The 57671-nt window shown below is 60.0% G+C and carries 49 protein-coding genes and 1 pseudogene (2 of these 50 cut by a window edge); 14 read left to right on the top strand and 36 right to left on the bottom strand.

The features are described from left to right. On the top strand, positions 1–183 hold the final stretch of the coding sequence (cls, locus tag M0746_RS25830; RefSeq protein ID WP_258451106.1) for a cardiolipin synthase. 1257 nt of this gene lie to the left of the window's left edge; only the last 183 of its 1440 coding nucleotides appear in the window; its start codon lies off the left edge, out of view; its stop codon occupies positions 181–183. 30 nt (positions 184–213) lie between these two features. Here the strand turns inward: cls and cfaB are convergent, their stop codons facing one another. From cfaB to hflK (M0746_RS25805), 5 genes are all read right to left on the bottom strand, one after another. Further along, positions 214–1401 carry a C17 cyclopropane fatty acid synthase CfaB gene (gene cfaB, locus M0746_RS25825; RefSeq protein WP_258451105.1) on the bottom strand — a complete coding sequence of 396 codons (1188 nt, stop codon included), beginning with the start codon at positions 1399–1401 and terminating at the stop codon, positions 214–216. 207 nt (positions 1402–1608) lie between these two features. Then, positions 1609–3516: a cation-translocating P-type ATPase gene (locus M0746_RS25820; RefSeq protein WP_258451104.1), complete on the bottom strand. Its 1908-nt coding sequence runs from the start codon at positions 3514–3516 to the stop codon at positions 1609–1611. Continuing rightward, positions 3513–4562 (bottom strand): protease modulator HflK, encoded by a 1050-nt coding sequence (hflK, locus tag M0746_RS25815; protein ID WP_258451103.1) that lies wholly within the window; start codon positions 4560–4562, stop codon positions 3513–3515. The genes M0746_RS25820 and hflK (M0746_RS25815) overlap by 4 nt, the downstream gene beginning before the upstream one ends. Further along, positions 4559–5605 carry a protease modulator HflC gene (hflC, locus tag M0746_RS25810; RefSeq protein ID WP_258451102.1) on the bottom strand — a complete coding sequence of 349 codons (1047 nt, stop codon included), beginning with the start codon at positions 5603–5605 and terminating at the stop codon, positions 4559–4561. Before hflC ends, hflK (M0746_RS25815) begins: the two co-directional genes overlap by 4 nt. Next, positions 5602–7563 (bottom strand): protease modulator HflK, encoded by a 1962-nt coding sequence (gene hflK, locus M0746_RS25805; protein ID WP_258451101.1) that lies wholly within the window; start codon positions 7561–7563, stop codon positions 5602–5604. Before hflK (M0746_RS25805) ends, hflC begins: the two co-directional genes overlap by 4 nt. Before the next feature lie 210 nt (positions 7564–7773). Here hflK (M0746_RS25805) and lpdA point away from each other — a divergent pair, with 210 nt between their 5' ends. After that, on the top strand, positions 7774–9174 hold the full coding sequence (gene lpdA / locus M0746_RS25800; protein WP_258451100.1) for a dihydrolipoyl dehydrogenase: 1401 nt from the start codon (positions 7774–7776) through the stop codon (positions 9172–9174). Positions 9175–9260: 86 nt separating this feature from the next. Here lpdA and M0746_RS25795 read toward each other — a convergent pair whose 3' ends face one another. After that, positions 9261–9734, bottom strand: a complete 474-nt coding sequence (locus M0746_RS25795) for an Lrp/AsnC family transcriptional regulator (protein ID WP_258451099.1) — start codon at positions 9732–9734, stop codon at positions 9261–9263. A gap of 144 nt (positions 9735–9878) precedes the next feature. Here M0746_RS25795 and M0746_RS25790 point away from each other — a divergent pair, with 144 nt between their 5' ends. Further along, positions 9879–10508, top strand: coding sequence for a LysE family translocator (locus M0746_RS25790; RefSeq protein WP_258451098.1), 630 nt, complete (start codon positions 9879–9881; stop codon positions 10506–10508). Here M0746_RS25790 and M0746_RS25785 read toward each other — a convergent pair. Genes M0746_RS25785 through M0746_RS25755 form a run of 7 tightly spaced genes read right to left on the bottom strand, consistent with a single transcriptional unit; the run spans position 10505 to position 19637 of the window. Continuing rightward, on the bottom strand, positions 10505–12643 hold the full coding sequence (locus tag M0746_RS25785; RefSeq protein ID WP_258451097.1) for a hypothetical protein: 2139 nt from the start codon (positions 12641–12643) through the stop codon (positions 10505–10507). The two genes, M0746_RS25790 and M0746_RS25785, sit on opposite strands and share 4 nt — an antisense overlap. Then, positions 12630–13814 (bottom strand): DUF3142 domain-containing protein, encoded by a 1185-nt coding sequence (locus M0746_RS25780; protein ID WP_258451096.1) that lies wholly within the window; start codon positions 13812–13814, stop codon positions 12630–12632. The genes M0746_RS25785 and M0746_RS25780 overlap by 14 nt, the downstream gene beginning before the upstream one ends. 52 nt (positions 13815–13866) lie before the next feature. Beyond that, a complete protein-coding gene (locus M0746_RS25775) occupies positions 13867–14694 on the bottom strand; it encodes a class I SAM-dependent methyltransferase (RefSeq protein WP_258451095.1) in 828 nt (275 codons plus the stop codon). After that, a complete protein-coding gene (locus M0746_RS25770; RefSeq protein ID WP_258451094.1) occupies positions 14688–15842 on the bottom strand; it encodes an acyltransferase family protein in 1155 nt (384 codons plus the stop codon). The genes M0746_RS25775 and M0746_RS25770 overlap by 7 nt, the downstream gene beginning before the upstream one ends. After that, positions 15839–16714, bottom strand: coding sequence for a class I SAM-dependent methyltransferase (locus M0746_RS25765; RefSeq protein ID WP_258451093.1), 876 nt, complete (start codon positions 16712–16714; stop codon positions 15839–15841). Before M0746_RS25765 ends, M0746_RS25770 begins: the two co-directional genes overlap by 4 nt. Next, positions 16711–18015, bottom strand: coding sequence for a glycosyltransferase (locus M0746_RS25760; protein WP_258451092.1), 1305 nt, complete (start codon positions 18013–18015; stop codon positions 16711–16713). The genes M0746_RS25765 and M0746_RS25760 overlap by 4 nt, the downstream gene beginning before the upstream one ends. After that, positions 18009–19637, bottom strand: a complete 1629-nt coding sequence (locus M0746_RS25755) for a glycosyltransferase (protein WP_258451091.1) — start codon at positions 19635–19637, stop codon at positions 18009–18011. Before M0746_RS25755 ends, M0746_RS25760 begins: the two co-directional genes overlap by 7 nt. Positions 19638–20062: 425 nt before the next feature. On the opposite strand from M0746_RS25755, the gene M0746_RS25750 reads away from it, so the two are divergent. Genes M0746_RS25750 through M0746_RS25715 form a run of 8 tightly spaced genes read left to right on the top strand, consistent with a single transcriptional unit; the run spans position 20063 to position 29072 of the window. Then, positions 20063–20977 carry a GDP-mannose 4,6-dehydratase gene (locus M0746_RS25750; protein WP_258451090.1) on the top strand — a complete coding sequence of 305 codons (915 nt, stop codon included), beginning with the start codon at positions 20063–20065 and terminating at the stop codon, positions 20975–20977. Next, entirely contained in the window at positions 20974–21945 is a 972-nt protein-coding gene (gene gmd / locus M0746_RS25745) for a GDP-mannose 4,6-dehydratase (protein WP_093096591.1), read from the top strand. Before M0746_RS25750 ends, gmd begins: the two co-directional genes overlap by 4 nt. A 3-nt stretch (positions 21946–21948) precedes the next feature. After that, positions 21949–23391, top strand: a complete 1443-nt coding sequence (locus tag M0746_RS25740) for a mannose-1-phosphate guanylyltransferase/mannose-6-phosphate isomerase (protein ID WP_258451089.1) — start codon at positions 21949–21951, stop codon at positions 23389–23391. Further along, complete coding sequence (locus tag M0746_RS25735) at positions 23392–24189, top strand: ABC transporter permease (RefSeq protein WP_258451088.1); 798 nt, start codon at positions 23392–23394, stop codon at positions 24187–24189. It abuts the gene before it with no gap. After that, complete coding sequence (locus M0746_RS25730) at positions 24189–25454, top strand: ABC transporter ATP-binding protein (protein ID WP_258451087.1); 1266 nt, start codon at positions 24189–24191, stop codon at positions 25452–25454. The genes M0746_RS25735 and M0746_RS25730 overlap by 1 nt, the downstream gene beginning before the upstream one ends. Continuing rightward, a complete protein-coding gene (locus M0746_RS25725; protein WP_258451086.1) occupies positions 25451–26827 on the top strand; it encodes a glycosyltransferase family 4 protein in 1377 nt (458 codons plus the stop codon). Before M0746_RS25730 ends, M0746_RS25725 begins: the two co-directional genes overlap by 4 nt. Beyond that, positions 26811–27941, top strand: a complete 1131-nt coding sequence (locus tag M0746_RS25720) for a glycosyltransferase family 4 protein (protein ID WP_258451085.1) — start codon at positions 26811–26813, stop codon at positions 27939–27941. The genes M0746_RS25725 and M0746_RS25720 overlap by 17 nt, the downstream gene beginning before the upstream one ends. Continuing rightward, positions 27942–29072, top strand: coding sequence for a glycosyltransferase family 4 protein (locus M0746_RS25715; RefSeq protein ID WP_258451084.1), 1131 nt, complete (start codon positions 27942–27944; stop codon positions 29070–29072). It begins immediately after the preceding gene. Between the two features lie 119 nt (positions 29073–29191). On the opposite strand, the gene M0746_RS25710 is transcribed toward M0746_RS25715, so the two are convergent. From M0746_RS25710 to mnmG, 21 genes are all read right to left on the bottom strand, one after another. Beyond that, entirely contained in the window at positions 29192–31222 is a 2031-nt protein-coding gene (locus M0746_RS25710) for a pyridoxamine 5'-phosphate oxidase family protein (protein WP_258451083.1), read from the bottom strand. A 43-nt stretch (positions 31223–31265) separates the two neighbouring features. Next, on the bottom strand, positions 31266–31892 hold the full coding sequence (locus M0746_RS25705; protein ID WP_258451082.1) for a glutathione S-transferase family protein: 627 nt from the start codon (positions 31890–31892) through the stop codon (positions 31266–31268). A gap of 103 nt (positions 31893–31995) precedes the next feature. After that, entirely contained in the window at positions 31996–32922 is a 927-nt protein-coding gene (locus M0746_RS25700) for a LysR family transcriptional regulator (protein ID WP_258451081.1), read from the bottom strand. Between the two features lie 111 nt (positions 32923–33033). Next, positions 33034–34395 (bottom strand): purine-cytosine permease family protein, encoded by a 1362-nt coding sequence (locus tag M0746_RS25695; protein WP_258451526.1) that lies wholly within the window; start codon positions 34393–34395, stop codon positions 33034–33036. Between the two features lie 17 nt (positions 34396–34412). Continuing rightward, positions 34413–35084, bottom strand: coding sequence for an isochorismatase family cysteine hydrolase (locus M0746_RS25690; RefSeq protein ID WP_258451080.1), 672 nt, complete (start codon positions 35082–35084; stop codon positions 34413–34415). A 499-nt stretch (positions 35085–35583) separates the two neighbouring features. Next, complete coding sequence (gene glmS, locus M0746_RS25685) at positions 35584–37416, bottom strand: glutamine--fructose-6-phosphate transaminase (isomerizing) (protein ID WP_258451079.1); 1833 nt, start codon at positions 37414–37416, stop codon at positions 35584–35586. Between the two features lie 2 nt (positions 37417–37418). Next, positions 37419–38195, bottom strand: coding sequence for a DeoR/GlpR family DNA-binding transcription regulator (locus M0746_RS25680; protein WP_208939146.1), 777 nt, complete (start codon positions 38193–38195; stop codon positions 37419–37421). A 207-nt stretch (positions 38196–38402) separates the two neighbouring features. Further along, positions 38403–39770 carry a bifunctional UDP-N-acetylglucosamine diphosphorylase/glucosamine-1-phosphate N-acetyltransferase GlmU gene (glmU, locus tag M0746_RS25675; RefSeq protein WP_258451078.1) on the bottom strand — a complete coding sequence of 456 codons (1368 nt, stop codon included), beginning with the start codon at positions 39768–39770 and terminating at the stop codon, positions 38403–38405. A 116-nt stretch (positions 39771–39886) separates the two neighbouring features. After that, positions 39887–40312 (bottom strand): F0F1 ATP synthase subunit epsilon, encoded by a 426-nt coding sequence (locus M0746_RS25670; protein WP_016772407.1) that lies wholly within the window; start codon positions 40310–40312, stop codon positions 39887–39889. Between the two features lie 45 nt (positions 40313–40357). Continuing rightward, positions 40358–41737 (bottom strand): F0F1 ATP synthase subunit beta, encoded by a 1380-nt coding sequence (atpD, locus tag M0746_RS25665; RefSeq protein ID WP_090287822.1) that lies wholly within the window; start codon positions 41735–41737, stop codon positions 40358–40360. Between the two features lie 27 nt (positions 41738–41764). Further along, entirely contained in the window at positions 41765–42625 is an 861-nt protein-coding gene (gene atpG, locus M0746_RS25660) for a F0F1 ATP synthase subunit gamma (protein ID WP_007911960.1), read from the bottom strand. Between the two features lie 50 nt (positions 42626–42675). Then, complete coding sequence (gene atpA, locus M0746_RS25655; protein WP_016772405.1) at positions 42676–44220, bottom strand: F0F1 ATP synthase subunit alpha; 1545 nt, start codon at positions 44218–44220, stop codon at positions 42676–42678. A gap of 21 nt (positions 44221–44241) precedes the next feature. Continuing rightward, positions 44242–44778, bottom strand: coding sequence for a F0F1 ATP synthase subunit delta (locus M0746_RS25650; protein WP_016772404.1), 537 nt, complete (start codon positions 44776–44778; stop codon positions 44242–44244). Between the two features lie 12 nt (positions 44779–44790). Next, positions 44791–45261, bottom strand: a complete 471-nt coding sequence (locus tag M0746_RS25645) for a F0F1 ATP synthase subunit B (RefSeq protein ID WP_016772403.1) — start codon at positions 45259–45261, stop codon at positions 44791–44793. 59 nt (positions 45262–45320) lie between these two features. Then, positions 45321–45578, bottom strand: a complete 258-nt coding sequence (gene atpE, locus M0746_RS25640) for a F0F1 ATP synthase subunit C (protein ID WP_003097235.1) — start codon at positions 45576–45578, stop codon at positions 45321–45323. 133 nt (positions 45579–45711) lie between these two features. Continuing rightward, the gene (gene atpB, locus M0746_RS25635; protein ID WP_016772402.1) at positions 45712–46581 is read right to left on the bottom strand and encodes a F0F1 ATP synthase subunit A; all 870 of its coding nucleotides are present in this window, start codon (positions 46579–46581) and stop codon (positions 45712–45714) included. Between the two features lie 16 nt (positions 46582–46597). Next, a complete protein-coding gene (locus M0746_RS25630; RefSeq protein WP_090287824.1) occupies positions 46598–47005 on the bottom strand; it encodes a F0F1 ATP synthase subunit I in 408 nt (135 codons plus the stop codon). A 148-nt stretch (positions 47006–47153) separates the two neighbouring features. Beyond that, positions 47154–48026: a ParB/RepB/Spo0J family partition protein gene (locus M0746_RS25625; protein WP_258451077.1), complete on the bottom strand. Its 873-nt coding sequence runs from the start codon at positions 48024–48026 to the stop codon at positions 47154–47156. A gap of 9 nt (positions 48027–48035) precedes the next feature. Next, the gene (locus M0746_RS25620) at positions 48036–48833 is read right to left on the bottom strand and encodes a ParA family protein (protein ID WP_203420125.1); all 798 of its coding nucleotides are present in this window, start codon (positions 48831–48833) and stop codon (positions 48036–48038) included. 18 nt (positions 48834–48851) lie between these two features. Further along, positions 48852–49496 carry a 16S rRNA (guanine(527)-N(7))-methyltransferase RsmG gene (gene rsmG, locus M0746_RS25615; RefSeq protein ID WP_258451076.1) on the bottom strand — a complete coding sequence of 215 codons (645 nt, stop codon included), beginning with the start codon at positions 49494–49496 and terminating at the stop codon, positions 48852–48854. Then, complete coding sequence (mnmG, locus tag M0746_RS25610) at positions 49493–51391, bottom strand: tRNA uridine-5-carboxymethylaminomethyl(34) synthesis enzyme MnmG (RefSeq protein ID WP_258451075.1); 1899 nt, start codon at positions 51389–51391, stop codon at positions 49493–49495. Before mnmG ends, rsmG begins: the two co-directional genes overlap by 4 nt. Positions 51392–51964: 573 nt before the next feature. Here mnmG and M0746_RS25605 point away from each other — a divergent pair. The 3 genes and pseudogenes from M0746_RS25605 (at position 51965) to M0746_RS25595 (ending at position 55971) form a co-directional block, all read left to right on the top strand. Further along, the gene (locus M0746_RS25605) at positions 51965–52471 is read left to right on the top strand and encodes a sigma-70 family RNA polymerase sigma factor (RefSeq protein WP_208939141.1); all 507 of its coding nucleotides are present in this window, start codon (positions 51965–51967) and stop codon (positions 52469–52471) included. Next, positions 52471–53418, top strand: coding sequence for a FecR domain-containing protein (locus M0746_RS25600; protein WP_258451074.1), 948 nt, complete (start codon positions 52471–52473; stop codon positions 53416–53418). Before M0746_RS25605 ends, M0746_RS25600 begins: the two co-directional genes overlap by 1 nt. Before the next feature lie 116 nt (positions 53419–53534). Then, positions 53535–55971 (top strand): annotated as a pseudogene (locus M0746_RS25595) (TonB-dependent siderophore receptor). Positions 55972–56006: 35 nt separating this feature from the next. Here the strand turns inward: M0746_RS25595 and mnmE are convergent. Both mnmE and yidC read right to left on the bottom strand, forming a co-directional pair. Next, positions 56007–57377: a tRNA uridine-5-carboxymethylaminomethyl(34) synthesis GTPase MnmE gene (gene mnmE, locus M0746_RS25590; protein WP_258451072.1), complete on the bottom strand. Its 1371-nt coding sequence runs from the start codon at positions 57375–57377 to the stop codon at positions 56007–56009. Positions 57378–57458: 81 nt separating this feature from the next. Next, positions 57459–57671, bottom strand: the 3' portion of a protein-coding gene (yidC, locus tag M0746_RS25585) for a membrane protein insertase YidC (RefSeq protein WP_258451071.1). It continues 1470 nt past the right edge of the window; only the last 213 of its 1683 coding nucleotides appear in the window; its start codon lies off the right edge, out of view; it ends in the stop codon at positions 57459–57461.

Genomic DNA, 57671 nt, shown 5'->3' with positions numbered 1-57671 from the left:
TTCCGGTTGAATTTCGAGGTCATGCTGCTGACCGTCGACAGCACATTCGCTGCCAGCGTGGAACAAATGCTCGAAGCAGACTTCGCCCAGGCTTATGAAATCGCCAAGGAAGAGAGCCGGGAAATCCACCGCCTGCAACAAGTCGGCATGCGGATCGCCCGGCTGATCTCACCGATTCTGTAAAGGCGCCCACGCGCGGGGACGCCTTTGACTTCACGGGTTATAGATGTCGTCGCGGGTCCACGGCAGTTCATGGCTGCCATCGGCGTGCGCTTTGACTGCGAGGATCTGGTGCAGATTGATCCAGCCACGGGCAAACGCATAAGCGCAGCCGGCCAGATACAAACGCCAGATGCGCAGCGCCTGATCCGGCACCAGTTTGCCAGCGGCTTCGAGATTGTCCTCCAGACGCTCGCTCCAATGGTCCAGCGTACGCGCGTAATGCAGGCGCAAGCTTTCCACGTCGACGATCTCCAGCCCGGCTTCGCTGATCTCGGCGGAGATCATTGCCAGGTGCGGCAACTCGCCATTGGGGAAAACATACTTCTCGATGAAATCGCCGGCGCCGCGTCCTACTGGCCGGCCGTCGGTGTGCTTGGCGGTGATGCCATGGTTCATCACCAGGCCACCCTCATTCACCGCGCCAAACAGGGTTTTGCAGTATTCGGCGAGATTGGCGTGGCCGACATGTTCGAACATGCCGACACTGACGACCTTGTCGAAACGCCCGTCCTGGGGCAGATCGCGGTAGTCGAGCAGTTGCAGTTCGATCTGGTCTTCCAGCCCCTCAGCCTTGACCCGTTCGCGCGCCAGCTTCAGTTGCTCCTGGCTCAGCGTGATACCGAAGACCTTGGCGCCGAATTCCCGCGCGGCGAAACGCGCCAGGCCACCCCAGCCGCAGCCGACATCCAGCAGATACTCGCCCGGCTGCAGGCGCAGCTTGCGGCACAGATGGCGGAATTTGGCCTGTTGCGCCTGCTCAAGGGTTTCGCTGCCGGTTTCGAAATACGCGCAGGAATACACCATGTCGCTGTCCAGCCACAGCTGGTAGAAGGCATTGGAAAGGTCGTAGTGGTAAGAGATGGCTTTGGCGTCGGTTTCCTTGTCGTGCAAGGGCCGCGCCGGCTGACTGCCCTCCTCTTCGTCGAGCAATGCGCTGCTCAGTTCATCGCAGACGCGGATGACCTCGCTGATCGAGCCCTCCAGTTCAAGTTTGCCTTCAACGAACGCCGCTCCCAGCGCATCGAGGCTTGGGTGAGTGAACTGGGTGACCATCTGTGGGTCCTTGACCACGATGGTAACGCTGGGCGTCGGCCCCAGATTGAATTCATGGCCGTCCCAGAGTCGCAGGCGAAGCGGAAGCTGCAGGTTCTGTAAGGCCGGTGGAAGTTGCGCGAGCATGGAAATCCCCCTTGTTTCAGACGTCAGATCTGAGGGTAGACCATCGCAGAAAAATAGCAGGCTATCGAACTGATTAGCCTTATCTATCGCTCCAGACGCTCCAACAGGCCATCCTGCACCCACGACTTCCAACCGATGCCAGCTTGAAATGGAGCGCCCTCTTTTCCAATGACTGCTAACTTGGCCAGCAGTTCGTTACAAATCGTTTCAAAGCTCATCATCCATTTTCGCCAACGGTTCCTGAAACCGCAGCAAGCGACCGGCATTCCCGAGCACCAGCAAGGTGCTCAGATTGTGCAGCAGTGCAGCGATCATCGCTCCGGCTGCACCGAGCCAGCCAAATGCGGCGAAGACGACGATTGCCAGCGTCCAGCCCAAGCCGATGATCACATTGACCTGCAATGTTCTGCGGCACTGACGGCTCAGCCGCACACAAGTACCGAGCCGGCGCAGATCGCTGCCGATCAGCACGATATCGGCCGAGGCCAGCGCGATGTCCGCACCGCCCGCGCCCATCGCCACGCCAACCACACCGGCCTTGAGTGCGAGCGAATCGTTGATGCCGTCACCGACAACCATTGGCCGGAAGCCACTGTCGATTTCCTTGAGCACGCGATTGAGTTTGTCTTCCGGCAAGGCCTGCGCCTCAACCTCGTGCAAGCCGACCTCCTGCGCCAACGAGTTCGCGACACTCTGACGATCACCGGTTAACAACAGCTGGCGACCAAGACCCAACTCACGCAATTCTCTGAGGGCAAAGCGTGCCTCTGGTTTGACGCTGTCGGCCAACAACAGCCAGGCGAGAAACTCACCACGCAAGGCCAGCCCGGCGATCGGCCCATCGTGCTCTGGGACGGCCGTGGTGCTGATGCCCAACTGCGCGAACAGTTCCGGACGCCCGAGTGCCGCTTCACCCTGCGCGGTCATGGCGATAACACCCAGACCCTGCCGCTCCTGAATCTCGCTCAAAGGCAAATAGACTTGTGGACTGACAAGTCCCGCCAAGGCGCGGCTGACCGGATGACTGCTGGCTGCACCGAGGCTGGCCGCCAAGGTCTTCGCCGCTGCGTGATCTGCTGCTGCGCAGTCGATCGACTGCAGACGCAAGGTGCCGTAGGTCAGCGTCCCGGTCTTGTCGACCACCAATGATGTCAGATCAGCCAGCTCCTCAAGGAACGCCGAGCTGCGGATCAATATCCCGTGACGCGCCGCCACCGCGACGCCGGCAATCGCCGTGGCGGGAGCCGACAACACCAGTGCGCATGGGCAAGCGGCAACCAGCACTGCGAGCATCGCTTGCGCATCGTTGGTGATGAACCAGGTCACAGCGGCCAGCAGCAATACCAGGATCATGTAGCTGCCGGCGTAACGTTCAAGCAGCCGGGTGATCGGCGGTTTCGAGCGTTCGGCGTTCTGCATCAGGGCGATGACTTTGCCCAACGTCGACTCGTCACCGGTGCGCGTCACTTCGATGCGCAACAATCCGTCGAGGTTGATCGCACCGCCAAATACGCTCATGCCGACACCGGCTTCGACCGGCACGGATTCGCCAGTGATAGACGCGGTGTCGAGACTCGCCTGACCGGAGAGAACCCGGCCATCCGCTGGCACGCGATCACCGGCGCGCACCTCAACGGTATCGCCAGGTTTGAGGGTGCCATTGTCGACCTCGATGACCGAGCCGTCCGCCTGGATTTTGCGCGCATGGCTACGCGTGAGTTGCCCTAACGCGTGAATCGCTTCCTGCGAACCGATGACACTGCGTTCCTCCAGCACATGGCCGAAGATCATGATGATCGGCAGCAACGCCGCCGTGAGCAAATCGCCTGTCGCCCAAGCGCCAAGCATGGCCAGCGCAATCAGTTGATCGGTTATGCCATGCAAACTCGGATAACGCAGGCTGTACCATGCCGAGCGCATTACCGACACCCCGACCATTAACGAGGCAAAGCCCAACAGCAATTGGCTGACCCCGGTTTGCTCCGGCAGCCACCAACGCCAGATCAGGCCCAGACCGAGCAAGCCCAGCGCAAGCATCGCCAGGGTCAGTTGCCGTGCGGCGCGGCGTTGTTCGGCCGAGGACAACAGGCTCGGCGTGGCGGTGGTCGCAGTCATTGGCTGGCTCCCTGAATGATCAGACGGGAATCGTCTTTCGGGTTGACCGTGGTCACCGAGCCGGCCTGGCCGAGAATCTTTGGCATGCGCTCGCGATACAGTCGCAAGAGCAACTGCGGGTCGGCATTCCTGGCGAGGCTCGCGACCGTGGCAGTATCTGCCGACGCTCTGGCCAACCGTTCGCCGGCCTGGGCGTGGGCAATCTGCAGTGTGCGGTCGGCTTGTTCATTGGCGGTCTGGGTGAGTTTTTCGGCCTCGGTGCGCGCGTTGGCGACGGCTTTGTCGGCTTGTTGGCTGGCGGTCAGGACTGCATTGAAAGCGCTGACTGCCGGCTCGGGCAGACTCGATTGCACATCGACCCGTGCCACTTCGACGCCAATGCCCTGCCCGCCCGCTTTAAGTTCAGCCAGGCGCTGATTGATCGCGCGGACCAGATCACCGCGCAACCGCTCACGGCGCTCGGCGGCCTGGCTGTCCGCACCGATGAGCTCCGGACGTGCAACCAGGATGGTGTCCAGATCCCGCGCGGCGGTGAGTGCCAGCGCACTGCGCGTCACCAGCCGATCCAGTGCCGGCAAGACATGATTGCCCTGCAGGACGAAATCGTACGGATCACTGACTTTGTAGAACACCCGCACATCCAGTTGCACGACACCGGCGTCACCGGTCAATAAATAACCCGAGCCCGCCAGCGCATCGCTCAACGGCGTGGCAAACGAAGCGACGCGATCTGCCTTCAATGCTTCGTCGCTGCGCAACAGGTTTTCCACACGCCGCTCGATCACCCGATCCGCTGCCGGCAGGAGGATCACCTGTTCGAAAGGCTGCGGCCAGGCCCATAGCAGCCCGGCATTCTGAATGCGATCCAGCGCACCGAAATGCAAGACTACGGCGCGATTCTGCGGATCGATTTGCCGCACATTGGAAAACGCCCAAGCCAGTGCGGCCAATACCGTCACCGCATACAAGGCAAGAAATGCCAAGCGCCCGGCCTGAATCCAGGGACCATTCAATGTTTGTGTTCCACGTGGAACGTCATCAGTCATGGCTGCAATCCGGCTTTATTGTCGAGCGCTGGCGACCCGTCAACCAACACACGAAACGGTGCCGCATCGGTTCGCAAAATCAGTTTGGTTTCCGGCGTGACGATGGTGCCGAGCGTATCGAGCGAGCGCAGCAGGTTGTAGAGCTGCGGCGAACTGGCGTAGGCGCGGCCATAAATCTGCGCCGCTTCGACGCGGGATTGCGCTTCGATGTCGGCAGCTTTAACGGTCGCATCAGCCTGCACGATGCGTGCATCACGTTCGGCGGCGGATCGGATTTGCGCCGCTTCACGTTTACCGATCGCTGTGCGTTCGGTGGCGATGGTTTCACGCTCTGCGCGCATCCGATCGACCGTGGCGGTGAGTGTGACGGATGGCAGGGTCAACCGCTCGATGCCGACTTGCACGACGCGAACGCCGTAAGTCGCAAGTAATTGCTGATCGATCTGTCGACGCAACTGCGTCTCGAAGTCGCCGATGCGTACTTGGTTGGCATCGGTATTGACCAGACTCGCCAGATCAAAGCTGCTCGCCGTGGTTTCCAACGCCGAGCCGACGAAGGTGCGAATCTGCCGCGCGGCTTCGTCCGGCTGGTTTTGCACGGCGCGCATGAAACGCTGCACATTGTCCGCGTCGCCCTGCACCTGCCACGCCACGTAGGCCTGCACGATAATGCGCAGGCCGTCACGAGTACCGACATCCTGCAAACCACTGGAAGTAGTGCGCAAGCGCAGGTCTACCGGAATTGCTGCCTCAAACGGTGCCGGCCAGCGCCAGCTCAGGCCCGGATCCAGCAAGACGCGCGAGGGATTGCCGAAGCGCGTGATCACCGTGGCTTCACCAGAGCGCACTTGCACCAGGCTCGCCGCTGCAACCGCGAATACGACCAGCAACGCTGCCCAACCCATGCGCCGCCACGGAAACGGCCCAGCCTCTTGCGGCGCGCCGTGGTGGTGATGGTGATGCCCGTGATGGTGGTGATGCGCGCCATGGCTGTGATCGTGGCCGCTGTGGTCATGCGAATCGTGAGTAGGCGACTGGCTCAATGGGCAACTCCTGGTTGAGCGTTGGTGCGCGCGGGCGTCGGGTCTGCCGGCAGCGTGAAATTGCGCAAATCGATGGTCGGCGCGTTGGTCGTGCCGCCCAATCGGTGGTCAAGGATCAGCAGTCGCGCTTTGCTCAGGCCTTGGCTGAGCTGACTGAAATATTGCTCGAGTACAAAGGCCTGACCGGCACTTGCGTAGGCTTTCTGTTCGGCGTTGAATTTCGAAGCCGCTGCCTGCGCGGTGGCACCGATTTCCCGCGCGCTAGCAGTGGCGAGATCACGCGCAAGGCTGGCCTGCAAAAGTGCCTGGTTGCTCGCCTGTGCAGCGGCACCCCGCTCACGGGCAATCAACGCCTGCGCACCGATCTGCGCAGCTTGCACACTGTGATAGGCATTGGCCGCACCGGCCGGCGGATGAATCGCCTCGACCACCGTGGCGAGAATCTCTACGCCGCTGTTGAGTGAATTCAGATCGCTTTGCACCGCGCGACCGACCTCTTCAGCGAGGTCGACGCGGTCCTCACCGAGCAAACCATCCAGCGTACGGGAAGCAAAATCGTGCACGAGAATCCGACTCGCGGTGCTGCGAATCAGCGTCGGCACATCGGCGCTGTTATAGGTGGCGGCCAGCGCGGCCTCATCACTCAAGCCGATGCGATAGACGAAACGCACGTCCATGTTGACGATCTGGAAGCTCTGCTGCTCACCGCGACGGCTGGCGATGACTTGTGATTTGTCATTGACGTGACTGGCGTCCCACAAGCGGTTGGCTGTGGCCGGCGCCGGGCCTTCGGCAGGGTCGGCTTGCAGCGGTGCCGGGTTCTCGCCGACGCTGGTCGCCAGCTCATGCACCACGCCGTTTTCAACGCTCAGCACACGCCCCAGCGGCCAAGGCAAACCCACCTGTAAACCGGGGCCGAACACTTGCACCGGTTTGCCGAAACGTTCGTAGATACCCCGGCCCTGCAAGGGAATTTCATGAATGCCGGTGAGTAGCCACCCCACCACCGCCACCAGCGCCAACACCGGCAACAATGCCCGGCGCATGAAACTGAACGCCCAGATCTGCCGCAGATCGATGCCAAAACGGTTGTGCATTTCGTGCTGTAAGGCCAGCAAGGGTTGCGGTGGCCAGCGCAGCATGTCGGCGACAAAGCTGCGCGCCAGCAGCGTCGGTTCCAGCTGCTCGCGGCGGGGGCTGAACAGCGAAAGCACCGCACGCAATAAGAATTCAACAGCAACGAGACCCGGCAAGAGCCCGATCAGCACGGCGACACGCACCGGCCACACAGCGTTTTCGCCCGCGAACAACAAACACAACGCGCTCAAAACCAGCGTAATGATTGCCACCCGCGTCAGTTGCGCCAATGACCCTGCTTCCGGCCATTGCGCCGGGTTGTCCTGGGCCAGTTGCCTTTCGAACACCAGCAAACCGAACGCCAACAGCAACCCCAGTGCTCCCGCCACGGTGGCGGACAGGCCCATCGCCGCGCTCGGCAATGTCAGGTTCCACGCTTGGTCAACGCTGAGCAGCGCCGCCAACGCCCAGCCGGCCAACCACAACGTCGCCGCGCCAATCTGGCCGAGCAGATGCAGACCTCGCTGGCTCAGGCGATCGAGCAAGCGCTCGTACCAGCCTTCAGGTGCCGCGAGTTCTTCGCCTGCAAGCGCGGTCGAGGGCGTTGGATTTATCGCGCGTGTACGCCATTGCGTCAGCCACCAGGCCGATTGCAAGCCTGCGACCAACACCAGCAACGCGGCACTTTGATTGAGCAACAACGGTTGCCACAATGACTGCGGCGCGAACAATCCGACAAACAGCGCCAGCACCACGCCCGCCCCTGCCAGCCCGCCAAGACCCAGCGCCCAACGCCGTAGCCGCCGGCCCTGAACGGCTGCCTGCTGGAACCGTGGCAGCCCGGCCACTTGCGTGCCCTCAACCTGCAGATCGACTTGCATATCACCCCAAACTGATTGGTCCGCGTTCGTGTCGTTACGATATAACGAAAAGCGTGAAATATTCGTCGATATTCGCGCTTATTCAAAGATGCCCGACCTGTCGCTTGCCTGAAGCCTTGACTGAAATGTTGGAATGCGCACATATTACGTTCGTAATTTTTTATCGAGGCTAACGTTAGCGATCCGCATCCATCGATCAGGAGCAAGCGTATGAGCAACTATGATGTGGTCATTCTGGGTGGTGGCCCCGGTGGCTATAACGCGGCGATTCGCGCCGGTCAGTTGGGCCTCAAGGCTGCTTGCGTGGAAGGGCGCGCAACGCTCGGCGGCACTTGTCTGAATGTCGGCTGTATGCCGTCAAAGGCCTTGCTGCATGCCTCGGAGCTGTACGACGCGGCGATGGGTGCGGAATTCGCCAATCTGGGCATTGAGGTCAAACCGACTTTGAACCTGGCGCAGATGATGAAACAGAAAGATGAAAGCGTCGCTGGCCTGACCAAGGGCATCGAGTTTCTCTTTCGCAAAAACAAAGTCGACTGGATCAAGGGCTGGGGCCACATCGACGGCCCTGGCAAAGTCAGCGTGACTGATCATCAGGGCAACAAGGTCGAACTGACCGCGAAAGACATCATCATCGCCACCGGTTCAGAGCCCACTCCCCTGCCCGGCGTCGAGATCGACAATCAGCGCATCCTCGATTCCACCGGCGCGCTGTCCCTGAGCGAAGTGCCCCGCCATCTGGTGGTCATCGGTGCCGGCGTGATCGGTCTGGAGCTTGGCTCAGTCTGGCGACGCCTCGGTGCGCAGGTGACGGTGATCGAATACCTCGACCGCATTTGCCCCGGTGTCGACGCTGAGGCCGGCAAAACCTTGCAGCGCGCGCTGAGCAAGCAGGGCATCAGCTTCAAACTGAGTTCGAAAGTCACCGGCGCCACCCCCTCCGCCAGCGGCGTGCAACTCACTGTCGAGCCCGCCGCCGGCGGCAGCGCCGAGTCGCTGGAGGCCGATTACGTGTTGGTGGCCATCGGTCGTCGCCCCTACACGCACGGTCTGGGCTTGGAAAATGTCGGCTTGAGCACCGACAAGCGCGGCATGCTCACCAACAAACAACACCGTACCGAGGCTCCCGGCGTTTGGGTGATCGGCGATGTGACGTCCGGGCCGATGCTCGCGCACAAGGCCGAAGACGAAGCCATGGCCTGTGTCGAGCAGATCCTCGGCAAGGCCGGCGAGGTCAATTACGAGCTGATCCCCAACGTGATCTACACCAAACCGGAACTGGCCAGCGTCGGCAAGACCGAGGAGCAACTGAAGGCTGAAGGTCGCACCTACAAGGTCGGCAAATTTCCCTTTACCGCGAACAGCCGAGCGAAGATCAACCACGAGACCGAAGGCTTTGCCAAAGTCCTCGCTGACGAGCGCACCGATGAAGTGCTAGGCGTGCATCTGGTCGGCCCGAGCGTCAGCGAGATGATTGGCGAGTTCTGCGTGGCGATGGAATTCAGCGCTTCGGCTGAAGACATTGCCCTGACCTGTCACCCACACCCGACCCGTTCCGAGGCGTTGCGTCAGGCGGCGATGAATGTTGAGGGGATGGCAACACAGATGTAAGCGCTGAACGGGCTATCGCCAGCAGGCTGGTTCCCACGGTGAATGTCGTGGGAGTTAGCCCCGCCAGCGATAAAGACAGCCCGTTCTCAAACCGGCAGATGCCCCAGCGGCAATGGCCCTGGCGTCTTCACCGTATGAATCGCGAAATTGCTGCGAATGTCGCTGACTCCCGGCAGTTTCAACAGATGACTGCTGACAAAACGGTCGTAGGCACGCAAGTCCGGTACCACCACTTGCAGCAGAAAATCCGACTCGCCCGACACCAGAAACGCGGAAATCACTTCCGGCAATGCGGTGACCGCGGCATAGAACGCGTTGGCCCGTTCTTCGTTGTGCCGCTCGACCTTGACCCCGACAAACACCGTCAGCCCCAGGCCGACTTCATCGCGATCAACGTTGGCCTGGTAACCACGAATCACCCCCGCCTCTTCCAGCATGCGCACCCGGCGCAGGCACGGCGAGGCTGACAGGCCGATTTCCTCCGCCAGCTCGACATTGCTAAGGCGGCCGTTGCGTTGCAGCGCGGCGAGAATCTTGCGATCGAAAGCGTCGAGTTTCATGGTTGGCATATCCCGATGGTTTTGGCGCAGAAAACCAGCAGGTTATGCCAAAACACAGCGCTATTGAAGCGGACTACGCAAGCACCTGCGCCGGCCTTCAGCCCTAGAATTGGCCGATCGAATCAACTGCGCAAGGGCTGCAACATGACAAATCTCTGGCTGTTTTTCCTGGCTTTGGCTGTGGTTCTTTTACTGCCCGGCCCGGACATGATTCTGTTGCTGCAGACCGGCGCCCGTCAGGGTCGCGGGCCGGCACTGGCCACCGCCATCGGTCTGGGCATCGCTCGCGCTTGTCATGTTGCGCTCGCGGCGTTGGGGCTGGCGGCGCTGTTCAAGGCGGCGCCGTGGACCTTCGAGGTGGTTCGCCTGGCCGGCGCAGCGTATCTGCTATGGATCGGCCTGCACTGCCTGCGCAGCACCTTGCTGCCGCCGCTCAACGCCGAAGCCATCGCCGACAGCCACAGGCAATGGCGCACGGCCATTCGCCGAGGTCTGCTGACCAACCTGCTCAACCCCAAGGCGTTGCTGTTCTGCTCGGTGCTGTTGCCGCAATTCATCGCCAATGACGGTACGCCGGTGCTCAGCCAGTTCGCCGTGCTTGGCGCATTGCTGGTCGGCATCGGCTTTATGTTCGACAGCGCGTATGCCCTGACCGGGGCCGCGCTGGGTCGTTGGTTACAACATCATCCAACGGCCCAACGCGTGCAGCAGTGGCTGTTCGGCAGCCTGTTGATTGCCTTTGCCGTGCGCCTGACCTTTGTCCAGCAGGCCTAGCCTTTGCCGGCCTTGCGCCGGCGGCGGCTGATCAGCAGCAACGCCGCAGCGACCACCAGCCCCAGCGCGCCGATCTGCACCGGCCACTTGTACGGCCGCAGCGATGAGCGCACGGCATCGGTGACTTGAGTCACGTAACGCTTGTCGGCGTTTTCGAAATCCGGGTACGGACATTGATTGCCAAAGTCCACCGCCCAAGGCACGTAAGGGCCTTGCTTGACGTAACGTTGATACAACGCGCTCTGGTCTTCCAGGCTGCTGTTCCAGCCGGCCGCATTACACAGAACAGCGGCAAAGGCCTGACTGGTATGCGGCAGGTTATCGGCGGCGCGACCTGCCAAAGCCGTGGCGACAAACCGATAGTGGTAACGCTGATCCGGCTGCGCAGCGCTGGCCTGCTGGCGTTGCACTTCCGCTTCGGACACCAGCGGGCCGACCTTCAGCTCGGCGCTTTCCAGGCTGTAATTGCCGCCGAACGTGGCGTAATCCGGGGCCATTTCGTAACCGAGAATATCCATGCCCCATTCGCGGGCTGTCCACGCGGCGTTGTACAAGGCACTGGCACGTTTAGTCGGCCACCACGCGGCGTCAGCCTTCAGACGTTGTTCGCCGTAGAGGCGCGCCTTTTTCTGCAGGTCCGGGTTGTCGAAATAAGCCACCGCCTCCTGATAATGGCCTTCGCGCAACAGACGTCGACCGAGCAGATTGCGCAGGCTGGCAGCCACCGGCAGCGGCACATAGTTGTCGCGCTCCTGCGGGGTCAGCGCCGGCGGCGCAGGGACGTTGTCGTCGACGTAGCGTTTCAGCTCATCAACCGTCAGCACGCGCTCGGCGACAGTCGCGGCGTCGAACCAATAGACGCTGTTGCTGCGATACAGCTGCACGAACGCTTGCAGGTACTCGCCGCGTTGCAACGCCAGGATCGCGCGCTCGCCCTCGACCCGGCACTTCGGCTGCACGGTTTCAAACGCCCAGTCCGGTGTGCGCCGATAACCCCAATCCTCAGTCTGCGGAAAGGCTTGAGCGGCTTTCGCATACGCTGCGGCGGCGGCCGTTTTATCGCCGTCACGTACGGCCAGTTTGGCCCGCAACCACCAGGCAAGTCCGCCGTCTCCAGCATTTACCAAAAAGGCTTTGGCGCTTGCGTAATCACCCTGTTGATAACTTATCGCCGCCAGACGATCGGCATTGTCCAGGCTGCCTCGGGTGCTGTTTTGCAGCAGCGTCACCAGTTTCTTTTCGTTCGGTGGCTGATCACCGAATGACCAACCCTGCCGGCTGACCAAGGAAGCCGTGACCAGTTGCTGCACCGCTTTATGCTCGAGCAGTTTCGCCAGCTCAGCCTCGGGAAGCTCCGCCAGTTCGTTCATCAGTTGTTTCAGCGAGGTGTAACCCACCGCCGATCCGTGCAGATTCTGCGCTTCATACAATTCGATGGCGCCGCTCCAGTCACCGGCACTGCGCAGCACCCGTGCTTCCTCGCCGAGGCTGGCCACGCCCAGTTCCAGCGGATCACTGAAGCCATCGATGCTCAGCTGCCGTGTCTGGCGGTACGCCGCGCGCGCCTGTTCCAGTGCGGAGATCGCATCGGCGGCCTCGGCGCTCGCCGCCAGCCATGTGCGGCCAAGTGAATAAGCCGCCCAGGTGCTGCGCAGCGGCCGCTGATCGGCCGGCAGCGCCAGCACTTTGTTGAAATATTCGATTGCCTGTTGCCGATCACCGGTGGCGAAGGCCACCGCACCAGCAACGTACCAACGAATTTCCTCGGGCAGACTGGCGCCCTGCATTTCGGCCTGACGTGCATCGGTCAGCGCACGCACTTTCTTGACCAGGGCTTGCTGCTCGGCGCTCAGGCCTGCCTGCTCGGCTTGTTCCCGAGCGACGGCGGCAGCGTTTTCTTCGCCGTACAGATCGTTGGGATTGTGCGTGATGGCAGTTGCGTTCTTCAGTCCGGCAATGGTTTTGCCGAGGCGGCTGAGTTCGAAATTGAAATTGCCTTCGGGCAGATCGGCCAGGGTCTGACCGCGATCGTCGAGCAGGCGCATCGGGAAATCCGGCCCGCAGGCCAGCGCCGAACCCAACGGCAGGCTGAGGCTCAGGCAAAGCAGATGACGCGGCCAGTTACGGGACAACATGCGAACCTCCTTGATCAATAGTGGCGCAACGCGCCCAACCGATGGCGCGTCGTCCGCCCGCTGGCAAGCGGCCGTCGCGCAGGCGGGTGAAGGTAAGCAGATCAGCACTTTGTTGCAACGAGTAACCGGCGAGCGCATCGGCGCCCTCGCAGTTTTTTGCCTTCAGGGTGATTTGCGCAGGCCAGGCGCTGTCGAGATTGCCCGTGTTGACGAGCTGGATGTCGTAGAGGCCGGCGTGTTCGCTGAGCGTCACGCCGAGCCGACTGGTCAGTTGATCGCCACGGGCAACCGCCGCCAGCGTAGTCAGGCTCCAGGCGCGCCGATCATTGGCCAGCGGCAGGCGAAACCAGATCAGCCCCGCAAGATGCTTCGGCGGATCATCACGTAATGTTTGGCCGAGCCGGCTCAATTGCAGCGGATCGGCAAGCAGTTCCCGACGCTGACCGCCCCGCTCCAATCGCACCTCGCTTTCCACCACCGGCGCCCCACCGTCATCCGGCAACAACGCCACGCCATAGGCGGGCAGTGCCAGATAGAACGGCTTGTCAGTGATCTGCGCCCAGCCCTTGGCCCATTTCAACGCTTGCTCGGGATCGAACAGACCGCGCCGAGGATCGCTGACCGCATGCACTTGCAGCACGCTGCTGTCGACGGTTTGCAGCAGCGCGGGCAGTTGCGGACTGTCGAGCCAGGCCGGCAGCGCGGTGATGCTCAGCGGCAACGTCGACGGCAATGCCGAGCGCAGCTGTTTGAGGAATTCAGCGTAGGCCGGTAACCGCTCGTTGCCGGCATCGTGGTCGATTTCGATGCCGCTCACTGGCAGGCCCTGCGCCTGCCAATCGGCGAGCATTTGCAGAATCTGCGCGGTGACCTGCTCCTGATCCAGCGCCTTGAGTTGGCCGTCGAGGCGGACTACCGCGATCAATCCCCGGCCATCGGCCTTCAGCAACGGCGCATCGACCCGTGCCCGGCTCCAGCCTGCGTTCGGAAAGGCTTGCAGCGCCAGCACCCGCAGCGTGGAAAAATCAGCGCGGCTGTCACGCAACGCCGCCTCGTGGGCAGGCGTCCACTGGCGTTGCCAGACATACAGTTGCTGGTCGAGAGGCGGCGCATCCTGCGGTTTGCAGGCACACAGCAGCATCAAAATACATAGACCGACGAGACGCCGCATACCTTGCAGATCCTTAAGAACGAGGCCGCAAGGTTACACAAAACCCAATAGGTCAGGGCTTGCGCGCGATGATGACCTGGCTTTTCGCTACGACCGCATCCAGCGCCTGCTTGATCTGTGCACCGCGCGGCGAATCCAGCAGCGCTTGCCAGGTTTCGGCCCAGTGGTTGAGCAACGGATGGTCCGGATTGCTGAAATCGACTTTGGCTTCCCAGAACAGCAGCATCCACATCGACCAGTAAAAACCGTACTGGCTGTGACTGATGATCTCCAGCCCGGCGTCGCTGACCAGCGTCTTGAATTGTTCTTCGCTGAGCACACGAATGTGGTTGGGCTTCTGGAAATACTCGGCCGCGGCGATGTCTTTCTGCAGCTCTTCAGAGCTGGGATGCGGCACGCTCAACAGGTACAACGCACCCGGTTTGCCGACGCGCACCAACTCGGCAAGAAACTGCGCCGGGTCGTCGACGTGTTCGATCACCTCGGTCGACACCACGCGCGTGGCCGTCGCGTCGGCAATCGGCAGCGGGTTGCAATCGGTGACGTGGCATTCGACGTCTCGCGCCGGGGTATCGCTCAGGCGCTGACGGGTCGCCTCGACCTTGGCTGCGTCGATGTCGGCGATGATGATCTTTGCCCCGCGCATACCGCAGAAATGCACGTTGCCGCCGTCGCCACAACCAACATCCAGCAACGTATCGTCGGCAGACACCACGAAGCCTTTGAACAGCTCGTTGGTCTCCTGGTTGAACCAGCCGCTGAGCTTGGCATCGTACAAGCCGAGCATGTACGGATCGACTTTGCTGGCAACCGGTGCAACGGGTTGCGTCGGCGCCGGGGCTGGCGTCGCCGCCGTGAGTTTTTTCAACAGGCTCAGCATGAGGTGGCTCCAGAGGCAGGGACGGCGGATCGCGCGGTACCGAGGCGTTGCACCAGTGCGGCACCGCGGTTGCGCATGGGCATTTCGACCAGACGGTAATTCAGTTCACTGAGCAGCACGATCAGGCCAAAGGCGATCAGCAGCGTCAGGATCGGGTGGCCGGCGGGGCTGGGCAGACCGGCGCTTTGCAAGCGAAAGATCAGCTCTCGCACCAGTTGATAGGCCGGAATGTGGATCAGATAGATGCCGTAGGAACGGCTGCCGATCCATCCCAGCAGGCGCTGCAGCGCACCGGCCGGCATCAGGTAGTTTCGATCGTACGAGGCGATCCACACGAGGATGGCGCTGAGCACAGCGATCGAACCGATGCGATACCAGGCGAAGGTGAAGCGGTCGGTGGCCATGAAGCTCAACAGCGCAGCGATCAGGATCAGCGCGCCGATCCCCAGCCACGGGCGGCGCAGAATGTCCGGCCGCCAGCGTTGATAGCCCGGCTGCGCGCTCCACATCGCCAGCAGCACGCCGAGGGCCAGCGCATCGGTACGCACCACCATCAGCAACGGCGTACGCAGCGTAAAAATCTGCACCGCGACCAGCGCCAGCAACACCCACACCAGATGTTTGCGACAGAGCACGATCAACAGCGGAAACAGCAGATAGAACTGCTCCTCCAGCGCCAGACTCCAGTAAACGAAACTGCTGCCGTATTCGTAGCGGAAGAAGCTGTCGGCGAAGCGAAAGTTGGCGTACTGAAAGACCCCGGCAAGGGTCGCCTGCAAGTTGGCCGACAGCGTACCGAACGCTCCCGAACGGTTGACGAACAGGCACGCCAGCAACATCAGCGCCAGCCACAGCCAGGCCGACGGCAGCAAGCGAAAGGCGCGACGCAGCCAAAAGTTGCGCGTCTGCTGCCAGTATTGCTGGCGGCTGGTGCAGCCTTGCAATGCCGGGATCAGGCTGCGCGCGATGACGAAACCGGAGATGGCGAAAAACAGGTCGACGCCCCACCACGGCTGCGCCCAGGTATGGATCCTGGCCAGCAGCGGCACCACATCGGTGAACAGGCTGCCCTGCAAATGATGAAACAGCACGCCCAAAACCGCGATGGCGCGCAGCACTTCGATGTCCATGATGCGTTTGCCACTCATGGCGCATCCCCGGCGATGAGTGGCTTGCGAGCGATGATCACCTGGCTCTTGGGCAGGAAGCTGTCGAGGGTTTGTTTGATCGCCACACCGCCGGGTTGCGTGAGCAAGTCTTGCCAGGTTCGCGCCCAGCTTTCCATCAAGGGCATGAACGGCGGCTGAATGCGGTCACGCACCGCGCCGCCCGGATCACGTCCGGCGGCGCGTTCGCCGGCCCAGAAAAAAATCATGCCCATCACCCAGAAGAAGCCGCTGGCCTGACGATGCTCGATCACCAGGCCCGCCTCCTCCACCAGCGCGGCAAAGCGCTCTGCGCTGAAAATCTGCACATGGTTGGGTGACTGGTAGTAGCTGGCCGGGGCGATGCCTTTTTGCAGGTGCTCACCGGCCGGTGCCGGGACGCTGAGCAGATACTGCGCGCCGGGACGTCCCATGCGCACCAGCTCGGCCATGAACGGCTCGGGTTCGGCGATGTGCTCCAGCACTTCCATGCACACCACTTTGCTCGCGCAGCCGTCCGCCAGCGGCAATGGCAAACTGTTACTGACCAGTCCAAGACTGGCTTTTGCGCCGTGTGCCTCGACCTGCCGCGCCAGGTCACGCACCTTGTCGTGCTCGCTGTCGGTGAAGATCACCGAGGCGCCTTGGCGCACGGCGAACAGCGTCGCCACACCCTCACCGCAACCGACATCGAGCAGGCAATCGTCGGCCGTGATCGCAAAGCCCTTGAGCAGCTCGCCGCTGTCGTTGAGGAACCAGCCATCAAGCACCGCGTCGTGCAGACCGACATCGCGCGGTGACAGCGTTGCCGGCGGTTCAGCCACAGGTTGCGCGGCCCGTGCCGGCAGCCATCGCGCAAGCATTCGCTTGATCATGCGAGGGAAGCTTGCGCAGGCACTGGCGCGGCGGCGGGCAACGGCGATTCGAGAAAGGCGCGCAAGCGCAGCTCGGTGCTGGCCTGGCTGCAGAAGCGTTGCAGGCTCTGCACCGCTGCGCCCGACATGGCGGCATAACGCTGCGGATCGTTTTTCGCCACCGCGTAGCTGTCGCGATAGGCGACGCACAACGAGTCCCAATCGGTCATGTAACGCAGGGTCCGGTAGGCCGCGCGCGGGTCATGCGGCCAGGCCGTGAGCTCTTCGGTGAAATCGACCAGGAATGCGTTGTCGCCGCTGATGTAATCGGCCATCGCCGTGTTGACCGGGGCAATCGCCGGTTTGCCGCAGGACATGAATTCCATCAGCGGCAAGCACTGGCCTTCACCATAGGAACTGTTGACCACGTAACTGGTGGCCTGCACCAGCGCCTCGTAGTCGGCATCGGCCAGATAGCCGTGGATCAGCACGATCCTGCATTGATAAAACTGGTTCTTGTACAGATGGTGCAGCATGTCGGTCAGCGCATTGGCGATGTCGTGGTGCGTCAGTTTCAGCACCAGGGTCGCATCGCTGACCTCGCGAAACGTGGTGCAGAACGCACTGATCATGTCCTGCCAGTTCTTGCGTCCGTCGTAAGGGTTGAACACCGAGGTGTAGACCACACCGTCCAGTTGCAACGGGCGATCCTGCGCCGGTGCGTCAAACGATATTGGTGTGCCTTCGCACAACCCCGGCGGGCCATATGGACGCAGATCCGTCTCGCGACTGTCGATCAGCAAACCGCGCAGATTGAGCGTTACGCCCTCCACCACCGGGCACTTGAGCAATGCTTCACCGCGCGCGGCAAAACGGTCCCACACCGGCGCGGGAATCGCGCACACCGGATAGTCGGCACCCATCACATCGCGCACAGCGTTGACGGTGAACGTCGAATGGGTGATCGCCCGGCCACATGCCTGCAGGACCACGCGCCAGTCATGCCGTGGTTCACCCTGCCAGCTCTCGGTGGGGATGGTGCTGAACTCCCAGGCGAACACAGGAATGGTCGGGCACGCGTAATGAATCGGCGTGCGATGCGGTGGCGAGAACGACAGAAAAACGCAGTCTTCGCCGCGACTCTGGCAGTCGAGATACAAGCGGTCGACCAGTTCGTCAGGGTTGCTGACTTCGATCACCTGACCGATCCGCTCCAGCACCGGGCGGAACTCCTTGAGCACGAAGTAATAGCTGTACTCGGGCCGTCCGAGATTCTGCTGGATGTTGCTCTTGTTGGTTTCCGAATGAATGATGATCAGCATGAGGCGGCCCCGGTCATGACTGCCAGGGGCATGGGCTCAGCTGGCGCCTGCAGGTTGAAAAACGTCTTTACGCGCTGCTGCACCGGCGCGAAACCGCAATATTCACGCATGCGTTCACTGGCCGCGGCCGCCATCGCCTGATAGGCCTCTGGTTGCTGTTTGGCCATGGCATAGCTGTTTTCATAAGCGGCTTTCAATGAGCCCCAATCAGGACGATGGCGCAGGGTGCGATAGAGAATGCGCACGTCTTCCGGCCAGATGGTCGGCTCGCGGCTCGACTTGACGATAAAACCGACACGCTCGTCGATGTAATCGCCCATCGCGGTGTGGTCAGGCGCAATCACCGGCCGCGCGCATGACATGAACTCCATCAACGGCAGGCACAAACCTTCGCAGCGCGATGCGTTGACGTAGAAGCTGGCAGCGCCATACAGGCGGGCAAACTCCTCGTCTTCCAGATAGCCGTGCATCACCACCACCCGGCAGGCAAACGGCGACAGCTGCGAGAGCAACGTGATCAGATGAACGTAGTAACTCGACAGATCGTTCTGGGTGATCTTCAGCACCAGCGTGGCGTCTTCGACATCACGCATGGCCCAGCAGAACGCGGTGATCAGGTGATGCCAGTTCTTGCGCCCGTCCTCTGGATTGAACACGCTGACATACACCACACCGCTGACGTCGACCTGAACCTGTGCATCGGTGTCGGGCAGTACGGCTTGTGGGTGTTCGGCCTGCTCTTGCGCTTGTTCCACCGTGACGGGCAAGCAATCGGCAGCAGGTGCGGGCGCAACGGCGAGCGGCCGCCGGTCAGCCCCGGTGAATAGATCACTGAGCGCTTCGCGATACCATTGCAACAGGTTGTGCTTGAGCAGAAACAGCGGCGTGTGCTCGGAAGGCGTCGTCAGCGCCCGATAGCCCTCACGCAGATAATGCTTGCTGATCAAAAGCCTTCGCCGCAGGGTCAACTCGGGCGGGGGTTCCGGCTCGGGCGGTGGCTCATCGGCGGGTTCAGCGAGGCCACGGATCTCCAGCTCCTGTTCATTGTGAATCGGTGCGATCAAGCCATCGGCGGACAAGCCCAATGCGCGGCTGTCGATGATGCAGCCCTTGATCTGCAAGGTACTGCCGGGGTTTACCGGAACACTGGGATAATCCTCGCGCACTGGCGCGAAGCGCTCCCACAGTGGCGTGGGCAACACCAGCACCGGGAAATCTGCACCGAGGCTGCGACGGATCGCCTGCGCGGTGTGGGTGGACAGGGTGATCACCCGGCCATGGCGCGCGAGCATCTGGCGCCAGTCCTGGCGTTCATCGCCGGGCGCGAATTCGCTGGGGATCGAGTCGTACTCCCAGGCAATCACGCAGACCATCGGGCATTGCAGACCGGTCGGGGTTTTGTGTGGCGGCGCAAACGACAGGAACAGGCAGTCTTCACCGGCCTCACGCAATTGCAGATACAACGGATCGACGTCGTCAGGCGAGGCCACCACCTGCACCTGGCCAAGGCTTTCCAGTACCGGGCGATAGGCCTTGAGCACGAAGTAGTAACTGTATTCCGGCCGCCCCAGACTTTGACTGATGGAGCGATCGTTGACGTCCGAGTAAAGAATGAAATTCATGGCATCCCACGATGAAGCAGCCGTCCCGGCAACCTCATGCTGTGACGGCCGGGCACGGGGTCAGCCGGCATTGCCGCTGCTGATCCCGCTACCTCAGACACGTCTTCGTTCTTGTTTTAGTGGTCGGTTTCACCCTGTTGCGCAATACCCGCAGCGAACCTTGGGAATGGCGACGAGGGCCATTCTAAACACATCCATCGCAGCTCCGGGAACCGCCCGCCGAGAATAAATCCGGCTACGCTGACGAGAACTGACCGGTCACGGTTTGCCCTGTTGAAATTGCCGCGCTTTTGGCACAGATTGGGCACAAATAACTACAACAACGGACTTCGCCCGTCTTTCAACCGGTTTTTTCCATCGGTCTGACAGACCTCTCCTCAAACTCTGTGGGAAAGTGCGCAAGTTCAAGACCAAGGGGTCGCTGCTTGAAAAAACGTCTGTTCGTTACGGGCCTTACCGGCTTCGTGGGACAACATCTTCAGTCTCGTCTGGCCTCGCCTGATTCGACATGGGAGTTGCTGCCTGCCGCAGCGCCCTATGACCTGACGGATGCCGAAAGCCTCAGTGATCTCTGGCCGCAAATGCCCGACGCGGTGATTCATCTGGCCGGACAAACCTTCGTTCCCGAAGCCTTCCGTGATCCGGCGCGCACTCTCGCCATCAATCTGTTCGGCACCCTCAATCTCTTGCAGGCGCTCAAGGCCCGTGGCTTCACTGGCACTTTTCTGTATGTCAGCTCCGGCGATGTCTACGGACAGGTCGGCGAAAGCGCTCTGCCGATTACCGAACAGCATCCGCCCTGCCCGCGCAACCCCTATGCAGTGAGCAAATTGTCCGCCGAGTTTCTCAGCCTGCAATGGGGCCTGAGCGAAGGCTGGCCGGTGCTGGTCGCACGCCCGTTCAATCACATCGGCAGCGGGCAGAAAGACAGCTTTGTCATCGCCAGTGCCGCGCGCCAGATCAACCGCATCAAACTCGGCCTGCAAGGGCCGCAACTGGAAGTCGGCGACATCGACGTGACCCGTGATTTTCTCGATGTCGGCGATGTGATCTCGGCCTATCTGGCGCTGCTTGAAAGCGGTACGGCCGGGCAGGTCTACAACATTTGTTCTGGCCGCGAGCAAAGCATTCGCAGCCTGATCGAACAGCTGGGCGACCTTGCCGAGGTCGAGTTGCAACTGGTTCAGGACCCGGCGCGGATGCGCCGCGCCGACCAGCGTCGCGTTTGCGGCAACCACGCAAAACTGGCCACAGCCACTGGATGGGCGCCGGCCATCACCACACAACAATCCCTGCGGACGATCCTGTCCGACTGGGAGACGCGAGTACGACAAGAATGACCAAAAGTGCACTGATCACAGGGATCACCGGCCAGGACGGCGCGTATCTGGCCAAATTGTTGCTCGACAAGGGCTACACGGTTTACGGCTTCGTCGCCCGGCGCAGCAGCGATTCACGCTGGCGTCTGCGCGAAATGGGCGTCGAAGCCGACATCGTCTATCTGGACGGTGACATGGCCGATGCCTGTTCGGTACAGCGTGCAGTCATTCAAGCGAAACCCGACGAAATCTATAACCTCGCCGCGCAAAGCTTCGTCGCTGCCTCGTGGAATCAACCGGTGACCACCGGCATCGTCGACGGCCTGGGGGTCACCCATCTGCTCGAAGCGATCCGGCAGTTCAGTCCGCACACGCGCTTTTATCAGGCCTCGACCAGCGAAATGTTCGGCCTGATCCAGGCCGAGCAACAGGACGAAAACACTCCGTTCTATCCGCGCAGCCCCTATGGCGTGGCCAAGCTCTATGGCCACTGGATCACCGTCAATTACCGCGAAAGTTTTAACCTGCACGCCAGCAGCGGCATTCTGTTCAACCACGAATCACCGCTGCGCGGTATTGAGTTCGTAACGCGTAAGGTCACTGACGCCGCTGCGCGCATCAAGCAGGGCAAACAGCAGGAGCTGGCCCTGGGCAACATCGATGCGAAACGCGATTGGGGCTTTGCCGGTGATTACGTCGAAGCCATGTGGCTGATGCTGCAACAGGACAAGCCCGACGATTTCGTGGTCGCCACCGGCGTCACCACCACGGTGCGGGAAATGTGCCGGATCGCCTTCGATCACGTCGGCCTCGACTACCGCGATTTCGTGAAGATCGACCCGGCGTTCTTCCGCCCGGCCGAAGTCGAAGTGCTGCTCGGCAACCCGGCCAAGGCGCAGCGGGTGCTGGGCTGGAAGCCGAAAACAGACCTGGATACCTTGATCCGCATGATGATGGATGCGGACATGAAACGCGTCGCCAAGGAGTAGGCCATGCTGATCCCCGTGATTCTGTCCGGCGGTGCCGGTACCCGTTTGTGGCCGGTGTCCCGCGAGGGCCATCCGAAGCCGTTCATGACCCTGCCCGACGGCCAGTCGTTGCTGGGCAAGACCTACCAGCGTGCGGCTGCGTTGCTGGACGGTTGGGGCGACATCGTCACGGTGACCAACCGCGAATACTACTTCCAGAGCAAGGATCACTACTGCGCCGCGCAGGTCTCGCGCCATCGCGGGCATTTCCTGCTGGAGCCGAGCGGGCGCAACACCGCACCGGCGATCGCGGCAGCAGCGTTGTCGTTGCAGGCACTGCATGGCGACGACGCAATCATGGTGGTAATGCCCGCCGACCATCTGATCGTCAACCAGCAGGCACTGAAAAGCGCGGTGGAACACGCCGTAAACCTGGCGAAAGACGGCTATCTGGTGACCTTCGGCGTGGTGCCAACCGCTCCCGAAACCGGCTTCGGCTATATCGAAACCGGCGCACCACTGGACGCCAAAGGCGCCGCCAAAGTGCAGCGCTTCGTCGAAAAACCCGATCTGCAGACCGCCACGCATTATCTGGAAAGCGGCAATTTCCTGTGGAATTCGGGCATGTTCTGCTTCACCACCGCAGCGGTGATTGCCGAGTTGCACCTGCACGCGCCAGAGTTGCTGGAGCAGACCCGCGCCTGCATGGCCGCCAGCGCCCCGGTGGAAACCGTCGGCTGCCTGCAACAGGAACTGTCGCCGGCCTTGTTCGCCGAGATCACCGACATTTCCATCGACTACGCACTGATGGAGCGTTCGGACAAAGTCGCGGTCGTCCCGGCCGGTTTCGACTGGAGCGACATCGGTTCGTGGAGCGCCGTCGCCGCGCTGATTCCGGCCGATGCCGACAATAACCGCGCCAGCGGCGAAGCAATCTTCGTCGACAGCCACAACAACTTTGTCCAAAGCGAAGGCCGGCTGGTGGCGGCCCTCGGTGTGGATAACCTGATCGTCGTCGATACCGCCGACGCCGTGCTGATCGCCCATGCCGACCGCGCGCAGGACGTGCGGCGCGTGGCCAGACAGTTGAAAGACAAAGCCCACGAAGCCTATCGCCTGCACCGCACCGTCAGCCGGCCGTGGGGCACCTACACCGTGCTTGAGGAAGGCCCGCGCTTCAAGATCAAGCGCATCGTGGTCAAACCCGGCGGCAAGCTGTCGTTGCAGATGCACCACCACCGCAACGAGCACTGGGTAGTGGTCGAAGGCATGGCCAAGGTCACCAACAACGGTACGGGCACGCATCTGGTGGCAAAAAACGAATCGACCTTCATCGCCGCCGGCCACCGCCATCGCCTGGAAAATCCCGGGGTGATCGACCTGGTCATCATCGAAGTGCAAAGCGGCGAGTATCTGGGCGAGGACGACATCGTCCGCTTCGAAGACCAATACGGCAGGACCGTTTGAATGCTGCTTTCCTTGTACCGCTCGATGCGCAGCTACCGTGGATTCATCCTCGGCAGCGTCAAGCGCGAATTTCAGTCGCGCTATCGCAATTCGCTGTTCGGCGCCCTGTGGACGGTGCTCAATCCGTTGTCGATGATCGTTGTCTACACGGTGATCTTTTCGCAGATCATGCGCGCGCGCTTGCCGGGGGTGGAGGACGGTCTGGCGTACAGCGTCTATCTGTGCGCCGGCCTGCTGACCTGGGGCCTGTTCGCGGAAATCACCACGCGTAGCCAGAGCATGTTTCTGGAAAACGCCAACCTGCTGAAGAAAATCAGCTTCCCGCGCATCTGCCTGCCAGTGATTACCCTGCTCAATGCCGGGATCAACTTCGCAATCATTCTCGGGCTGTTCTTCGGCTTCCTGCTGATCAGCGGGCGCCTGCCCGGCATGGCCTTGCTGGCGCTGGTACCACTGCTCATCGTGCAAGTGATTTTCGCCGCCGGACTGGGGATGCTGCTGGGCATGCTCAATGTGTTCTTTCGCGATGTCGGGCAAATGTTCGGCATCTGCCTGCAGTTCTGGTTCTGGCTGACGCCCATCGTCTATCCGTTGTCGATCCTGCCACCGGGCATTCAGCACATCATCAGTCTCAACCCGATGACCGCACTGATGACCAGCTATCAGAACGTCTTCCTCTACAACCAATGGCCGCACTGGCCTGCCCTGCTGCCGTTACTGATCATCGGACTGCTGCTCTGCGCCATGGCACTGCGCCTGTTCCGCCAGCGAGTCGGTGAAATGGTGGATGAACTCTGATGGGACACCTACGCGTCACCGGCCTGGCCAAAGCCTACAAGCAATACCCAAACCGCTGGAGCCGCCTGCTGGAATGGCTGGTACCGTTCTCCCGCCCTCGACATAACCTGCATTGGGTGCTGCGCGACGTCGACTTCGAGATTCAGCCCGGAGAAGCCGTGGGCATCGTCGGCGTCAACGGTGCGGGCAAAAGCACCCTGCTGAAGATGATCACCGGCACCACCCAACCGACCTGCGGGCAGATTCATCTGCAGGGCCGCGTGGCCGCGCTGCTGGAACTGGGTATGGGCTTTCACCCGGATTTCACCGGGCGGCAGAACGCCGTGATGGCTGGGCAACTGCTGGGCATGCAGGTCGAAGAGATCGCCGCACTGATGCCGCAGATCGAGAGTTTTGCCGAGATCGGCGAGGCCATCGATCACCCGGTGCGCACTTATTCCAGCGGCATGCAGATGCGTCTGGCGTTCAGCGTCGCAACGGCGCGGCGCCCGGACATTCTGATCGTCGACGAAGCGCTGTCGGTCGGCGACGCCTATTTCCAGCACAAGAGCTTCGAACGCATTCGCAGCTTCCGCAAGGCCGGCACCACCCTGCTGATCGTGTCCCATGACCGCTCGGCCATCCAGTCGATCTGCGACACCGCGATCCTGCTGGAAAACGGCCGGCTGGCGATGCGCGGCAAACCCGAAGAAGTCATGGACTATTACAACGCCATGCTCGCCCAGCGCGAAGGGCAGATCGTGCGCCAGGAGATGCTTGCCAACGGTCAGGTACAGACGATTTCCGGTACCGGTGAAGCGCGGATTCTCAGCGTGCGCCTGCTCGATGCACAGGGCCGCAGCCTCGAAGTTGCCGAGGTCGGTCAACCGGTGGTGCTGGAGGTGCAGACCGAAATCCGCGAAGACATCGAACGTTTGATTCTCGGCTTCATGATCAAGGATCGCCTCGGTCAGGCAATCTATGGCATCAACACCCATCGGCTGGATAAAGCCGTCACCGATTTGCGCGCGGGCGAGCGCGTGACGTTCCGTTTCGCCTTCGACATGCGCTTGGGCAAGGGCAATTATTCGGTGGCCCTGAGCCTGTCCCGGCTGGACTCGCATCTGGACCGCAACTTCGAATGGCGTGACTACGGTTTGATCTTCCACGTGATCAACAACCGTCAGGAGGACTTCGTCGGCTGCTCCTGGTTGCAGGCGCAGACCGACATCACCCGTTCCAGCGAAAACCTCGTCCAGTTGCCTGACACGGAGAGCCTGCGATGACCCGCCTGTTGGTCGAGTGCACCTACGTTTTCGAACACCCGGACGCCAATTCGGGGATTCAACGGGTGGTGCGCAATGTCATTCAGCAATTGCCGGCTGCTGACGAAAACATTGAATGCATCCCGGTAGTGATGATCGATGGCGGCCTCTATGAAGTGAAAAGCCTGGCGCCGATCAAGTCGTCCAGGCTCGATCTGGTGGGGTTAAGGGTAAAGCTGGAACAGTGGGCCAACGGTTTCTGGCTGCGCCATCGTGCGGTGGAACGGCGCTGGCCGTTCAACCGTTGGCATTTCACCCGCAGGATTCTCTATGTTGGCTGCCGGCTCACGGCATTTGCCTGTCTCAGTCTGCCGATGCGCCTGCTGGAACGCGCGCTGAAGGGCAAACACATTCCCGAACGGTGCGTGCCGCTGGCCCACCGGGCGGGTGATCAGCTGGTGCTGCTCGATTCATCGTGGCACGCCAATTTTTTCCCGCTCGCCGAGCAACTCAAGCGTGACGGCGTGGGCATCGTTTCGGTGATCTACGACCTGATCCCGCTGACCCATCCGCAGTTTTGCGACGCCGGGCTGGTCAAGGTGTTCAACGACTGGTTCGACTGGATCGCGCGCACTGCCGACGGCTATGTGGCGATCTCGACCACCATTCGCGATCAGGTGCGCGAGGAAATGCAGCGCCGGATCGGCTCGCACCAGGTCGGTCAGCGCTGGTTCGACTACTTCCATCTAGGCTCCGAACTGGACCTGAGCGAAGCCGATGCCGAGGTCGATCGCGGCTTGCAGCAGTTGTTCGTGGCGCCTGAACCAGTGTTTCTCATGGTCAGCACCATCGAGCCGCGCAAGAACCATGCTTACCTGCTCGATGCCTTCGAACGCGCCTGGGCCGGCGGTTCGAAGGCCCGGTTGTGCATCGTCGGCAAGATCGGCTGGAAGTGCGAAGCGTTGATCGAACGCATCCGCAAACATCCTGAACTGAACCGGCGCCTGTTCATGTACAACGCGCTGTCGGATAAAAGTCTTGAACACGCTTACTCGCATGCCACCGCGCTGGTGTTTCCGTCCTACGTTGAAGGTTTCGGTCTGCCGCTGGTGGAAGCCATGCAACGCGGACTGCCGGCCATGGCCAGCGACATACCGGTGTTCCGCGAAATCGGCGGGGATTACATGGCCTATTTCGATCTGGCGCACCCGCAGAGCCTGACTGACCTGGTGATCAGCCTGGAGCAGTCCGGTGTGTTCCCGGCAGCGCTGAGCCTTGAACACTGGCGTTGGCTGAGCTGGCGCGAGGCGAGCGCGCAACTGGTCGAACGCATCGCCCGCCATCTGGATGCATCACTGCCTGCCCCCGAGAGTCAGCATGCGCATTGCTCTTAACGCGCGCATTCTGCAGGCACCGCGTACCGGCATCGGCCATTACGTGGCCGAACTGGTCAGTGCCTTGCGCCACGAACCGGATGTTGAACTGACGCTGTTTCACGGCTGGGGCTGGAGCTCTGCCGTGCCGCAGGCCGCCCTGCCCGGTTACTCACGTCTGACCCCGTTACTGCGGCAGATCCCCGGTGCGTATCAGGCGCGGCGCTGGCTGGAGCAGAAGCGCTTCGATCAGGGCCGCGCGCAAGGCATCGACCTCTATCACGAGCCGAGCCTGTGGCCGCTGGTGTTCGACGGGCCGACGGTGATCACTCTGCATGACCTGACACATCTGCATTACCCCGACACCCAGCCGGCAGCGCGGATCAAGGAAATCGAGCGCCGGCTGGAAACCGGGGTGCAGCAGGCGCGTTTGATCCTCACCGACTCCCAGGCGATTGCAGACGAAGCCCAGGCGTATTTCGGCCTGCCTGCGGAGCGCTTTGTCGTAGCGCCGCTGGGCGTCGCCGAGCGTTTTTATCCGCGCGAGGCGAGCGCCATCGACGCCGTGCTCAAAGCCCACGGCGTCGAAGCACGTCAGTATTTTCTGTGTGTCGGCACGCTGGAGCCGCGCAAGAACCTGAGTCTCGCCTTGCGCGCGCACGCCTTGCTGCCGCAGGCCCTGCGCGAACGCTTCCCGCTGCTGATCGTTGGCATGGCCGGCTGGCAGCGCGAGCAGTTGAGCGACGAACTGCGCCAGGCGCTGGCCAGCGGGCATGTGTGCTTGCTGGGCTATCTGCCCGACGAGGCTGTTGCGCAATTACTGGCGGGGGCACGGGCGCTGATTTTCCCCTCGCGTTACGAAGGTTTCGGGCTGCCGGTGCTGGAAGCAATGGCCAGTGGCACGCCGGTGGTGGTGACACGGTCTTCGGCGATGCCGGAAGTCGCTGGCGCTGCCGGCAACTATATTGAAGCTGACGATGCACCAGGCTTGCGCGAAGCGATGAGCCTTCTGATCGACGATCAAACGCATTGGCAGGATTGCCGAGCGGCCGGCCTGCAGCAGGCACGGCTTTTTTCCTGGCAGCGTTGTGCACAGGCCACGGCCGGTGCCTACCGCCAGGCCATGGGAGGTTGAATGCGCGTTCTCCATTTTTTCAAGACGTACCTGCCTGACTCGGTCGGCGGTATCGAGCAAGTGATCTTCCAGCTCTGCGAAAGCGGCGCCCAACACGGCATCGACGGCCAGGTGCTGACGCTCAGCGCCGACCCGACACCGCCTGTGGTGCAGCTCGGCCAGCACGAAGTGCACCGAGCCAGACTAGACATCCAGTTCGCCTCCACCGGTTTTTCCTGGAGCGTGTTCAAACAGTTCCGCGAACTGGCCGCCGAGGCCGACGTGGTCAACTACCACTTCCCGTGGCCGTTCATGGACCTGGTGCATTTCGCCAGCGCGCTGAACAAACCGAGCGTGGTCACCTACCACTCCGACATTATCCGCCAGAAGCACCTGCTCAAACTCTATCGGCCGTTGATGAACCGCTTCCTCGCCAGCGCCGACCGCATCGTCGCCGCTTCGCCCAACTACCTGCACACCAGCGATGTGCTGCAGCAATTCCAGGACAAGACCCGGGTCATCCCCTACGGCTTGAACAAGGCCGGTTATCCACAGGCCGACAGTGCGCGCATGAATCGCTGGCGCCAGCAGCTTGGGGATAAGTTTTTCCTGTTCGTCGGGGTGATGCGCTACTACAAGGGCCTGCACATTCTGCTCGATGCCCTGAAGGATGTGGATTATCCGGTGGTGATCGTCGGCGCCGGACCACTGGAGCTGGAACTGCACGCACAGGCGCAGGCATCGGGCCTGCGCAACATTCATTTCCTCGGGCGCCTCAGCGATGAAGACAAGGTTGCCCTGCTGCAATTGAGCTACGCGATCGTCTTCCCGTCGCACCTGCGCTCCGAAGCCTTTGGCATTTCGCTGCTCGAGGGCGCGATGTACGGCAAGCCGATGATCTCCAGCGAGATCGGCACCGGTACCAGCTACATCAATATCCACAACGAAACCGGGCTGGTAGTACCACCGAGCCAGCCGCTGGCGTTTCGCGAGGCCATGCGCACGCTGTGGGACGATCCGCAGCGGGCCGCTGCCATGGGCGTCAAAGCCGAAGCGCGCTATCGGCAGTTGTTCACCGCCGATGACATGGGCCGCAAATGGACGGCGCTGTATCAGGAACTGCTGGAAGAAAAAGCCCTGTCCTACGCCTGATCCGGATTCAATCGAATCCAATGTAGGAGTGAGCCTGCTCGCGAAAGCGTCAGAACAGCCAACCCTGTGCCGACTGAAAAATAGCCATCGCGAGCAGGCTAACTCCTACAGGGTGCGCTTTAGAGATCCAGCACCAGCGGCTGCGCACTCTGCGCCGGCACCGCACAGCAAATCAGCACATGCCCTGCCTCGGGAACCTCCGCCGGCGCCTGTGGATAATTCACCGCGCCACTGACCAGGCGGGTCTTGCAGGTGCCACACGAACCGCCGCGGCAACTGAATTCCGGGCGCAATCCACGGCTTTCCGCCAGTTCCAGCAGGCTGCCACCCTCCGGCTGCCAACGCGCCTCTTTCGCCGAGCGTTCGAACACCACCGCCACCGAAGTGGTCGCCGCTGGTGGTTGTTCAATAACGAGTGCATCTGGGTCCGGCTGGCGCTTCAGGGTCGACGGGCCGAAGGTTTCCGCATGGATCTGCGCATCACGCACGTCCAGTTCACGCAGGCTGTCGTACAGCCCTTGCGTGAAACCGCCGGGACCGCAGAGGACGAAGTCAATCTGATCGAAGTCGTCAACGTCGAGCAAATTGCGCAACACGGCGCCATCGATGCGCCCGGTCAGATCGAAGTCTTCACCCTCGCGCGCATCGGCCTCCGGCTGGCTGAGCAAGCGCAGGACCCGCACTGCATTGCCGGAGCGCTCGAGCAAGCGGTCCAGCTCCTGACGAAACGGCTGATCGGCGAGGCTGCGCGAACTTTGCAGCAACAACGTCGGGCGGATCCCGCGCGTGCGCAGCCCCTGGTAGACCACCTCGCGCAGCATCGACAGCAACGGCGTGATGCCGACGCCCGCCGCCAATAACACCAACGGCCTGCGTTCCAGTGGCGCCACGGTGAAATGCCCTTGCGGCGCCCGCGCTTCCAGCACATCGCCGACCTGTATCTGCTGATGCAGGTGCGATGAAATCAGGCCCTCGCGCTTGACGCTGATGCGGTAGAAACCGTCCGATGGCGCACTGGAGAGACTGTAGGTGCGGATATGCACTTCGCCATCGAGGGTAAACCGCAGCGGCAAATGCTGACCGGCAAGAAATACCGGCAGCCCGGCGCCATCGACGGGCTCCAGATAAATCGAGCGAATATGACGACTCTCCGCTTCGATCTTCGTCACTCGCAGCGGCCGCCATTGGTTGCCCAGTGCCTGGGCCTGCAAACGCGCGTCCGCTTCGGCCCAACTGCCGGTGAGCAGGCTGGTCGGCGACATGCCGTCGAAGCGCCAGCGCAACGCCAACGCCGCCGGACGCCGAACCACCTGTTCCACCTCGAACGTCCACAGCCGCTCCGCACCTTGAAACGCTTCGATCTGCGGGTCTTCGAGAAGGATCTCGGTACGCCCGCTCAGTTGCAGCAGATCGCCTGTGGAAAAGTCGATGAACAGCAAGCCAGCCTTGGGGTTGAGCAGCAGATTGCCCAAGGTGTTGAAGTGCAGATTGCCGGCGAAATCCGGGATGGTCAGGCGATTGCCTTCGATGCGCACGAAACCGGCCTGACCACCGCGATGCGAAACGTCCACCGAGCGCTGACCGTCGACGTCGGCATAGCTGGCGACGAAAAACGTATCGGCGCCGGCGATCAGTGCACGAGCGGCCTCATCCAGACTGTTCAGTTGCTGAGCCGGGCGGGTTTTCGGATCTGTCAGCGGTACACGCTGAAACTGGCGCAATTGAATGTATTGCGGGCAGTTGCCGAACGCCTGGTCGACGCTCAGTTCGAAGCCGTCAGCCGTGAGGTTGGCGACATGCCCGTTGAGCCGGTTGCGCCGTCGCGTGTGCAGTTCGATACCCAGCAGACCGATCGGCTCACCGTCGCGCAGTTGCGCCGGGTCGTCAGCGGCCGGCCGGCGGGTGAAATGCAGGTGCTCGGGATCCGGCGAATCGGCGAAACCCGGCTCGCCCTCCAGCACACTGGCCCACGGCCGCCCTTGCGCATCGACCGCGCCGAGCAGCATGAATGGTAATTGCCGGTAAAACTCGCGGTGTTGATCGGGCATCCAGCTGCGAATGACTTTGCGTCCGAACGCTTCCATGCGTTCGGCCACCCCTACGTGAGCCTGCAACTGTTGTTCGCCGGCGTGCCAAGGTGAACGTTCCATCACGATTCTCCCCTGCGCCAGCGGCGCAGTCTGGTTGCGCCTGTCAGGCTGAGGTTTGCAGACCGGCGATCGTGCGCGGCATGCCGACGAAACCGGGCAAGGCTTCGACCCGGGCCAGCCAGGCGCGGACGTTGGCGTAGTCGTCCAGCGAGACATTGCCCTCCGGCGCATGGGCGATATAGCTGTAGGCGGATACGTCGGGAATGCTCGCTTCGTCGCCGGCCAGGAAAGCGCTTTGGCCCAACTCGACGTCCATGACCTTGAGCAGGTTGTGCGCACGTGCGATTGCTTCTTCAGCGTTCAACTGGGCGCCAAACACTGTCACCAATCGCGCGGCCGCGGGGCCAAAGGCAATCGGGCCAGCGGCGGCGGACAACCAGCGCTGCACGCGCGCCGCACCGACCGGGTCGGCCGGCAACCAGCGCCCGTTGCCGTACTTTTGCGCCAGGTACACCAGAATCGCGTTGGAGTCGGCGAGCACCACGCCGCCGTCATCAATGGCCGGCACCTGGCCAAAACTGTTGATCGCCAGATATGCCGGCTGCTTGTGCTCGCCTTTCGCCAGGTCGACGAAAATCAGCTCGGTCGGCAACTGCAACAGGGACAACATCAGCTCGACACGGTGGGCATGGCCGGAACGTGGGAAGTTGTAGAGTTTGATCGCTTGCATGGTCGACTCCGCTGGGTGAGGGTGTCGCCCGAATTGACGTCACCGATGGCAGCGATCTTCCACGGATCGGCAAAACAACAGAATAACCAGCAACCGCAATCAATTATTTCACTGGCTGCAATAACGCTGCGTTCTGCAGGGACGGATGCTCGCGCAAGGCCTGCACGGTGAAATCGACAAAGCTGCGCACCCGCGCCGCTGCCTTGCGCCCGCCCTGATACACAACGTGAATGGGTAATGCGGGCAACTCGAAGTCGGCGAGGACGATCTCCAGTTCACCGGCCGCAACCTTGCTAGCCACTTGATACGACAACACTCGCGTCAGTCCCAGCCCGAGACAGGCCGCTGTGATCGCCGCCTGATTGGCGGTCACCACCAATCGCGGCTCGGGGCGCACGAACAACGGCTCGCCGTGTTCCAGAAACGGCCAGTTGCGCAACTGCCCGACCGCGGACGTTGCGACCACCGGCATTTCGCACAGCGCCTGCGGATGTTGCGGCCGGCCATGCTGCGCCAGGTATTGCGGCGAACCACACACCACCCGTCGCACCTCACCGACGCGGATCGCGTGCTGACTGCTGTCCGGCAGTTCACCGATGCGCACCGCCACATCAATGCCCTCCTCGACCATGCTCACCACCCGATCGAGCAGCAGCGCATTGATGGTAACGTCCGGATACTGCGCCAGATAGGCCGCCATCAGCGGCGTCACGAACAGCTCGCCGAACAGCACCGGCGCCGTCACCGTCAATTGCCCGCGCGGCTGCGCATGACTGCCCGCCGCCGAATCCTCAGCCTCCTGCACCTCCAGCAGAATCCGCCGACAGTCCTCCAGATAACGCTGACCGGCTTCGGTCAGATGCACGCTGCGCGTGGTGCGCACCAGCAACTGCGTACCGATCCGCAGTTCCAGCGCCGCCACCGCCCGCGTCACACTCGCCGCCGACAACCCCAGCCGCCGCGCAGCGGCCGAGAAGCCTTGCTCTTGGGCGATGGTGGTGAAGATGTACATTTCCTGAAAGCGGTCCATGGGATTCCCCGGTTCGGATATCGGAAGTCACCTGGCAAAATCGCAGCCGAAGCTGCGATTTCCTTGTGCTGGATTACACGATAAGAGCGTTCGCGGCAAACAGCCCGTTACTCAGGCTTTCGCCGACGCTGAAACTACCGTCTGCCGTCGACGCATCAGTGTGCAGTAGGCGATCGCAGGGAAAATCAGGCCGACAGCCCACGCCAGATCGACGCCGCCCAGTTTTGTAGCTATCGGGCCGACATAGAGCGTGGTACTCATGAACGGGATTTCAAGGATGATCGTCACAATGAAAATGCTGACGGCTATCCAGTTGACTCTTCCGTAAATCCCATTCGGATCAAAGATATCCGCAATCCGATAAACCCCTTTACGCAGCACGTAGTAGTCCACCAGGTTGATCGCTGTCCAGGGAATAAGGAAGTAGCTCATGAAGAAAATGAAGTTGAGAAAAAACTGCAAAAAATCATCCTGGGCCAGCGTACATAAGCCTGTTGCGGTTGCGCAGATGACCAGCATAAAGCCAGCCCTTACACGCGGCGTCACCTTCATGGCCGCATAAGGTTCAATCACCGTCACCGTCGACATGAACGCGCCGTAGAGGTTGAAGACGTTAATGGCTACCTGGCCGTAGAGCACAAACGCAAACGTCAGCAAGGTGCCGCCGCCAAGCACGGTGACCAGATTCAGACCGACATTGTCAGCGAACCCGGACATGCCTTTGGCCAGTACCGCCCCGAGGATCATCATCCAGCTTCCACCAACCACAGTCCCCAGGTAGCTGTACCAGAAGACTTGGCGACTCGACGTTTCGGTGGGCAAGTAGCGTGAATAGTCAGCCACATACGGCGCATAGGACAACTGCCAGGTGACTGAAATGCTCACGCAAGCCAGAAAGCTTACCCAGCCAAATCCCTGAGTCGTCCATTGCCCGGGTTCGATCGACATCGTCAGGGCGAAGTAGCTCGCGATACTGAAGACAACAATCGAGACCATTGACAGGAGTTTCTGGAAGCGATGAATCAGTTGGTACCCGAACAGCGCTACCAGAAAGCACACGACGCCGAGCAGCACGATATTGGTGCCATTGCTCAACGGGCTGGCCTTGGCGATGGCCTGGGCGGCCAGCAGCGTGTTGCTGACAAAAAAACCGAGGTAGATCAGCATGACGAACAGCAATGGAACAATCGCCCCGAACACACCAAACTGCGCCCGGCTTTGAATCATCTGCGGAATACCGAGCCTTGGCCCTTGAGCGGAATGCGAAGCCATGAAGATCGCACCGATCAGCGATCCGAGCAGGATGGAAACCACACTCCAGAACAGATTGAGCCCCAGACTGACCGGCAATACACCGGCTGCGATGGTCGTGATGTTAGCGTTCGCGCCGAACCATACAAAGAACAAGGAACGAGGCTTACCGTAGCGCTCGTCTTCGGGAACGAAATCGATGCTTCTGTTTTCAACTTTCATGATGGTCATCGCTCCAATCAACGTTCATCTAGGCTGTTTTCAAGGCGCTGAATGGCCTCGACAAACGCTTCGGGCTGGAAGGCAAGGTGGTCGGGTTTTTCAGTCACCAGGCAGGTCGCTGGCTGACCCCGCCAACGCTTGAGCAACTGCGCTGTGGTTACGATTTTCAGGCCGTATACCCAATTGGAGAGAATGAACAACGCAGAATAGTGCGCCGCCAGGGTCGTGGCCGTGCAGGCGTCACTGACGATGGTGATGTTGAAGTCGTGTTGGTAGGCATCGAACACGCTGGTCATCACGCACACGTCAGTCAAGACACCGATCACGATCAGGTTTTTGATATTCCTGCGCTTGAGCATTTGCGCCAGACGGGTTCCGTGAAACGCGCTATAGCGATACTTGTCGAGCACGATGTCACCCTCACACGGGGCAAGCGCATCGAGAATCTCGATCGCGCGAGTGCCGTCGAGGTACGAGGTGGGTTGGCCTGAGTTGTCCACTGGCTCGCCAAGCATCAAGTCCGCCCCATGGGCTTCATTGATGTGGCGGGTGTAAAACAGCGAAATTCCCAATGTTCGTGCGAGGTCTGTCAATGCGGCCGCGTTCTCGACGACGTGGTCAAAACGCTCAAGTGCGAAGCAATCTTCCTTTTGCAGGTCGATAATCAGTAAGGCGGTATCTTTGCTCATCGGTTTTTTCCGGCTGCAACTACCCCCGGTGGGCCAATGTGCTCACCGTGGAGGTATCAAAGAGTTCAGCGGCCTTTGATAAGGCGCTGGGGGAAGCGAGGCGGATGCTCGCCAGGAGGGATCAGATGACGGGCTGCCAGAAGCCGTTCTGCTTGGCGGCCACGCACGCGGGCATGCGTTTGAGCTCGACCTGTGACCGTGCGGGGGTTCGGCGCAGATAACCTTTCATCGCGTCGCTTGGCAACGCCCTGACAGAACAGGCACGCCTGTTGTGTGCATTAGCCAAGGCTGACGGGAAGGTGATCATCGCAAGGTACTCTTAGAGACGTTATCCCTTGCCAGCAAATTCCAAGCCAACCGCTAACCCCCTCTGGAAAGGGGCTTTCAGTCACAGACAAACTGAATGTAAAAGACGTCATTGTGGTATACCGTAATATGGTGATACCAGCAGTAACGTCTACGGCGTACGACGTGCTACCCGTCGTGCCAAACGTGCGTGTTATTCCACCGTCACCGACTTCGCCAGATTGCGCGGCTGATCCACATCCGTGCCTTTGAGCACCGCGACGTAGTAAGACAGCAACTGCAGCGGGATCGTGTAAAGGATCGGCGAGAGGATGTCGTGGATGTGCGGCATTTGCACCACATGGGTGCCTTCGCCATTGGTCATTGCGGCTTTTTCGTCGGCGAAGACGATCAGTTCACCGCCACGGGCGCGGACTTCCTGCAGGTTGGATTTGAGCTTTTCCAGCAGTTCGTTGTTCGGCGCAACGGTGACCACCGGCATGTCGTTATCCACCAGTGCCAGCGGGCCGTGTTTGAGCTCGCCGGCCGGGTAGGCTTCGGCGTGGATGTAGGAGATTTCCTTGAGTTTCAAGGCACCTTCCATCGCCACCGGGAATTGCGCACCACGACCGAGGAACAAGGTGTGGTTCTTTTCGGCGAACAGCTCGGCGATTTTTTCGACGGTGCTGTCCATCGCCAAGGCTTCGCCCAGGCGGGTTGGCAGGCGACGCAGTTCTTCGACCAGCGTGGCTTCAACGCCTTTGGCCAACGTCCCGCGAACCTGGCCCAGCGACAGGGTCAGCAGCAGCAGGCCGACCAGTTGCGTGGTGAAGGCTTTGGTCGAGGCGACGCCGATTTCGCGGCCGGCCTGGGTCAGCAAGGTCAGGTCGGATTCGCGCACCAGCGAGCTGATGCCAACGTTGCAGATCGCCAGGCTGGCGAGAAAGCCCAGCTCTTTGGCGTTGCGCAGTGCGGCGAGGGTGTCAGCGGTTTCGCCTGATTGGGAGATGGTGACGAACAGCGTGTCGGCCTGTACCACCACCTTGCGATAACGGAATTCGCTGGCGACTTCGACCTGGCACGGGATGCCGGCCAGTTCTTCGAGCCAGTAACGGGCGACCATGCCAGCGTGATAACTGGTACCGCAGGCGACGATCTGCACATTGCGCACTTTGGCAAACAGCTCGGCGGCCTGCGGCCCGAACGCTTGCACCAATACCTGGTCGTTGCTCAGGCGGCCTTCGAGGGTGCGCTGCACCACCGTTGGCTGCTCGTGAATTTCCTTGAGCATGTAATGGCGAAACTCGCCTTTGTCGGCGGCTTCGGCACCGTCGGTGTACTGCACGGTCTGGCGCTCGACGGCGTTACCGTCGATGTCCCAGATCTGCACGCTGTCGCGCTGAATTTCGGCGATATCGCCCTCTTCCAGGTACATGAAGCGGTCGGTGACCTGACGCAACGCCAGTTGATCGGAGGCGAGGAAGTTCTCGCCCAGACCCAAGCCGATCACCAACGGACTGCCACTGCGCGCAGCGACCAGACGATCCGGTTGCTGCGCATTAATCACGGCCAGACCGTAAGCGCCGTGCAGTTCCTTGACGGTGGCTTTGAGCGCAGCGCTCAAATCCGGCTGCTGCTTGAGCTTTTCGGTGAGCAGGTGGGCGATGACTTCGGTGTCGGTGTCGGAAGTGAACACATAACCGAGCGCTTTCAGTTGTTCGCGCAGGGCTTCGTGGTTTTCGATGATGCCGTTGTGCACCACCGCAATGTCACCGGAGAAATGCGGGTGGGCGTTGCGTTCGCACGGCGCGCCGTGAGTGGCCCAACGGGTATGAGCGATGCCCAGACGCCCAGCCAGAGGCTGTTCGGCCAGCGCCGCTTCGAGCTCGCTGACCTTGCCCGGCCGGCGCACGCGCTCGAGGGTGGCCTCGTTGGTGTACACCGCTACACCCGCGCTGTCATAGCCGCGATACTCGAGGCGCTTGAGGCCTTCGAGCAAGATGGCGGTGATATTACGTTCAGCCACTGCGCCGACAATTCCACACATGTTTATTTCTCCTGACTGACAGCCGCAATAATCACGGTGATACCGCGGGCCTGAAGGTGATCGCGGGCCTCATCGGGCAGGCGATCGTCGGTAATGAGGGTATGGACGCTGCTCCACGGCAGCTCCAGGTTAGGAATCTTGCGGCCGATCTTGTCGGCCTCAACCATAACGATAACTTCGCGTGCCACTTCAGCCATCACCCGGCTCAGGCCGAGCAGTTCGTTGAAGGTGGTCGTCCCGCGCACCAGATCGATGCCATCGGCGCCAATGAACAATTGATCGAAGTCGTAGGAGCGTAGTACCTGCTCGGCGACCTGACCCTGGAAGGATTCCGAATGCGGATCCCAGGTGCCGCCGGTCATCAGCAATACAGGCTCGTGTTCGAGTTCGCTCAAGGCGTTGGCGACGTGCAGGGAGTTGGTCATCACCACCAGCCCCGGCTGCTGGCCGAGTTCGGGAATCATGGCGGCGGTGGTACTGCCGCTGTCGATAATGATCCGCGCATGTTCGCGGATGCGTTTCACCGCAGCGCGAGCAATCGCCTGTTTGTATCTGGAGACGCTCTGCGCAGTTTCTGCGACCAGTTCCTGCGGCATGCTGATCGCTCCGCCGTAACGGCGCAGCAACAGACCGTGACTTTCGAGCGCAGCCAGATCCTTGCGAATCGTAACCTCGGAGGTTTCGAAGCGCTTGGCCAGTTCATCCACACTGACTTCGCCCCGCTCAGTGAGCAAGGCGAGGATGTTGTGGCGTCGCTGAGGCGTGTTGCGTTTCGACATGGCGGCTTATGTTTCGATTCGAAAGATAACGTAAGCAATCAAAACCTATCGAAACAATGCCGTCAAGCTGTAGCGAGAAAAATTCAGAAAATGACGCGATTCGTATGGGAGCGAGCCTGCTCGCGAAGGGGTTACTCAGGCTAATTGCTACACCTGATCAAACGCTTTCGCGAGCGGGCTCGCTCCCACACGAGGACTGTGGATAACTCAGGATTTCTTGATCTTCTCCGGCCGCTTCCAGCCGTCGATGTTTTTCTGTCGCGCCCGACCTACGGCCAACTGCGCGTTATCCACATTCTGCGTGATCGTCGAACCGGCTGCTGTGGTTGCACCGTCGGAGATATCCACAGGCGCAACCAGCGAATTGTTGGAGCCGATGAACACATCCGCACCCAACACGGTTTTCCACTTGTTGGCGCCGTCGTAGTTGCAGGTGATGGTGCCGGCGCCGATGTTCGTGCGCGCGCCAACTTCGGCATCGCCCAGATAAGTCAGGTGGCCAACCTTGGCGCCCTCACCCATATGGGCATTTTTCAGCTCGACGAAGTTACCCACATGCGCGCGCGCTTCGAGCACAGTGCCAGGACGCAGACGCGCGAACGGGCCGGCATCGCTGCCTTCGCCGAGAACCGCGCCTTCGATGTGGCTGTTGGCTTTGATCACCACGCCTTTGCGCAGGGTACTGTCCTTGATGACGCAATTCGGACCGATGACCACGTCATCTTCGATCACCACATTGCCTTCGAGAATCACGTTGATGTCGATCAGCACGTCACGACCGACGGTGACTTCACCCCGCACATCGAAACGTGCCGGATCGCGCAGGGTCACGCCTTGCGCCATCAAACGACGACCGGCGCGCAGCTGGTAGTGGCGTTCGAGTTCGGAGAGTTGCTTGCGATCGTTGGCGCCCTGCACTTCCATCGGGTCATGCGGTTGTTCGGTGGCCACTACCAGACCATCGCTGACCGCCATTTCGATCACGTCGGTCAGGTAGTACTCGCCTTGGGCGTTGTTGTTCGACAAACGACTCATCCAGTCCGCGAGACGATTGGCCGGCACGGCGAGAATGCCGGTGTTGCCTTCGGTAATCGCGCGTTGGGCTTCGCTGGCGTCTTTATGCTCAACGATCGCGGCAACCTTGCCGTCAGCATCACGCACGATGCGGCCATAACCGGTCGGGTCGTCGAGTTCGACGGTGAGCAAGCCCATCTGGCCCGGGACGACATGCTTGAGCAAACGCTGCAGGGTCTCGACTTCGATCAGAGGCACATCGCCATAAAGAATCAGCACCGTGTCGGCAGTAATGAACGGCACCGCTTGCGCTGTGGCGTGGCCGGTACCGAGCTGCTTGTCCTGCAGGACGAAATTCAGATCCTCGGCCGCCAGCCGCTCACGCACCACATCGGCACCGTGACCGATCACCACGTGAATGCGTTGTGGATCAAGTTGCCGAGCGCTGTGGATAACATGGCCGAGCATGGAGTCGCCGGCAATCGGGTGCAGCACCTTGGGCAGCGCCGAACGCATGCGAGTGCCTTGACCGGCCGCGAGGATAACGATTTCGAGAGACATGACTGGCTACCAATCCTGGGTGGTCAGCAACTGCGACCGGGTTTGAAATTCGGAAAGGAAAAAAGGGTAGCCGAGGCTACCCTTTTTTATCAATCGCACAACAAGCGGATGACGGATTAACCGCCAAACTTCTTGCGGATCTGCTGGACGGTGCGCAGCTGGGCTGCAGCCTCGGCCAGACGTGTGGCAGCGGCGCCGTAATCGAAGTCCGCGCCTTTTTCGTTCAGGGCATTCTCGGCAGCCTTGAGAGCTGCCTGAGCCTGAGCTTCATCCAGGTCGGCGGCACGTTGCACAGTATCGGCAAGCACCTTGACCATGTTCGGCTGAACCTCGAGGAAACCACCGGAGATGTAGAACACCTCGGCTTCCCCGCCTTGCTTGATCAGGCGGATCGGACCCGGCTTGAGATTAGTGATCAGCGGCGCGTGACCCAGAGCGATACCAAGATCACCCAGTGCACCGTGCGCAATCACCATCTCGACCAGGCCGGAAAAGATTTCCCCTTCCGCGCTGACGATATCGCAATGGACTGTCATAGCCATCTGATTGCCTCAACCTAAATTAGCGCCCGTTGCCGGGCGCCGGGATTACAGTTTCTTGGCTTTCTCGATCGCTTCTTCGATGCCGCCAACCATGTAGAACGCTTGTTCTGGCAGGTGGTCGTAGTCACCGTTGAGGATGCCTTTGAAGCCAGCAATGGTGTCTTTCAGGGAAACGTATTTACCCGAAGCACCGGTGAAGACTTCAGCCACGAAGAACGGCTGCGACAAGAAGCGCTGGATCTTACGAGCACGGTTAACCAACTGCTTGTCGGCTTCCGAAAGCTCGTCCATACCCAGGATCGCGATGATGTCCTTCAGCTCTTTGTAACGTTGCAGAACGTACTGAACGCCGCGAGCGGTGTCGTAGTGGTCCTGGCCGATCACGTTCGGGTCCAGCTGGCGCGAAGTCGAATCCAGTGGATCTACCGCTGGGTAGATACCCAGGGAAGCGATGTCACGGGACAGAACGACGGTGGCGTCCAGGTGGGCGAAGGTGGTCGCTGGCGACGGGTCGGTCAAGTCGTCCGCTGGTACGTATACCGCCTGGATCGAGGTGATCGAACCTTCCTTGGTCGAAGTGATACGTTCCTGCAGAACGCCCATCTCTTCAGCCAGGGTCGGCTGGTAACCTACTGCCGAAGGCATACGGCCCAGCAGTGCGGATACTTCAGTACCGGCCAGGGTGTAACGATAGATGTTGTCGACGAACAGCAGAACGTCGTTACCTTCGTCACGGAACTTCTCGGCCATGGTCAGGCCGGTCAAGGCTACGCGCAGACGGTTTCCCGGCGGCTCGTTCATCTGACCGTAAACCAGTGCCACTTTGTCCAGAACGTTGGAGTCCTTCATCTCGTGGTAGAAGTCGTTACCCTCACGAGTACGCTCACCCACACCGGCGAACACGGAATAACCGCTGTGCTCGATGGCGATGTTACGGATCAGTTCCATCATGTTTACGGTTTTGCCTACACCGGCACCACCGAACAGACCGACTTTACCGCCCTTGGCGAACGGGCAAACCAGGTCGATAACCTTGATGCCGGTTTCCAGCAGGTCGTTGCCGCCCGCTTGTTCCGCGAAGGAAGGCGCAGGACGGTGAATGCCCCAGCGCTCTTCGGTATCGATCGGACCAGCTTCGTCGATCGGGTTGCCGAGGACGTCCATGATCCGGCCCAGGGTCGCTTTACCGACAGGTACGGAGATGGCTGCGCCAGAGTCGCTGACTTCCAGACCGCGCTTCAAGCCCTCGGTGGAACCCATCGCAATGGTACGAACCACGCCGTCGCCCAGCTGCTGCTGAACTTCCAGAGTGGTTGCGGCCGCGCTTTGTACAGTCAGCGCGTTGTAGATGCTCGGTACGCTGTCGCGTGGAAATTCCACGTCGATAACGGCGCCGATGATTTGAACGATACGTCCGCTACTCATAGCTGGATCCTCTGAATATTTGAACCGTTAAACCGCGGCAGCGCCGCCGACGATTTCCGAGATCTCTTGGGTGATCGCAGCCTGACGCGCCTTGTTGTAGATCAGCTGCAAATCGCTGATCAAATCACCGGCGTTGTCGGTAGCGTTCTTCATCGCGATCATCCGCGCAGCCTGTTCAGCCGCGTTGTTCTCGACCACCGCCTGGTAGACCTGCGACTCGACGTAACGGACCATCAAGCCGTCAAGCAGCTCTTTGGCATCCGGTTCGTAGAGATAGTCCCAGTGGTGCTTGAGATCCTGATCCGGGGTAGCCACCAGTGGAATCAACTGCTCCACCGTAGGCTGTTGCGTCATGGTGTTGATGAACTTGTTGGACACCACGGACAGGCGGTCAATACGGCCGTCCAGGTAGGCATCCAGCATCACCTTGACGCTGCCGATCAGATCATTGATCGACGGCTCTTCACCCAGGTGGCTGATAGCTGCAACGACGTTACCGCCGAAGTTGCGGAAAAAGGCCGCACCCTTGCTACCAACGACACACAGATCAATCTCGACGCCGTTTTCGCGGTTTACCGCCATGTCCTTGACCAGGGCCTTGAACAGGTTGGTGTTCAAGCCGCCGCACAGACCACGGTCACTGCTCACGACGACATAACCGACGCGCTTGATTTCGCGGTCGATCATGAACGGGTGGCGGTATTCCGGGTTGGCGTTGGCCAGATGCCCAATTACCTGGCGGATACGCTCCGCATAAGGACGGCTAGCAGCCATGCGCATTTGTGCCTTGCGCATTTTGCTGACCGCCACTTTTTCCATGGCGCTGGTAATCTTTTGCGTGCTTTTGATGCTCGCAATCTTACTGCGAATCTCTTTTGCGCCTGCCATGTAACACCTATCAGGTTAGCAAGCGGGAGCCTCGCGGCTCCCGCTGCGGCTTACCAGGTTTGGGTGGCCTTGAACTTCTCGATACCGGCTTTCATGCCAGCGTCGATTTCGTCATTGAAGTCACCTTTAACGTTGATCTTCGCCATCAAATCGGCGTGATCGCGGTTGAAGAAAGCAATCAGCGCTTGTTCGAAGCTGCCGACCTTGGCGATTTCAATGTCAGTCAGGAACCCACGCTCAGCGGCATACAGCGACAGCGCCATGTCAGCGATCGACATAGGTGCGTATTGCTTCTGCTTCATCAGCTCGGTAACGCGCTGACCATGCTCAAGTTGCTTGCGGGTCGCTTCGTCCAGGTCAGAAGCGAACTGGGCGAATGCCGCCAGTTCACGGTACTGAGCCAGAGCGGTACGGATACCACCGGAAAGCTTCTTGATGATCTTGGTCTGAGCGGCACCACCCACACGGGATACCGAAACACCGGCGTTCACTGCAGGGCGGATGCCCGAGTTGAACATGGCCGATTCCAGGAAGATCTGACCGTCGGTGATGGAAATCACGTTGGTCGGAACGAACGCGGAAACGTCGCCAGCCTGGGTTTCGATGATCGGCAGTGCGGTCAGGGAACCGGTTTTGCCGGTCACTGCGCCGTTGGTGAACTTCTCTACGTATTCTTCCGAAACGCGGGATGCGCGCTCCAGCAGACGGGAGTGGAGATAGAACACGTCGCCTGGGTAAGCTTCACGGCCTGGTGGACGGCGCAGCAGCAGGGAGATCTGGCGGTAAGCCACTGCCTGCTTGGACAGATCGTCATAAACGATCAGCGCGTCTTCACCGCGGTCGCGGAAGAATTCACCCATGGTGCAACCGGAGTACGGTGCCAGGAACTGCAGCGCAGGAGATTCCGAAGCACTGGCAGCCACGATGATCGTGTTGGCCAGGGCGCCGTTTTCTTCCAGCTTGCGAACCACGTTGGCGATGGTCGATTGCTTCTGACCGATGGCTACGTAGACGCAGAAAATGCCGCTGTCTTTCTGGTTGATGATCGCGTCGATCGCCAGAGCGGTTTTACCGATCTGACGGTCACCGATGATCAGCTCACGCTGGCCACGGCCGACAGGGATCATGGCATCGACAGCCTTGTAGCCAGTCTGTACAGGCTGGTCTACCGACTTACGCCAGATCACGCCTGGAGCAACTTTCTCGACCGCGTCGGTCTCGGTGTTGCCCAGTGGACCTTTGCCGTCAACAGGGTTACCCAGTGCATCGACTACGCGGCCCAGCAATTCCTTACCAACAGGAACTTCGAGGATGCGGCCGGTGCACTTGGCGCTCATGCCTTCAGCCAGCGACTGGTAGGAGCCCAATACCACGGCACCTACGGAGTCCTGCTCCAGGTTGAGGGCCATACCGTAGACGCCGCCCGGAAACTCGATCATCTCGCCGTACATGACGTCGGCCAGACCGTGAATCCGCACGATGCCGTCAGATACGCTGACGACAGTGCCTTCGTTACGGGCTTGGGAGGTCACATCGAGCTTGTCGATGCGGCCCTTGATAATTTCACTTATTTCGGAAGGATTGAGTTGCTGCATTGCTCTGCTGCCCCTTCAAACTCAAGATTTCAATGCTTCGGCAAGTTTCGCGATTTTGCCGCGAATCGAGCCATCGATAACCAGGTCGCCGGCGCGGATCACGACACCACCAATCAAGGCAGCGTCCTCCGCAACTTGCAGGCGCACTTCCCGGTTGAGTCGTGCACTGAGAACCTTGGCGAGTTTGTCTTGCTGTTCTTGGTTCAATGCGAAAGCACTGGTCACTTCAACGTCTACCGATTTCTCTTGTTCGGCCTTGTACAGGTCGAACAGAGCGGCGATCTCCGGCAGAAGCAGGAGACGGTCGTTTTCGGCAACGACGTTGATGAAGTTGCGTGCTTTTTCATCAAACTTGTCGCCGCACACGTCAATGAACGTGGCGGCCTTTTCTGCGCTCGTCAGTCGCGGGGCCTTGAGCACGCGCTGCAGGGTGTCGTCTTGCGACACCGCTGCTGCCAGGCCGAGCATGGCTGACCAATTGGCCAGTTGCTGGTGGGCCTGAGCGTGCTCGAAGGCCGCCTTAGCGTAAGGTCGGGCCAACGTGGTCAGTTCTGCCATGATCGCCCTCGCTTAGATTTCAGCAGCCAGTTGGTTAACCAGCTCTGCGTGCGCGTTTTGATCGATTGTGGCACCCAGGATCTTCTCGGCGCCGCCAACAGCCAGCAAGCCCACTTGGGCACGCAGCTTGTCTTTGACGCTGTTCAGTTCCTGTTCGATCTCGGCTTGAGCCTGAACCTTCACACGGTCAGCGTCGATACGGGCTTTTTCAACAGCCTCTTCGACGATCTGGTTACCGCGTTTCTTGGCTTGCTCGATGATTTCAGCTGCCTGAGCTTTCGCTTCGCGCAGTTGCTGACCCGCTTTTTCTTGGGCCAACTCCAGGTCGCGAGCTGCACGGCTGGCAGCGTCCAGACCATCAGCGATCTTCTTTTGACGTTCGTGCAGAGCAGCGATGACCGGAGGCCATACATACTTCATGCAGAACAGTACAAAAATCAGGAACGCAACGGACTGGCCAATCAGGGTCGCATTAATGTTCACGCCAACACCTCGCAGTTACGTTGTCCATCACACCAGATTACTCGGAAGACTCCGGGTAATCAGCCAGCGATCTGACCAACGAACGGGTTCGCAAAGGTGAAGAACAGAGCGATACCAACACCGATCATGGTTACGGCGTCGAGCAGACCGGCAACGATGAACATTTTAACTTGCAGCATTGGAACCATTTCTGGCTGACGCGCTGCGCCTTCCAGGAACTTGCCGCCCAGCAGGCCGAAACCAATTGCGGTACCCAGTGCGCCCAGGCCGATCAACAGTGCAACAGCGATAGCGGTTAGACCAACTACAGTTTCCATCTTTCCTCCCGACTTTTACGTCGTATGGTTTAGGTTTTTTAGATTAAAGCGGTAAAACAAATCGTTTCAGGTGCCCTGTGAAGAGCCCCCTCCCGTTTGACCGGGAGGGACATCAGACTAGTCGAGACTGGTCTTAATGGTTTTCTTCGTGCGCCATCGACAGGTAGACGATGGTCAGCATCATGAAGATGAACGCCTGCAGCGTGATGATCAGGATGTGGAACACAGCCCACGCCCACTGCAGAACAACGCCCAGGCCGCTCAGCCAGAGCAGGCCGCTGCCGAACATCACAGCGATCAGAATGAACACCAGCTCGCCGGCATACATGTTGCCGAACAGACGCAGAGCCAGAGAGATCGGCTTGGCGATCAGGGTCACGAATTCCAGCAGGAAATTCACCGGGATCAGCAGCGCTTGAACGAAGATGTTCTTGCTGCCGAACGGGTGCAGGGTCAGTTCGCCGATAAAGCCGCCGATGCCCTTGACCTTGATGCTGTAGAAAATGATCAGCGCGAACACCGAGAACGCCATGCCCAGAGTTGCGTTCGGGTCGGTAGTCGACACGGCGCGGAACGGGATGTGCGCATCGCCGGAGATCAGGATGGCCAGTTGAGGAATCCAGTCGACCGGTACCAGGTCGACGGCGTTCATCAGGAACACCCAGACGAAGATGGTCAGTGCCAGCGGTGCAATCACCGGGCTACGACCATGGAAGCTGTCTTTCACGCTGCCATCGACGAATTCGACCAATACTTCAACGAAGTTCTGCAAAGCACCCGGCTGACCCGAAGTCGCTTTCTTTGCCGCCATGCGGAAAAGAAGCACGAAGATCAGACCCAGCGCGACCGACCAGCCGAGAGTATCGACGTGGAAAGCCCAGAAGCCCATTTCCTTGGCCTCTGCTGCGGTGTGGGCAAAGCCCCAGCCGCCGTTGGGTAGCTGACCGAAGGTCAGGTTCTGCAAGTGGTGCTGGATATAGCCCGAAGCGGTTGTTTCTGCCATGGTTGCCTCAAACGCCCTAAGGTCTCGAAAGTCTTGTTCTCATCAGCAGGGGAGCGAACCAGCTGACCGACTGCGTCAGCACGAACACGCCGAATACTGCGATCGGCGCCAGTGGCTTCACACCTGCGAACACCAGTGCAAACAGCACTGCCGTCAAAATCAGTTTGCCTGCCTCGCCGGCATAAAAAGACCGGACGATGGACTGGGCTGCTCGGGCGCCGGAAAACCGAAATGCCCTGTGAGCGAAATAAACATTGGGCAGCAAGGCTATCAGGCCCCCGCAAAGTCCCGAGTATCCGGCAACGACTCCGTGCCATTGCCAGAGCGCCAAAGCGGCAATCAGCAAAACGACAAATTGAGCCATCAGCACCGGAAAAACCGCCAGGCGATGGAACGGCAGGCGGTTTGGCTTGCGGGTTTCCATCACGTTTGCTCTCCAATGGTCGGCTGCCAGAATTCACTAACTTGGCATAATTTGTGCCGACAAAATGCGCGCAGAGTATAGGGGCGGTTCTGCCCCTATTCAACTGTCAGGTAGTGATTTCCGACTGCGCGCTACATGAGGAAATGTTTCAGCGGATGTGTGCGAGCACACCTTGAAGCTCATCGAGAGAGTTGTAACCAATCACTAATTGGCCCTTGCCCTTCTTTCCGTGGCGAATCTGCACCGCAGAGCCTAGGCGCTCGGCCAGTCGCTGCTCGAGGCGAGCGATGTCCGGGTCGGGTCTGGCGGCTTCGACAGGCTCCGGTTTGCCACTGAGCCACTGGCGAACCAGTGCCTCGGTTTGGCGCACGGTCAGCCCTCGTGCGACAACATGTCGCGCCCCTTCGACCTGCTGATTGTCCGGCAGACCGAGCAACGCGCGGGCATGACCCATTTCCAGATCGCCATGAGACAGCATGGTCTTGATGACTTCAGGCAGTGCAATAAGCCGCAACAGGTTAGCCACAGTCACGCGGGACTTACCCACAGCCTCGGCCACCTGCTGTTGAGTCAGCTGGAATTCCTGCTGCAAACGCTGCAGAGCGACGGCTTCTTCGATCGGGCTGAGGTCTTCGCGCTGGATGTTCTCGATCAACGCAATGGCGATCGCGGTTTCATCGGGCACATCGCGAACCATGGCCGGAATGGTTTCCTGCCCGGCCTGCTGGCTGGCACGCCAACGACGCTCACCGGCAATGATCTCGAAGCGACCCTCGCCAATCGGGCGCACCACGATCGGCTGCATCACGCCTTGCGCCTTGATCGACAACGCCAGTTCTTCCAGCGCCTGCGGATCCATGTCCCGGCGCGGCTGGTATTTGCCGCGCTGAAGCAGGTCCAGCGGCAAATGCTGCAATTCCCGGGTATCAGCCTGCGCGGCCTGTTCTTCCAGGGCGCTGACGGTCGGACCGCTCAGCAGTGCATCCAGTCCACGTCCGAGACCTCGTTTCTTGACGGCCATGGGGTTTCCTTAAGTTGGCTGGGCAGCGGCGATGCGTGAATTTTTGCGCTGACGGCGAACCATCTCGCCCGCCAGGGCCAGATAGGCCAGCGCGCCGCGCGATTGCTTGTCGTAGGCCAGTGCCGGCATGCCGTAGCTTGGCGCTTCGGCCAGACGGATATTGCGCGGAATCACCGTGTCGTAAAGCTGCTCGCCGAAGTGCTCCTTGAGCTGCGCCGACACATCGTTCATCAGGCTCAGGCGCGGGTCGTACATGGTCCGCAACAGACCTTCGACTTTCAGGTTCGGATTCAGCAGTTCAGCGATGCGTTTGATGTTATCCACAAGGTCGCTCAAGCCTTCGAGCGCGAAATACTCGCACTGCATGGGGATGATCACCCCGTCGGAGGCGACCAGCGCGTTCAGCGTGAGCATCGACAGCGACGGCGGGCAGTCGATCAGAATGTAATCGTAGTTGTCGCGGATCGGCGCCAGCGCGCTGCGCAGGCGGCTTTCCTTCATCTGCATTTCCAGCAGCACCACTTCGGCCGCCGTCAGGTCGCGGTTGGCCGGCAGCAGCTGATAACCGCCGTGTTCGGAAAAATGCATGGCCTGGCCCAGATCGCATTCACCGATCAGCAGGTCGTAGACCGAATTTTCCAGGCCGTGCTTATCCACACCGCTACCCATGGTGGCGTTGCCCTGTGGATCGAGATCGATCAGCAGCACCCGGCGCTTGGTCGCGACCAGCGATGCTGCGAGGTTGATACAGGTGGTGGTCTTGCCCACACCACCCTTCTGGTTCGCTATCGCGAATACCTTAGCCATTCTTGCTTGTGTTCCCAATCATGCCGTGCGGCGCAGTATCAGCAGATGGCGTTGGCCTTGGCAACCGGGTACGGCCAGGGCGTGTTCGCTATCGAGTTTGAAGTCTGCCGGCAATGCTACCAGCTCATCGGCCGGATGAACGCCCTTCATTGCCAGCCAGCGTGTATCGGCATCGCCCAGGTGGCGCGTCCAGTTACTGAAATTCTCCATGCTGCTGAATGCCCGGGAAATGATCCCGTTGAATGGCTGCGCAGGCTGGAACGCCTCTACACGACTGTGGATAACTTGCAGGTTATCCAGTTTGAGTTCGAGTTTGACCTGAGTCAGGAAGCGGGTTTTCTTGCCGTTGCTGTCCAGGCAGGTCACCTGCGAATCCGGAAACAGGATCGCCAACGGGATTCCCGGCATGCCGCCTCCGCTGCCAACGTCGAGCCAGCGGCCGTTTTCAATGAACGACATCACGCTCAGACTATCGAGCAGGTGACGCGAAACCATTTCGTCCGGATCGCGCACAGCGGTCAGGTTGTAGGCCTGATTCCACTTGATCAACAGGGCCAGATAACCCAGCAGCAACTCGTGCTGGGTTTCAGTGAGATTGACACCGAGCGCGCGGGCTCCTGTGGATAACTCTTCGGCGTGCTGCGAAGTGACCTTAGAACTCAAGCGCTTTGCTCCAACTGACGGCCCGCGCCGCGTTTTTTCAAATGAATCATCAACAGCGAAATGGCTGCCGGGGTCACGCCCGGGATCCGCGAAGCCTGGCCAAGCGTCTCGGGACGAGTCGCGCCGAGCTTGCTCTGGATCTCCTTGGAGAGACCGGAAATGTTGGTGTAATCGATATCCACAGGCAGTTTCGTGTCTTCGCTGGCGCGCAAACGAGCGATTTCATCCTGTTGACGATCGATGTAACCGGCGTACTTGGTCCTGATTTCGACCTGCTCGGCGACCTGCGGGTCTTCAGCGCCTTGTCCGGTCACTTCGACCAGACCCGCGTAGTCGATTTCCGGGCGGCTCAAGAGGTTGAGCAAGTTGTATTCGTGAGTCAGCGGCGTGCCGAATTTCTCGGCAATCGCATCGCCCTGTTGCGTATTCGGGCGTACCCAGGTGCTTTTCAGGCGCTGTTCTTCCAGATCGATGCTTTCGCGCTTCTTGCAGAACGCCGCCCAACGCGCGTCATCGACCAGACCGAGTTCGCGGCCTTTTTCGGTCAGACGCAGGTCGGCGTTGTCCTCACGCAGGATCAGGCGATACTCGGCGCGGGACGTGAACATGCGGTACGGCTCCTGGGTACCCAGGGTGATCAGGTCATCGACCAACACACCGATATACGCTTCATCGCGACGCGGGCACCAGGCTTCTTTGCCCTTGGCGCGCAGCGCGGCGTTGGCTCCAGCCAGCAAACCTTGTGCACCGGCTTCTTCGTAACCGGTGGTGCCGTTGATCTGCCCGGCAAAGAACAGACCGCCAATCACCTTGGTTTCCAGACTGTACTTGAGGTCGCGAGGATCGAAGTAGTCGTACTCGATCGCATAACCCGGACGCACGATGTGCGCGTTTTCCATGCCGCGGATCGATTGCACGATCTGCAATTGCACGTCGAACGGCAAGCTTGTGGATATCCCGTTCGGGTACAGCTCATGGGTGGTCAAACCTTCCGGTTCGATGAACACCTGATGGCTTTCCTTGTCGGCAAAGCGATGGATCTTGTCTTCGATCGAGGGGCAGTAACGGGGGCCGATGCCCTCGATTTCGCCGGCGGCGGAATACATCGGCGAACGATCAAGGTTCGCCGCGATGATTTCGTGGGTGCGGGCGTTGGTGTGGGTAATCCAGCAACTGACCTGGCGTGGATGCTGTTCCTTGTTGCCCATGAACGACATTACCGGGATCGGCGTATCGCCTGGCTGCTCGGTCATCACCGAGAAATCCACAGACTTGCCGTCGATACGCGGCGGGGTGCCGGTTTTCAAGCGGCCGACACGCAGAGGCAGTTCACGCAAACGGTGCGCCAGCGCGATCGACGGCGGGTCACCGGCGCGACCGCCCGAGAAATTCTGCAGACCGATGTGGATAAGTCCGCCGAGGAACGTACCGGTGGTCAGCACCACGGAATCGGCGAAGAAGCGCAGACCCATTTGCGTAACAACACCACGGACCTGTTCCTGCTCGACGATCAGGTCATCAGCCGCTTGTTGAAATATCCACAGGTTCGGCTGATTTTCCAGGATTTCGCGGACAGCCGCTTTGTACAGAATACGGTCGGCCTGCGCACGGGTCGCCCGTACCGCCGGGCCTTTGCGGCTGTTCAATACGCGAAACTGGATACCACCCAAATCGGTAGCCATGGCCATCGCGCCGCCGAGGGCGTCGATTTCCTTGACCAGATGGCTTTTGCCAATGCCACCGATGGCCGGGTTGCAACTCATGGCACCGAGGGTTTCCACGTTATGCGTCAGCAACAGGGTTTTTGCCCCCATACGTGCTGAGGCCAGTGCTGCCTCGGTACCGGCATGACCGCCGCCGATGACGATCACTTCAAAACGGGAAGGGAAATCCACCACGCACCTCGTGCCTGCTTAAGTAGGTCATTCAGGAAATAGTTTGAGCTCAGGTTTCTGGACCTGGTCGACAAGTATAGGGACTTCGCCCTTTCTAAAGAACCCTTTGCACAAAATTTAACCAGCTGTGGAGAACTCGCGGTTAAAAGAATAAAAAAGAGAGAAATTTATAAAACCTTTGTTTTTATGTTTATTCTTACTGACCCTTCTTTCTGTGGATAGATTGCTATAGGCCTTTATTTATGAGATGTACAGAGATTCAAAACCCTGTGCTCATGTGCCAGTGAGGGCCTTGGATAAGCCTTGTAAGCCTGTGGATGAAAGGGTTGGTTATCCACAGAGGGGGTTATATCCAGTTTTGAGGCCCTGTTATCAACCGGCCTTAATGGCAGTTATTCACAGGGCTTAATCCACAGAAAATCTCCAAACGAGGGATGCAGGCCGCGAAAAAAAGGCGCTTCCGAGATACCGGTGACGCCCGTGCAATCATTGAGGAGGAAGTGAAAGGGCTATTGTGAGAGAACGTCACGGAGGCTAATAATAGGCATTATCATTAACTCGCCACTTTCTCCCATGCCCCTACTCGCCCATACCGCTGCGATCGAGCAAATCTACGAGCAACACCATTCGTGGCTCTACGGCTGGCTCAAGGGAAAATTAAATGATGCCTGCGATGCGGCCGATGTCGCGCATGACACTTTTGTACGAATACTGGCAGCCCGCAATGCTGCGCATATCCGCGAGCCCAGGGATTATCTGACCACCATTGCGCGTGGCCTGGTGATCGATCGTTATAGAAGAAGCGCCATCGAGACCGCCTATCTGCAGGCTCTCGCAACCAGACCTGAAGCCTGCGCAATCAGTGAAGAAGACCGAGCGCTGATCATCGAAACCTTGATGGCTGTGGATAAAGCCTTGGCTGACCTCGGAGCGCGAACGCGGCGAATCTTCATGCTTTCTCAGATTGAAGGCCTGACTTATCAACAGATCGCCCTGCAGTTAAAGGTTTCGCTGACCACGGTGAAGAAGCACATGATTCGCGCCCTGACGGAATGTGCCCTGATCATGGCGCTGCATTGATGGCCATCGCGCCCGACCGCCAGGTTTTCGAAGCGGCCGCCACCTGGCATGTGCAGTTTCAGGCAGAGCCGCCAACGCTGGCCGAAAAGAAGGCCTGGCAGCTGTGGATAGATAGCGATCCTGCGCATCTGGCGGCATGGAACCAAGTGGAACAACTGCAGCGGCACCTCGGCACCCTGCCGCAGGATCTAAAACGTCGAGCCCTGAATAACGGAGAACAACGACGCCAGGTTTTGAAGCTATTGCTGCTCGCTGCGGGGACCGGGTTCGTCGGCTGGAGTGTTCAGCAACACACATCCTTTAGTAATGTCTGGGCCGACTACAAAACCGGAGTCGGCCAGCGTCGCAACCTGACATTGGCCGACGGCAGCCAGATTCAGCTCAATACCGACACTGCGATCGATGTGGCTTTCGACGCGACGCAGCGGCTGATTCGCCTGCGCTCGGGCGAGATCCTGATTCAAACCGGCAAGCTTGGCGATCCACGGCCGTTTTTTGTCGAAACCCAGGATGGTCGAATACAGGCGCTGGGCACGCGTTTTTCGGTTCATCAGTTACCGGGCGCGACCCGAGTGGGTGTGCTCGAAGACCGGGTCGGCATCCAGCCCGCTGATGTTTCAGCGGCTGCGAGAATCTTGCAGGCAGGCGAAGGTGCAGATTTCGATCGTCGGCATATCGGACTCATTCAGCCCTTTGCCTCATCACGAGTGGCGTGGAGCAAAGGCCAGTTGATTGTCCTCAACGCGCGACTGGGCGATGTGGTCGATGAGCTGCAACGTTATCGTCGCGGTGTTCTGCATTGCGACGCGGGTGCCAGGAATCTTCGCGTGTCCGGCACATTCCGGCTTGATTCCACTGACGCCGTGTTGGCCAATCTACAGGCTTCGTTGCCGATCAACGTGCGTTACTTCACCCGTTACTGGGTCTCGCTCAGCCATCGCGCTTGATCGATACCAGACCTGGGAAAAATAAATCGACACCGGGGTTATCTTTTTTTGCCCTGAACCGGCGCTACAGGTAATCGCTATAACGCGGCTCGTTGCCACCTTCAGGGCTTATCCACATGCGTCTTCCTACGTATCGCCAGCGCTTCTCCTACCACTGTCTCGCTTACAGCCTATTGATGGCCAGCGCCGCGTCTTGTCTGGTGATGCCCGTTGGGCGCAGCCGCGGCGAGCAGCACTCAGCGTTATGCCATTGCCGCTGGCCCTCTGGATAAGGCCCTCAGCCAGTTCGCCTCCGCCTCGAATGTGATTCTGTCGTTCTCGCCGCAACAGACCAGCCAGTTATCCAGTGCCGGACTGAACGGCGATTTCAGCGTCGAACAGGGTTTCGCCCAGCTATTGCAAGGTTCAGGACTGCAAGCCGCGCCGCAGGCGCCAGGCAGCTACATTCTGCAAGCGCTGCCAAAGGCTGATTCGCTGGAACTGGCCCCGACCAACATCAATGCTCAGTTGGCCAACCCGATGGACCTGGATTACGCCGCCGACGTCGGCTACAAGGCGCAGAACAGCCGGATCGGTACGAAAACCAGTACGCCGCTGTCGCAAACGCCGCGTTCCGTGTCTGTCGTAACTGCCCAGCGCATGAAAGATCAGAAATCTCAGACACTCACCGAAGTACTTGGCTACGTCCCCGGGATATTTGCCCCACCGTTTGCGGCGGGTGACAGTCTGGCCGGCGATCTGTTTTTCATCCGAGGATTCAACGCCACCGACTACGGCTACGGTCTTCTGCGCGATGGACTACGCGTACAGGGCAATCGCTATGACACCAGCACTGAGCCTTACGGACTGGAGCGAGTCGAAGTGTTCCGCGGTCCGTCGTCGCTGCTGTATGGCGAAAACGCCCCCGGCGGTCTGGTCAATCTGGTCAGTAAACGTCCGACCGCTGCGCCTCAGGGCGAAGTGCAACTGGGCTATGGTTCGAACAATCGTCGGCAGATCGGCGTCGACGTGTCGGGGCCGCTCAACGACAGCACCAACATCCTCGGGCGCGTGGTGATGCTCGGACGCAAATCCGACACCCAGACAGACCACGTCCCGGATGACCGAATCTACATCGCCCCTTCGCTGACCCTGAACTTCGACGATTTCAATACGCTGACACTGCTGGCCAATTACCAGAAAGATCACACCAACATGGAACTCGGCTTGCCAGCGGCCGGGACTCTGCTGAGCAATCCCAACGGCCAGTTATCCAAAGACACCATGCTCGGCGATCCGGACTGGAATACTTTCGAACGGGAAACCTGGAGCACCGGTTATGAGTTCAGCCACTCGTTCAATGATGAGTGGCAGTTTCGGCAGAACTCGCGCTACATGCAGTCACGCATCACTCGGCATGAAACCTGGCCGGGCAACCTCAATAACGGCGGGTTCGGCACGCGGCTGAACATGACCGCTTACGATCGCTTCAACAAGTCGATGGTCTATTCGCTGGATAATCAGTTGGAAGGCAAATTCGAGGTCGGTGGACTGGAAAACACGGTGTTGTTCGGTGCCAGCTATGATCGAACTTCGTTCAGCCAGGACTGGAACGCCGGCATCGTTGGGCCGATCGATGTGTATAACCCGGTTTATCGGCGCGACCCGACCACGCCGATTGCGGTGCAAAACACCTTGCTCGAGCAACAGATGAAAGGCGTTTATGCACAGATCCAGAGCAAGTACGACCATTGGCTGTTTTTGCTCGGTGGCCGGCAGGACTGGGTCGACAGTGATTTCCGCGACAAAGTGGCCCAATCGAGCAACATCAACTCCGAGGACAAGAAGTTCACCTATCAGGGCGGCGTGATGTATCAGTTCGACAACGGCATGACGCCGTATGTCAGCTATTCCACTTCGTTCGTGCCGGTGCAGCAGATTTCCAACGCCGGCACACCGCTTGATCCGATCACCAGCAGCCAGTACGAAGTGGGCCTGAAGTACGAGCCGATCGGCTGGGATACCGCATTTACCGCTTCGGTGTATGACCTGCGCAAAAAAGACGACACCTACTTCGACTCGACGACGTCGAGCTATCGCCAGGTGGGCGAAAGCCGTTCCAAAGGGGTCGAGCTGGAGCTCAACAGCAATCTGACCCAAAACCTCAATGTTACGGCTGCTTATACCTACACCGATGCGCGCATCACCAAAGATGCAGCAACCTCACTGGTCAAAGGTCATCAGATGACCGGCGTGCCGCGCAATCAGGCGTCGGTCTGGGCCAAATACCGCTTCCTCGACGGTGATCTGAAAGGTCTGTACGTGGGCGGCGGCGTGCGTTACTTCGACAGTGCGTTCGCTTACACCTCGCCGTCTCTCTACGGCAAGCTGGATGCCGGCGAGGTCACCCTGGTCGATGCAGCGATCGGTTACCAGATCGACAGCCACTGGAGCGTGGATCTGAACGCAAAAAATCTGTTCGACAAGGAATATGTATCAGGCTGCAACGATGCAGGGCGCTGCTATTGGGGTGAAGACCGCACTTTGCTCGGCACGGTGTCTTACAACTGGTAAAAGAAGGCCTGTGGATAAATTCCACAGGCCTGTTTTCATTTACCGATGCAGAAGCTGGAAAAGATTCGCCCCAACAAGTCATCGGAGCTGAACGCTCCGGTGATTTCACCCAGAGCATGCTGGGCCTGGCGCAAATCTTCGGCGAGCAATTCGCCGGCGCCGGCCAATGTCAGCTGGGCGCGGCCGTGTTCCAGCGCAGCACTGGCATGGCGCAGTGCTTCGAGATGCCGACGTCGCGCACTGAAGCTGCTTTCCGATGTTTGCTCGTAACCCATGCAGGCTTTGAGATGGTCACGCAGCAAATCCAGGCCTTCGCCGGCAGATTTGGCACTCAGGCTGATGGTCACATGGCCGTCTTCACTGGTTTCCAGCGCAATTGCTTCGCCGGTCAGATCGGCTTTATTGCGAATCAGCGTGACTTTGGCTGGATCCGGCCGGGTTTCGAGGAATTCCGGCCACAGGGCAAATGGGTCCAGCGCTTCCGGTGCGGTCGCATCAACCACCAACAACACGCGATCAGCCTCACCGATGGCTTTCAATGCCCGCTCGACGCCGATCTTTTCCACATGATCATCGGTATCACGCAGACCGGCAGTGTCGACTACGTGCAGCGGCATGCCGTCGATGTGGATATGTTCGCGCAGGATATCCCGAGTGGTGCCGGCGATCTCAGTGACGATGGCGGCTTCGCGTCCGGCCAATGCGTTTAACAAGCTGGATTTGCCGGCATTCGGTCGACCGGCGATCACCACCGTCATGCCATCACGCAGCAACGCACCTTGTCCGGCCTCGCGCAGTACTGTGGATAACTCATTGCGCACTTTGTCGAGCATGCTCAACACGTGGCCGTCGGCGAGGAAATCGATTTCCTCTTCCGGAAAGTCGATAGCGGCTTCAACGTAGATGCGCAGACCGATCAGTTGCTCAGTGAGGTTATGCACACGTTGGGAAAATGCTCCCTGCAATGAACGCAGGGCATTACGTGCGGCTTGAGCAGAACTGGCTTCGATCAGATCGGCAATCGCCTCGGCCTGGGCCAGGTCGAGCTTGTCGTTGAGAAACGCGCGTTCACTGAATTCCCCTGGACGCGCCAAGCGGCAACCCAGTTCCAGGCAACGCTTGAGCAACATGTCGAGAACGATCGGGCCGCCGTGGCCCTGAAGTTCCAGCACGTCTTCGCCGGTAAATGAGTTCGGCCCCGGGAAATACAGGGCCAGACCTTCGTCCAACACCTGTTCATCATCACTGAAAAACGGCCCGTAATGGGCAAAACGCGGTTTCAGTTCGCGACCGCTGATGGCCCTCGCCGCCACGCTGGCCAACGGCCCGGAAATACGAACGATGCCCACACCGCCACGACCTTGTGCGGTGGCGACGGCGGCGATGGTTTCACGCGGTGTGCTCATAAACCGGAATCCAGACAAAAGTGGCAGATAGCAAAACGCCCCACTAGGGGGCGTTTTGAGTGGTGTTATCCACAGTGCAAGTTACGCCTCGGCTTTTTTCGTCGCCGCTTCGATCTTACGCGTGATGTACCACTGTTGGGCAATCGACAGGCAGTTGTTCACCACCCAGTACAGCACCAGACCCGCAGGGAACCACAGGAAGAAGAAGGTGAAGATGATTGGCATCATTTTCATCACCTTCGCCTGCATCGGATCCGGAGGTGTAGGGTTCAGCTGCTGCTGGATGAACATGGT

The organism is Pseudomonas sp. S11P7, from assembly GCF_023195435.1.
Taxonomy (GTDB): domain Bacteria; phylum Pseudomonadota; class Gammaproteobacteria; order Pseudomonadales; family Pseudomonadaceae; genus Aquipseudomonas; species Aquipseudomonas fluorescens_G.
Note: the sequence above shows the minus strand (reverse complement) of the source record. Positions and strands in the feature narration are given on the sequence as shown.

Coding starts and splice junctions, on each gene's coding strand:
- M0746_RS25630 (WP_090287824.1), bottom strand. CDS start 47,005: ATGGAAACCCGCAAGCCAAACCGCCTGCCGTTCCATCGCCTGGCGGTT.
- glmS (WP_258451079.1), bottom strand. CDS start 37,416: ATGTGTGGAATTGTCGGCGCAGTGGCTGAACGTAATATCACCGCCATC.
- M0746_RS25605 (WP_208939141.1), top strand. CDS start 51,965: ATGCCCCTACTCGCCCATACCGCTGCGATCGAGCAAATCTACGAGCAA.
- M0746_RS25705 (WP_258451082.1), bottom strand. CDS start 31,892: ATGCAAGCGATCAAACTCTACAACTTCCCACGTTCCGGCCATGCCCAC.
- lpdA (WP_258451100.1), top strand. CDS start 7,774: ATGAGCAACTATGATGTGGTCATTCTGGGTGGTGGCCCCGGTGGCTAT.
- M0746_RS25650 (WP_016772404.1), bottom strand. CDS start 44,778: ATGGCAGAACTGACCACGTTGGCCCGACCTTACGCTAAGGCGGCCTTC.
- M0746_RS25715 (WP_258451084.1), top strand. CDS start 27,942: ATGCGCGTTCTCCATTTTTTCAAGACGTACCTGCCTGACTCGGTCGGC.
- M0746_RS25710 (WP_258451083.1), bottom strand. CDS start 31,222: ATGGAACGTTCACCTTGGCACGCCGGCGAACAACAGTTGCAGGCTCAC.
- atpE (WP_003097235.1), bottom strand. CDS start 45,578: ATGGAAACTGTAGTTGGTCTAACCGCTATCGCTGTTGCACTGTTGATC.
- gmd (WP_093096591.1), top strand. CDS start 20,974: ATGACCAAAAGTGCACTGATCACAGGGATCACCGGCCAGGACGGCGCG.
- M0746_RS25600 (WP_258451074.1), top strand. CDS start 52,471: ATGGCCATCGCGCCCGACCGCCAGGTTTTCGAAGCGGCCGCCACCTGG.
- M0746_RS25735 (WP_258451088.1), top strand. CDS start 23,392: ATGCTGCTTTCCTTGTACCGCTCGATGCGCAGCTACCGTGGATTCATC.
- M0746_RS25690 (WP_258451080.1), bottom strand. CDS start 35,084: ATGAGCAAAGATACCGCCTTACTGATTATCGACCTGCAAAAGGAAGAT.
- M0746_RS25730 (WP_258451087.1), top strand. CDS start 24,189: ATGGGACACCTACGCGTCACCGGCCTGGCCAAAGCCTACAAGCAATAC.
- cfaB (WP_258451105.1), bottom strand. CDS start 1,401: ATGCTCGCGCAACTTCCACCGGCCTTACAGAACCTGCAGCTTCCGCTT.
- M0746_RS25720 (WP_258451085.1), top strand. CDS start 26,811: ATGCGCATTGCTCTTAACGCGCGCATTCTGCAGGCACCGCGTACCGGC.
- hflK (WP_258451103.1), bottom strand. CDS start 4,562: ATGACTGATGACGTTCCACGTGGAACACAAACATTGAATGGTCCCTGG.
- M0746_RS25795 (WP_258451099.1), bottom strand. CDS start 9,734: ATGAAACTCGACGCTTTCGATCGCAAGATTCTCGCCGCGCTGCAACGC.
- M0746_RS25775 (WP_258451095.1), bottom strand. CDS start 14,694: ATGCTGAGCCTGTTGAAAAAACTCACGGCGGCGACGCCAGCCCCGGCG.
- hflK (WP_258451101.1), bottom strand. CDS start 7,563: ATGCAAGTCGATCTGCAGGTTGAGGGCACGCAAGTGGCCGGGCTGCCA.
- glmU (WP_258451078.1), bottom strand. CDS start 39,770: ATGTCTCTCGAAATCGTTATCCTCGCGGCCGGTCAAGGCACTCGCATG.
- M0746_RS25755 (WP_258451091.1), bottom strand. CDS start 19,637: ATGAATTTCATTCTTTACTCGGACGTCAACGATCGCTCCATCAGTCAA.
- M0746_RS25670 (WP_016772407.1), bottom strand. CDS start 40,312: ATGGCTATGACAGTCCATTGCGATATCGTCAGCGCGGAAGGGGAAATC.
- M0746_RS25770 (WP_258451094.1), bottom strand. CDS start 15,842: ATGAGTGGCAAACGCATCATGGACATCGAAGTGCTGCGCGCCATCGCG.
- M0746_RS25790 (WP_258451098.1), top strand. CDS start 9,879: ATGACAAATCTCTGGCTGTTTTTCCTGGCTTTGGCTGTGGTTCTTTTA.
- M0746_RS25820 (WP_258451104.1), bottom strand. CDS start 3,516: ATGACTGCGACCACCGCCACGCCGAGCCTGTTGTCCTCGGCCGAACAA.
- M0746_RS25680 (WP_208939146.1), bottom strand. CDS start 38,195: ATGTCGAAACGCAACACGCCTCAGCGACGCCACAACATCCTCGCCTTG.
- atpA (WP_016772405.1), bottom strand. CDS start 44,220: ATGCAGCAACTCAATCCTTCCGAAATAAGTGAAATTATCAAGGGCCGC.
- M0746_RS25695 (WP_258451526.1), bottom strand. CDS start 34,395: ATGAAAGTTGAAAACAGAAGCATCGATTTCGTTCCCGAAGACGAGCGC.
- atpG (WP_007911960.1), bottom strand. CDS start 42,625: ATGGCAGGCGCAAAAGAGATTCGCAGTAAGATTGCGAGCATCAAAAGC.
- M0746_RS25785 (WP_258451097.1), bottom strand. CDS start 12,643: ATGTTGTCCCGTAACTGGCCGCGTCATCTGCTTTGCCTGAGCCTCAGC.
- M0746_RS25780 (WP_258451096.1), bottom strand. CDS start 13,814: ATGCGGCGTCTCGTCGGTCTATGTATTTTGATGCTGCTGTGTGCCTGC.
- M0746_RS25760 (WP_258451092.1), bottom strand. CDS start 18,015: ATGCTGATCATCATTCATTCGGAAACCAACAAGAGCAACATCCAGCAG.
- mnmE (WP_258451072.1), bottom strand. CDS start 57,377: ATGAGCACACCGCGTGAAACCATCGCCGCCGTCGCCACCGCACAAGGT.
- M0746_RS25620 (WP_203420125.1), bottom strand. CDS start 48,833: ATGGCTAAGGTATTCGCGATAGCGAACCAGAAGGGTGGTGTGGGCAAG.
- M0746_RS25700 (WP_258451081.1), bottom strand. CDS start 32,922: ATGGACCGCTTTCAGGAAATGTACATCTTCACCACCATCGCCCAAGAG.
- atpB (WP_016772402.1), bottom strand. CDS start 46,581: ATGGCAGAAACAACCGCTTCGGGCTATATCCAGCACCACTTGCAGAAC.
- M0746_RS25725 (WP_258451086.1), top strand. CDS start 25,451: ATGACCCGCCTGTTGGTCGAGTGCACCTACGTTTTCGAACACCCGGAC.
- atpD (WP_090287822.1), bottom strand. CDS start 41,737: ATGAGTAGCGGACGTATCGTTCAAATCATCGGCGCCGTTATCGACGTG.
- M0746_RS25765 (WP_258451093.1), bottom strand. CDS start 16,714: ATGATCAAGCGAATGCTTGCGCGATGGCTGCCGGCACGGGCCGCGCAA.
- M0746_RS25740 (WP_258451089.1), top strand. CDS start 21,949: ATGCTGATCCCCGTGATTCTGTCCGGCGGTGCCGGTACCCGTTTGTGG.
- M0746_RS25625 (WP_258451077.1), bottom strand. CDS start 48,026: ATGGCCGTCAAGAAACGAGGTCTCGGACGTGGACTGGATGCACTGCTG.